This window comes from Dysgonomonas termitidis (assembly GCF_042654545.1).
GTDB classification, from domain to species: domain Bacteria; phylum Bacteroidota; class Bacteroidia; order Bacteroidales; family Dysgonomonadaceae; genus Dysgonomonas; species Dysgonomonas termitidis.
The window spans coordinates 173,014-230,684 of sequence record NZ_JBHSGN010000121.1 but is presented as its reverse complement, the minus strand read 5'-3'; the positions used below and the strand labels follow the sequence as shown (position 1 = coordinate 230,684).

Here is a 57,671-nt window from a genome sequence, read left to right as displayed (position 1 = left end):
TTTTTCGATTTAACGACTATTGACTTCACTTTCAGTTCCTTTCCCCTCACAATCTTTACATAGTATGAGCCACATTGCGGACAAGGTGAAAATAATGTTTCTACCGGGAATACCGCTTCACAATCACCGCACCTCGCCTCTCCGGCTATATCGTGACGTACTATACGCGCTCTTTCCAGCATAGTACCCTTTACGGAACTTTCGAGAGCAAACATGAGAGTCTGTAATTCTACTCCGGCAAGGCTTCCAATTTCGAGTTCCAGCTCTTCTATTTCGCTCGCCTGATGCTTGCGGGCTTGTTGCTCGGCAAGTTGTACTATACTTTGTGCAATGGATAATTCGTGCATGGTATTAATGTGCCAGTTATTTGATGTGCCGGTATGCCAACAATAAAACATTGGCATATTACTTTATTAATTTATTAGTTGCAGCTATTGCCATTTGCCCTACTGCTATACCTCCGTCATTACATGGAATTCTTGAAGGAATGTACAATGGTATTCCTTCCTGCGAAAATAACGATTGCAAATGTTCTGTCAAACGTTTATTCTGAAAACATCCACCTGAAACGACAATCTTTTTCACACCGGTTTGTTCGAGCAACCGCTTCGACTCCTCCAATATAATAAATGCCAGCGAGTTATGAATTTTTGCTGAAATAAGAGTAATATCCATTCTATTATCCATATCCCTCAATACACCTTCGAATATCGTTTGGGTAGAAATCACGTCAGAACCGGTATGGATATCATAACAGGCCGTATTATCATCCGATGCCGCCTGTTCCAGTAACACAGGTGCTTCTGCCTGTCTTGTCGCCACATCACAAAGCCCCAATAAGGAAGCAAAAGCATCGAATAAACGCCCCGCGCCTGATGATAAAGGTGAGTTGATCCCCTTATCAATTAGCTGTTTTAATGCTTCAATCCTATCCATCCCTACCCTATCGGCAAAAGAGCGGGGAAAAGGTAAACCATAATGGTTCAGATAAGCGACAGCCATACGCCACGGCTCATCAGATACCTTATCGCCGCCCGGCATCGGTATATAATCGAGATGCGAAAGGCGGATATAACCCTTCCTGTCGCAAAGAAAAAACTCCCCACCCCAGATATTCCCATCATCACCCAACCCCGTACCATCCCACACTGCGGCGATAACCTCTTCGTGTATCCCGTATTCGAGCATACAGGCGGCGGCATGCGCATGATGATGTTGTACTTTGAACAAAGGTAAACTATTTTTAGCCGCAGTCTCCTCCGCTTCACGGGTCGACATATAGTCGGGATGCAGGTCACATACCAATTGTTTGGGAGTAAAGCGGAAAAGATGTTGAAAACGATCCAGTGATTCTTTATAAAAGCTAAAAGTCTCCCAATTCTTCAAATCACCGATATACTGGCTTTGTATAACTGTATCAGCTTTTCCTAAAGCGAATGTATTTACCTTTTCTGCACCGAAAGCAAGTATCCCTTCCACATCCACATCAGCAAACAAAGGCTCGGGAACGTACCCGCGTGAACGGCGTATCATACAGGGCTGATTATCAAAAATATGCATCACTGAATCATCGACACGATTGTGTATCGGACGGTTATGGTGCAGAATCAATTCTACTTTATCCCCGAACTGTCCGGTAACCTCTTCCTGTGAGATAGTTATAGGTAAATCGCTCAGATTCCCGCTGGTCATCACTAAAACGGGCGTATCTATATGCTGGAACCAGTCGTAATGTACCGGCATGTATGGCAGCATACAGCCTAATGTTTTCATTCCGGGATTCACTCCGGATGCCAAACCTCTGTACTGTTTCAATAAAACAACCGGCCTGCGCCACGATGTAAGGCTATCTCTCTCTGCATCATTCAGGTTAGCGTATTCCCGGATACTTTCCTCATCACGGAACATGACAGCGAAAGGCTTGGTATCCCTGTGTTTTATTTCACGTAAATGCTTCACGGCGTCTTCATTCGTGGCATCGCAAACCAAATGATAACCACCGGTGCCTTTTACGGCTATTACTTTACCGTCATTGAGCAGTTTCGATGTCAAGACCAGTAAAACACTATAATCTGTCTGTTTCACCCCCAGATATTCCGTATAATATACCGGCCCGCAATGATTACACGCGATGGGTTGGGCATGGAAACGGCGGTCGTGTATATCCGAATATTCTTTCTCACAATCGGTACACATTATAAATCCCGTCATTGTTGTATTTATCCTGTCGTACGGCAAATCTCTGATAATAGAAAAACGTGGGCCGCAGTGAGTACAATTAATAAACGGATAGCCGGTACGATGCGCCTGCGCTTGCCTGTCGCGGAGACATTCATCACAGACCGCTATATCAGGAGCGACCTGTGTTACCACATCTGATGAAGACCGGCCGGAGATAATTGCAAAGTCAGTATAGTTTTTTTCCGATTCTGTCTCATGGACTTCAATCTTATGTATGCCAGCTGCTCCGGGACATTCATCCTGTATTCTGCGTATAAATAAATCCCGCTGAGATTGCGACAGCTCAGCCTCGACAACCACCCCGTTCGTATGATTTGCGACCGTACCTTTTATTCCCATCTTCTTTGCCAGCAGATAGATAAAAGGGCGGAAACCAACGCCTTGCACAAGACCGTATATCGTTAACCGGGTTATCAAAATCACTTATATTTTTACAGGTTCAACCTCGAAAATCTCTTTCCTGTCCAAATCGGACCAATACCGGACAGCCAGTTTCCGCACGTGTCCCCAATAACCGGGAGCATGCCCCCAGCGTTCAGCGGCGCTTTCTATTTCGTTCCCTATCCTATTCGATATCCTGTCTTTGACCTTTATCCTTATAGCATTGTCATGCGTTGAGAATACAGCTGCCGCCAGTGGGTACTCAGCCGGAGGAGAGTATATAAGACCATGCCCCAATGTAGCGCCCGTACTCACCTGCAATCCGTCATTCATACAGCTTAGCGGAGGATTAAGCCCCGCAAAGGATGTTATACATAGATCTCCGGCCGCTACACCTAACTGTTCGAGCGCGAAAAGCCCCATCTTAACCCCTATCACGGCATATATGCCCAAATGTCCGTGCAATTCATTTGTTAATACAGCAGCCCGCCACTCGCTCAATCCGTATTTCCGGATAGTTGCGGTTACCATTGGACGCATATCGGGAGAATAAAACTCAGGATTCTGAGGAAATTCGTTGAACACCATATGTATAAATTTTGTTTATCAGTTATAGTTATTAGTTATAAGTAATGACGGCTTGGATTATGCCTGCAAGCCATTTATAATTCAGGTTAACTAGCCGATTCACTGATATATATTATCAAAATACTAGAAAACAGCATCTTATAAAAATAAGATCAGGAAATAACAAAGGTAAAAAAATATTCTATATTGTAATAAATGAGACTGTTTAGTTAAAAAATAATCTTTATATTTGAAGATAGTAACCGTAATCTAAAACCCTTAACCCTATGTGTCTGGCAGTACCGGGAAAAATAATCAGCATAGACGATAGCATTCCTGAATTAAGAATGGCAAAAGTCGATTTTGGCGGTATGATGAAAAATGTCTGCATCCAATGGGTAGAAGCCAATGAAGGGGATTATATCCTGGCTCACGCCGGAATGGCAATATCACTGATAGACGCCGGAGAAGCTGAAAAAACGCTTGCCGACTTCAAAACCATAGCACGCTCCCTCGAAAACCCCGCGATATGAAATACCTCGATGAATACAGGGACAATAAGCAAGTGCAGATGCTTGCAAGCGCAATACGGAGATCCGTTACGCGACAGTGGCATATCATGGAAATATGCGGCGGGCAAACCCATTCGATCGCGCGTTACCGTATAGAGGAAATGTTGCCTGATAGCGTAAGGCTTCTGCATGGTCCCGGATGCCCTGTCTGCGTTACTCCTGCCTATATAATCGACCATGCCCTGGAAATAGCCGGCCGGCCGGATGTTATATTCACCTCTTTCGGCGACATGATGCGGGTTCCCGGTACAAAAGAGGATTTACTAAGGGTAAAAGCCAGAGGCGCTGATATACGTATGCTATATTCCCCTGTGGATGCGTTGGAACTGGCTCTGAAAAATCCTGATAAGGAAATTGTATTCTTTGCTGTCGGATTTGAAACGACTATCCCTGTTCACCTGACAGCATTGAAAGAAGCGCAAAGAAAAGGCCTGGAAAACTTTTCCCTACTCACTTCCTTATTTACCGTCCCCCCTGCCATAGATGCCATCCTATCCGATAGAGACAATAAGGCGGACGGATTTCTCGCGGCAGGCCATGTTTGCTCCATTATGGGATGTAAGGAATATTATCCGCTGGCGGAAAGATACAATAAACCTATCGTGGTCACAGGTTTTGAGCCGATAGATATATTATATGGCGTCTACAAATGTATCCTGCAATTGGAAACAGGTGAAGCCTATGTAGAGAATGCATATAAAAGGGCGGTAACAGAAGATGGCAACATGAAAGCACAAACCTTAATGAACGAAGTGCTGGAACCTTTTACCCTGCAATGGCGTGGAATCGGGCTAATTCCATTGAGCGGATTACGCCTGAGAAAAGAATACGAACTATATGATGCTGCACAAAAATTCCCATACAAAGGAAATACCGGAGCAGCCGGAGATAAACCCGGAATGGAATGCATTGCCGGAGATATTATGAAAGGAAACAAGCAGGCTGCCGATTGTCCTTACTTCGGGTCGGATTGCAGCCCTGAACATCCTCTTGGCGCACCTATGGTATCTGCCGAAGGTGTCTGCGCGGCATATTATAATTACAAATGAGCCTTTAGTTATTAGCAAATGGCTTTAGGAAAACTAAAAAGAAGCTGAAAGCTATCAGCTAACAGCTAAGTAAATATGGAAATGAACTGCCCCGTACCTTTTACCGATTCAGACCGTATCCTTCTGGGACATGGCAGTGGCGGACGGCTTACGCATCGCCTGATAGAGCATATATTCTACCCTGCATTCCGCAACCCGTTGCTGGAACAAGGCCATGACGGCAGTGTATTCGCCGTGGAAAAAGGCCTGCTGGCAATATCAACCGACTCGTTCGTCGTCGATCCTGTTTTCTTTCCCGGCGGTAATATTGGTGACCTTGCAGTAAACGGTACTGTAAATGACCTGGCCTGTTGCGGAGCAAGGCCCTTATATCTGACTGCCGGATTTATTATAGAAGAAGGCTTACCTCTTTCAGACCTGCAAAAGATAGTGAACTCGATGAAAGAGGCTGCCGACAACGCCGGAGTATATATTGTAACAGGAGATACAAAGGTGGTGGAACGAGGCAAATGTGATAAAATATTTATAAATACAAGTGGTATTGGCATCGTTGCGGAAAATATAAATATTTCGCCCAAAAACGCGAGGGAAGGTGACGTAATTATTTGTAGCGGCCCGATCGGGATACATGGTATAACCGTACTTTCTACCCGTGAAAGCCTTGGTTTCGAGACCTCATTAACAAGTGACACCGCAGCCCTGAACGGCATGATTACTAAACTATACACAACCGTGAACGAAATACATGTCCTGCGTGACCCTACAAGGGGAGGGCTAAGCAGTGCCCTGAACGAAATAGCACAGGCTGCGAAAGTGGATATTGAGCTTAACGAAGCCTCTATCCTTATCCCCGATACTGTACGTGCCGCGTCCGAAATATTAGGTCTTGATCCGCTGTATATTGCCAATGAAGGGGTAGTTATTGTTATCCTGCCCGAAAAATATGCGGATAAAGCGCTGGAAATCATGCACCGGTTCGATGAAGGAAAGGATGCAGCAGTTATAGGGCGCATATCCTCAACGGGTAATGGTCTGGTGAAGATGAAAACAGCATATGGAGGACACCGGGTTATCAGTATGTTGAACAGCGACCAGTTGCCACGGATTTGTTGAAGAAAAACGAATAGATTTATCTATAATGTACCGCTCCCAACTCCCAAAAGGGAGATGACAGAGTGAGGAGAAAGAAGCCAACGGGTAACAGTATGAAAAGTATGCAGAGGCGTTACTTTTGTTACCTTTTAACAGTTACAAGTTACTTCGCCCTAGGGCAGTTACGAGTTACAAGTAGACGAGATACGAGATACGAGTTGTTAACTGATAACTGATAAGATGCTTCGCTCCGCTCAGCATGACAACGTACAGCACTGTTAACTGATGACTGCTAACTGTTTACTGTAAATAGTGTTACCTTTGTTACCTTTTAACAGTTACGAGCTACTTCGCCCTACGGGCAGTTACGAGTTACGAGTAGACAAGATACGAGATACGAGTTGTTAACTGCTGACTGCTGACTGTTTACTGTTTACTGTTAACTGAAATAAGTGTTACCTTTTAACAGTTACGAGCTACTTCGCCCTTCCGGCAGTTACGAGTAACAAGTTGGTTTACTGTTTACTGCTAACTGTTTACTGATATACCTGTTACTTTTTAACCGTAAAGAAACAACAATAATAGAACAATAAGATCAACTAATTAAATACTTTATAAATATGGAAAAGAAAAGACCATCCGTTTATGAAGAGAGCCGTAAGAAAGGAGTTACACGCCGCGACTTCCTTAAATTCTGTACCATGATGGGTGCTTTGATGGGACTTGAAGCTACGGGAGTAGCCCAGGTAGTAAAGGCCCTGGAAACAAAATCGCGCCTGCCGATAATCTGGCTGCATTTGCAGGAGTGTACATGTTGCAGCGAATCGTTTATCCGTACTGCCCACCCTATCCTTGCCGATCTGCTGTTCAACCAGATCTCACTCGACTATACGGAAACGCTGATGGCCGCATCGGGCGATCAGGCCGAGAAATGCATGCACGATACAATGGAAAAATTCAAAGGTGAATATATCCTGATGATCGAAGGCTCTATCCCCACTAAAGACGAAGCCTATTGCTGTATAGGCGGACGCAGTGCCAAACAGATAGTGGAAGAAGCCTCAGCTGGAGCCAAAGCCGTAGTAGCATGGGGCAACTGCGCATCGGCAGGCTGTGTGCAGGCTGCAAATCCGAATCCGACGGGAGCACGGCCTGCCCACCGGATAGTAAGCGGAAAGACCGTTATCAATGTACAGGGTTGCCCCCCTATCGCAGAAGTAATGGCCGGGGTAGTGGTTCATCTGCTTACATTCGGGACTATACCTCAACTGGATAGCCTGGGCCGTCCTAAAGCATTTTATTCGCATCGTGTACACGACACCTGTTACCGCCGCGCTAATTTCGATGCGGGGCTGTTCGTGGAAAGTTTCGACGATGAAAATGCAAAACGTGGTTATTGCTTATACAAAGTAGGTTGTAAGGGACCAAGCACCTATAATTCGTGCGGTATTATAAAGTGGAACGAAGGCGTAAGCTATCCTATCCAGAGCGGGCATCCGTGTATAGGATGCAGCGAAGAAGGTTTCTGGGATAAAAGCCCGTTCTACAAACGCAATCCGACAACCCATGGTTTCGGTATAGAAGCCACTGCCGACGACATAGGACTTGCTCTGGGTGCCGCTACCGTAGCGGGAATAGCCGCCCACGCCGTAGCAACCAATATCCGTAAAAAGAAATTGATTGAAAACGAAGTACCTCACGAGGAAGAAGTAAAGGAAGAAAGTAATAACCTGTAAACTTAAAAAACTATGTCAGAAAGAATAGTCGTCGACCCGATTACCCGTATCGAAGGTCACTTAAGAATAGAAGCCGAAATAGAGAACGGAATTATCAAAGATGCTTACAGCTCGGGTACAATGGTGCGTGGCATTGAAACCATTGTAAAAGACCGTGATCCTCGCGATGTATGGGCATTTGTAGGCCGTGTTTGCGGTGTATGTACATCTACACATTCGCTATGCTCGGTACGCGCCGTGGAGGATGCCCTGAATATTGTAATCCCCCCGAATGCTGAGATGGTGCGTAATATTATGGCTAATGTGCTGTATATGCACGACCATGTTGTACACTTCTATCATCTGCATGCCCTCGACTGGGTAGATGTAGTCTCCGCCCTGAAAGCCGATCCTGTGGCTGCATCGGCCGCGGCACAACAATTATCGGCATGGGCGAAGAGTTCTGCCGGCTATTTCAAAGGCATACAGGACAGAGTAAAAAAATTCGTGGAGAGCGGCCAGTTGGGCATATTTGCCAATGGTTACTGGGGGCATCCCGCTTATAAGCTTACGCCCGAACAGAACCTGATCGCCGTAGCACATTATCTGGAGGCACTGGAATGGCAAAAAGAAATAGTGAAAGTACATGCCGTATTCGGAGGTAAGAATCCTCATCCGAACTATCTGGTAGGCGGTATGCCTGCAAGTATCAACATCAACGACGCCAATGCAATCAATGCCGAAAGGCTTGCCTTTGTAAAGGAAAAGCTGGAAGAAGCCAAAACCTTTATCAATCAGGTTTATATCCCCGACATTCTTTTGATAGGCAGTGTATATAAAGACGACTGGGGTAAAATCGGCGGCGGAATACACAACTATCTGGCATATGGCGATTTCCCGATGGAGGGCTCAGACCCGGGCAGTTATAAGATGCCCCGTGGTATTGTCCTTGACAGGGATTTATCGAAAGTACACCCCGTAGATGCCAATTCTCCCGACGAAATACAGGAATATATCTACCATTCATGGTACAAATACAGCAAAGGAGACAACACAGGCCTGCATCCTTACGAAGGAGAAACAGAACTGCATTACACCGGTCCCCGTCCACCATACAGGCATCTGGATATAAACGATAAATACAGTTGGATAAAAACACCGCGATGGAAAGAGAAACCGATGGAAGTAGGTCCTCTGGCCAGAATGCTGGTCGCATATGCCTCCGGTAAAGAACCTCAGAAATCACTGATTGACGATACTTTAAAAGCATTGGACCTTCCGGCAGAAGCGCTTTTCTCTACGCTTGGCCGAACCGCTGCACGCGCATTGGAATCGAAACTGAATGCCGATTGGGCACTGGAATGCTATGATAAGCTGATAGCCAATATTAAAGGTGGGGATAGCCGCATGGCAAATCAGGAGAAGTGGAAAGAAGATTCATGGCCGAAAGAAGCGAAAGGCGTGGGCCTTACGGAAGCTCCCCGCGGAGCACTGGCTCACTTTGTTGTTATAGAAAACAACAGGGTAAAAAATTACCAGTTGGTAGTACCCACAACATGGAATGCCTCGCCGCGGGATGAAAAAGGCGTACTTTCCGCTTATGAATCCTCTTTGATAGGAACACCTGTTCACGACCCGAATCTGCCACTCGAAATCTTGCGCACAATACACTCATTCGACCCATGTCTGGCCTGTGCAGTCCACCTGTACGACGAGGAAGGGAAATATGTACATCAGATGGATACATTTTGAGAAACGAAAAGTGAAGGATAATTATCAGATTCGAATATCAGCATATTAGCAAATGATATTGCAGCTTGCGCTCCATTTACTAATCTTCAGATATGCTAATTATCTACTCATAACTAAATATTACAATATGAAAAGTCGTAAAGAAAAAGTAAGGGAAGTCTACGTATGGGAACTGCCCGTGCGCTTTTACCACTGGGTGAATGCATTATGCATTGTAATCCTCTGCGTAACGGGGTTCCTCATCGCCGACCCTCCGGCAATTATGAGCGATACGGAAGCTACATTCCGGTACTGGTTCGGAATAGTGCGCTTCATCCATTTTGTAACAGCCTTTGTCTTCTTCTTCAATTTTGTATTCCGGATTTACTGGGGATTTGCAGGTAATAAATATGCCCGGTGGAGCAACTTCATTCCCCTGAAAAAATCCCAGTGGAAGGAACTTGTTGAAGTTATCAAAGTGGATGTACTGATGATAAAGAATAAGCCGGTAGACAGTATCGGGCACAATCAGGTCGCCAGTTGTACTTATTTCATTATGTTTTTGGCATTCCTGCTTCAATGCATTACCGGGTTCGGGCTGTATGCCCAGATGAGTAAGGCCGCTTTGCCTAAGTTGTTTGCATGGATGGTACCGGTTATGGGCGGCGACCTGATGGTGCGCCATATACATCATTACCTGATGTGGTTTTTCATTCTTTTTGCAATCGGCCATGTCTATCTTGTATTCTATCATGACTACATCGAGCGTCGTGGGGTAACATCCTCTATGATCGGCGGATGGAAGTTTGTGGAAGAAAATGTTGCCGAAGCCGAGGAAAAAGCCGATGCAAAAGACAGAGCCACGAATAACCCTGTAAATGTCGCTATAGAAAAATGAAAACCCTTATTCTGGGAATAGGAAATATATTGCTGAAAGACGAGGGCGTGGGTATACACACTATCCATGCTCTTGAAAAAATAAAACTACCTTCCGGTGTCGACCTGATGGACGGAGGTACCGGGGGTTTTCACTTGCTGAGCTGGCTGGAAAGCTATGACCATATCATAATGATAGATGCCACGCTGGACAATAATCCTCCGGGAACAGTAAGATTGCTTCACCCGCGATATGCTTCGGACTTCCCGCCATTGATGAGCGCGCATGAGATTGGGCTCAGGGATATGATGGCGGTCATGGAACTCACGGAAAGTATGCCTAAAGTAGACCTGATCGTGGTTTCTGCTGCGGATATCAGTGAGGTAGGAATGGATTTGTCACCTGAGGTTGAAAAAGCTATACCGGATGTGATAAAGATCATAAAGGATATATTGCATGAGTAGGTATCATGATGCTCAAATAAAGCCACGCGAACCTCACAGCTCACATGGCTCCACACTTCACAAACTACACAAAACTTGCGGTTCTTCCTTAAATCTTAAAAAAATCTAATTTCGTGCTAATTAAAATTTATAAAACAATATTCATATTGGGTATTTATGCTCAACTAAACAACTACAATTTATATAAATCCATATATTAAATGAGTTCGGTATCCAGGCTGTTATTTTTCAGGCTATAAATATTATATTCATCTTACATAGGTAAAAGTAGTATAATCCGATGTGATAAACAGTTCTATTTATGAGTATTTTAAGATCAGGTTGTTTCTTATTTAAGAGATGGAAGTATTAACCATTTCGAATCCTGGAATATTAAAAATATAAAAGCATCAATTTATCGTTTTCAGATAAATCTAACAAATGCAGTTTCGATTATCGAAAAACACACTATATATCAACAATATAGCCAAAACGATATATTTTCTTCTAAAAAAGGAAGAAAAACAAGATAATCCCGGTTTCTTTATAAGAGGATTTACATAAAAGACAAAGAGAATACAGAACTTGTATTTTAAGTTAAAATACTCATAATCTGCGTTTAAAACCAGACTATTTATTTCATAATAAGGACTAAACTATCATGGCGTTCTTCTTCTCCTTCACCCCCTCAACATACCCCGCAAAGAAAAACGGGATATTGTCTTCACTGCCATTCTCGAAACGTCCCTTTACCTTCTCGTATGCAAGTAATGACATTTCAAATTCGGGCTGTCCGGTAACTAACACTGGCTGATCCAGTTTATCGTACCAATAATACCGCCCTCCAAAATTCTGGCGGGCAACTTCAAATATATACGCGCCTATCTTTATTATCATTATTCGCTTTGTCTCATCATTACCCTGTTTATAAAACGGCGTGTTCTCTTCCATTATCTCATCCAGCAACTGAAGGCTATCCACGCTGAAATCAAGCAGAGCAACGTCCTTAAATTGATTAACCAAAGCATTTGCATTTGCCTGCATATCTTCAGCAAACTGCCTGCGATCTTCATCTGTCACTTCTGTCACTTGTTTTTTCTTCCTGAGGAAATCAAATAGTCCCATACTTATGTACTGATTACAAATTTAGAGTTGCAAGTTACAAATTTTCGCTTAGTAATCGGTCGCCTTATCAATATTATAAACAAGCGGGTAGTTCGATCCGTGCTGCCTCTTAAAGATTATTTACTAAAACCTGACAAACCTGACACTTTTTACACATTTTTCCATCTGTCATTTTTGTTGCTCATATTTTCTGCCCTTTTCGGAGAACATCGTATTTCCATAATATATAAATTTTTCGTTTTCAATTGTTAATTCTCGATCAATTTAACTATCTTTGCCTTTAACAAAACTATATCCTAAAAGCGATGAAGAAACTCCTGTATTTTTTATTTATTTGCTCGTTGTGCATGGGATTCGTTTCCTGTGGCGGGGATGATGAACCGGAGCCGGAACCCGAAAAATTTGTATGGAATGGTGACTGGAATGACCCGAACGATAAGAATTATAAGCCGGAGGGATATAATCCGATAGAGGGATTGTGGAGAGGTGACAATAATGATGAATATGGATTATATTTTTCTAAGGACTTTAAAACTTACATTGTTACTTTTTTCCCTAATGGACAATATCTGACCTCTGGCACAGGTATGACATACACAATAAATGATAAGGCTTATAGAAATGGTTATATACCTATATACAGATATGAAATAAAAGATAATAAATTATATTTAGTAAATCAAGCTCTTGGTGGCATTTTAGTTACAGAAGGCTGGAGTGTATATATTAAAGTAAAAGAATAAAAGGGGTTTCCCCCTTTTATATTATTTTCCTTATTAATTTGAGGATACCTTTTTTCTTGCATAGAGGATCATAACCATCTATTTCAGCAATATTGTATAAATCACCGTTAAATTTCACCAAAAATGTTTTCAGGTTATTATATTCCTCGGGTGTAAGCAGGCAATCTACAACAGTATAACTATTCGCCGAGTTCAATAGCAATAAGAAATACTCATTGAGAATAGAATCCGTTTCGTTTCCGTAATCAAGTACCAGCTTCTTATCTCCATTGGTATAGGAGTTTGATACAAGGGCAAACTTTAAAGGTGTTCCTTCTATGGATATATCAAACAATCCCGATTTATACCAAAAACGTTGTGCTTTATCAGAATAATACTTATCCATCATATCTGCATAATCATAATCTTTTTCCCATGCTTCATGTTCCATTATAACAGGTATGCTGACAATTGGATTTATTCCCTGCTTAGCATTCTCCTCGTTGGCAAACAAGTCTTTGTACCAGCAGTAAGAAAAATTGGATGTCTGTGTAATGGCTGTAGTTTCCGAACTTCCGGTATAATATTTTCCACCTCCACCCATGCCCGAATTGATCGCTTTTTCATCCGTTTCATTCCCATCTTCATCTTTTACATATTCCTTCAATGTATTGTAATAGCCTTCTTCGTTCGTGTCTATTGTAAAGCCAATATCGTACAGGTAGGGCAGTTTTAATGATTCGTTCGACCTTTGATTTACATTGGCACATTTGTCGAGGTCTATAATATTTGTAGCACGGGTTATAATATTTCTGTTTTTTACATTTAACTCAAAATTAGTTTCTCCTGTATTTACGATATTAAGATTGAACGCTTTACAAAAGTTATCGATCCAGTCATTGACTTTTATCGCGCTTGGCAGCAATTTTATAAGGTTCATTTTCCCAACATCGAAAACTGTTTTATCAGTCCAGTGCATTGCATCGGTACTCGACCCATCATCACCCATTTTCAGCCAGCTGCGGTAAGGAGTAAAAGGTTCTAATGTCAATTCGAAGTCTATTTCATGGTTGTACCATGCATCGGTTTTTCCTTTTAGTGCAGCCAGCCTTGATGTGGATACGATAGTTATACATTCACCTTTCTCCAGCCAGATTATTTGGGAAACCTGCCCTGTTCCATTCCAGTCGTCTGTCCTCGTGGTATGAGTCCGCATTTCTGCAGGAATATCTTCCAGTTCGACAACAAATTTCCGGGGCGTATCCAAATTATTTGGAGAAAAATAGCCTTCACTTTTTACCGCAGAATAAAACCTATCTTTTACACCACCTTCCTTATTACCATAACTCCATGAGAGCCCTCCGCTTATGGCTATCGGATTATGGAATTTTCCATTGCCAACCAGCAGATTATCATAAGGAGTTATAATCTCTATGGAAGTATCTTCTCCTCCCCAGGACAGACCGCAAATGAGATGGGGGTTTTGCTTTGGATCTACAAAATTTACCGCATGAGCTTTAGGGTAGATCTTATTTGCATCGCCTAGATTCTGATCTATATTATTATAGCAATAGATATTATCAATCATCTGGCTATCTAATACATCACTATCTGTGTATCTCAACACCTTTGCTTCATAGATCGGATTTGCCAAACTTCCCTGAAATATACTCATACCCGCCGGGTCTTCCAAACCCTCTGTTTTACCACGATAAACAGCTTTGAAAAACAATTTATATAAGCCTGTTTGTGGTATTTTAAAAACTGTATTAGTAGTATCACCCTCTTTGGATATTGAAATATTTGTTCCTGATTCGCTTTTTTTCAGATTTCTTATATTTTTTGAATTGAAAAAATTTCCGGTTATATAACCCCGAGGAATGCCTGGTATTTCAGCATTGTTAATGTGATAATTGTCTATCACACCGTTCATATAATTACCCCATGTCCCTGAAATTTTCAAACTTCCTATACCCCAGAGTTTTTCATAATTTTCAGGGTTTTTATATGATACATACAGATTTTTCAGCCTTTCGTCTGTCATTGCACTGCCTGTAAGTGAATAGCCTGAATTTTTAAATATTTGTTCCAGCATTTGCAGGCAATTAACAGACGGCGGAAAATTTTCCAAACCAAATACAACAGATGCGTCATAAACGTTTTTCGGAGTATAAGTTTTATTTGTATCTCTTTTCGGCATCAAGTTATAAAGGACAAACGGAAATATACATTCCGAATTTTCTTTTGTGTTATATGTTGTAACGTCCTCTATTTTCGTGAAATCCACTAACCACTTCCCAGCCTGATTCATCTTCATCTCCCCGAAAATATCCTTCACTGTCTTCGCCACCGGAATCCCAAGGTTCCCCTTGTAATAATCTTTTCCTATCTCACTGATTTTAAACTTGCCGTCAAAAATCTTTGTCCCGCTTGCCACCAACTGCGCATCGTACAGCTGCGAGAATTTCCCTTTCACCTCCTCGGTGTTCGTATAGCCGAAGATAGCGTTGTTGGTAGCCGTGGCGGGCAGGCTGACGTCGTATGAGCGTTGCGCGTCTTTAGTGCTCAGTTCCGCCGGATTCAGTAATTGACGCTTGAGATAGATCGAAAAGTCCTTCGGGTTTTCTATCTCACATAATTGATTGTTGATGTAGAGTTCTAAACTTGCCATAATACCTTGTTTAATATGCTAATAAATTTAATATGCCGATGTGCCAATTGTTTATTCTATCGTCTATTTAATATGCCAATGAGATATTTTAAAAATCTTATTTGTGAATTTTATTGGCACATCGGCACATTATCACATCGGCACATTAAAATTATTTTCCCTTTATCACCGAATAATTCAATCCGCCATTCTTCTCCAATAGCTTATTCAGGCACACATAACGCTGTGCATCAATAGAGTGGTTATACTTGTCTACAGGCGTATTTGTCACATTACCGGATTCATCCGTTTTCCAGCAATAGTTGCGGTATTCAGTTATGATATTCACGCTCCGGTTGGTCACATGCTTTCTGTACCTGTTCAGAACAGAAATACCTGAATTAATACTGTCTTTCCCCTTTTGTGCCGCTTCCACTTTCCAGCCTTTCGCACTTATCTCCCTGATACTCTTAGGCTCCGCGCTATCGGCAATAACGGGTGTATCGCGTGGGATACCCGACATATTCAGATGACCGGCGATCATCAGGTTGTCATACCCTTTGGCATACAACAGTTCGTCTATCCACAGTTCACCGTTCGCAAGGCGTATATCCACTATCGCCGTAGGGTCGTTGGTAAAGCCGAAATCGATTCCCAGCCAACGTTTCTTATACACTTCGGGCATAGACTGCACGATATCCCAGTTGCGGACAATCACGCCCTGCCGGACTCCGGTCTGCCCTTCACCGTAGACCCGCCACCAGTCTTCGTCACCCCGGTTCGATTCTATTTCCCTGACCTGCGCACATGAGAGAAATTCATTGTCGCGATAAGTAGAGTGTATCAGTTTGGCTTCGGGCAGGACAAGCACCTTTTCATCGAGCCAGAATTCGAAGCAGGGATTGCAGTCGAGAATAATATATTCGGTCGTGCGGATCGCCAGTTGGCGGTACACCTCATACTCGATATTAATGCACTCGTTTATATATAATATATCACGGGACGGACCATGCACTTTTCCCGGATTATCGGCGGAGAAAAATTCAATAATGGAATTATTCACCTTGTAAATTTTATCCGTGGCATTCCAGTTTTTCTGTTCCCACATACTTTCCCGCTGAAGCATATCCATAAAATCACGGATACAGCCCCTTTTCAGATGGGGCATAGATTCGGAAACCACCGAGATAATCCTCGGTGCTTCGGAATGTAAAGCGATGGCATGCAGCAGTTGCAGGATACTGTAAGTCTTCGACGAACGGGTCGAACCCTTGTTTACGATATAGCGGTTCCTTTCGTTTATTCCTTCAAGGTTGCGCTTAAATACGGAAGTAGTTTTCATACGATAATTTTATTTTTTATGGATGTATGGAAACTCGCATGGCAAAATTATCATGTAGTTTGGTGAGTTGTTATTCATGCTCGTTTTCATATAAGTAAAATTGGTTTTTTACTTATAGATAAAGTTTTTGGAAATTGATAATGACATGCGACGGAATAATTGCATTTATCGCTATCCGCTATGCTAAAAAACATGGAATGATATGAAATATAATAAATTATCTATAAATTTCAATTAAATTTATTGGAATTACACGAAAATGTTCTTAACTTTAAGGGTAGAAGGAAACGCGCATGTCCGCCATATCCGGCAACGGGTAACGGACAAATTCTTATACTTGTATTTAAAGGCCCTTGTAACGGATCGTTTATCCGGAATACTACTTACTCCTCTATTTCAATATAGAGTTTTTCTACTTATTTTTAATCATTTTAAATTTATGGCTATGACGGATAATGCTATTGGAACAAACGCCGGTAATATCTGGCGTCTCCTGTCAACAAAAGGTAGTCTTTCGGTAAGACAAATCGGGGATTATACGCATTACAAAGATTCGTTGATACTCCTTGCTATCGGATGGCTGTCCCGGGAGAATAAAGTTCACATCAGTGATAGAGACGGGTCTATATATATTGAACTTAGTGCCATATTTCCTGAAAATTATTATTGATATTCCGCTATACCCCGTTGATAAGTAACAAAGGAGGGGGAACTTGTTGCAAGTTCCCCCTCCTTTTCTGTATTTATTCCCGAGATATATTATCTATTCCCTGCCCGTGTCCTGATATTCGGATTCACAAGGATATAACAGGCTTTTACATTTAGTGTTACCAGATTGTAGGTTGTGCCACAGGTAGTATCTGCAGTCACTCGCCTATAATAATATGTCCCCGATTTTATCTGAACAACCGGTCCATAGGAAGCACTCGTTGCCCCCGCAATATTGGACCATGATGTACCGTTGGTACTCGACTGCCACTGGTAAGTATAAAAACCATCCCCACCTGTCACATCTGCCGTTAAGGTTGTTTGTTCACGTACACATACCTCTACCGTCTGGTTTTCTGTATTCGGAGTCGGCACCAAAGGTGGTGTCACTGTAACGTATACACTATCCAGTTTCTCTATACCGCAATACTCCGGCGTAACCGATACTTTGTACCAACCCGTCATATTAGTCTGTACATTGCTAATAGTCGGATTTTGCTTATCAGATGTAAATCCGGCGGGTCCAGTCCAGGTATAATCGGTTTTTCCCAAAGTAATACATTTAAGTTGTATCGTGCCACCTGTGCAAACAGGGTTCGTACTCGCATATACTATTTTTGCCGTCTCAAGATTAGATATAGTTATCTCCTGCTTAAATGCGTTCCCACACTGGTCGCTGATACGAACAGTATAAGTCTCATCGGCAAGTCCATAGGTGAAATGGGCAATATCGCTGGTCGTAATATCTGTGATACCCGGTATTTTTACAGTATTATCTGCATTCCACAACTGGTATGTATAAGGTGCAACTCCGTTCATAGCCTTCACCGAAATGTTCCCGGTGGTTCCTCCCACGCATACATATGCTGAAGTAGCATTAGGATCGAGGTCTAAAGGCGGAGCAGTATAAACAATTGTAGTACTACCAATAACACAGGCAGTAGAACTATTATCCGTCAATATACCTAATACATAAGTTCCCGGTCCGGAAAAAGTGAAAGATCCTCCCGGGGCAATTACAGTTTTATCATATCCCGTAGGGCCACTGGTCAAGCGGTAATATGTAGTCGTTGGATTGCCTTTATATGTTATACTGCCGGTCGGGGTTATCTTCATTCCCGAACAAGTTAATTGCTCATTATAGCCAAGGTCTTTGTAACTATATATACCCGGGTTATTAAAGGTCGCAGTAACAGGATTTCCGCAGCCGTGATTAGCTGTAAGCGTATAAGTACCCGGAGGCAAACTTGTTGTAGACAGATAATAACCGGAAGAGGTTGATGTGGTTGTTACCGATTGTGAAACATATCCTGCCGGTCCCGTTATTGTCAAAGTAGTTCCTATAGGCCAACTTGCATTTGCCGATATATATAGGCCTCCTCTATTTACAGTACATTTATCGTCATATCCACTATACGTACTCAAAGTATAGGTTGTTGGTAATGTGGATGCTACATTACGTGTAGTTGATGTAACTGTGCCATCAGGGAATTCTCTGGTTATTGTATATGTCTTACCATATTCTAAAGCCGGAGTTTGCTTTGAAGTGGTATTAACAAGTGATTCCTGTTGAACGATATTTCCATCGGGATCTGTTATAGTAACTTTTACCGGCCAGTCCCAGCAGCTAACGGGTTTTCCCGATATCGATACATAATAAGTGAAATAATAGCTATCGCAGGCCAGGACATTACTATTAAGATAGAAAGTCCGGCTACTGCTGGCCTGTATATTAACTGTTATTTGTGTATTATTCTGATCTACAAATGTCGCTACATAAGGAACGCCGTAGTCGAACGTCAATACATCGCTTCTATTTGCATTGTATAACCAATTAGGCTCACTATAAATAATATTACCCGTATTCGAATTTTTTACAGTAAAGGTTAAAGGATAACAAACTAAACCGTCATAGTCTGTCCACGGATATATGGTCCTGGTAAAGTTATCACAATTATATGTAGTGGAACCAGTTGTAGATGGCCTTTTAATGTTAGTAGTAAAACTTTTGTATACAGTTTCACAACCCTTCAGACGTATATAAATCGCAATACTGTTTGATGTGTAAAAATCAGCTATGGTATTAGGAGATATATTCAATAGTATTCCACCGGTAGCAGTGCTGTTCCAGTCTGACCAGTAAGTTGGCATCTGTCCGGCCGGAGCAGCTCCTATTTCATACATCCTATCGTCGTAATATCTTTTATAATCGGGGTTGGTAGAAATTTCATTTGAAGATGCAGTCCATTTTACATAACCGCATGAACCCTGTGTATTATCTACATCCGGACGAAAAGCAGAATTAGTCTGATTGGAAAAAGTAGGAAATTCAGAAATAGCTCCCAAAGTAAAATCCCTGACCGATGTATAACATCCATCACTTACCTGTACCGTATAATCCCCTGCCGGATAATTTTGAGTAGGAAAAGTGTAAACATTCCCACTCTTGGTAGGAGTAACAACCTGAGGTATCGTTACACCTGCCGGCGCCGAAGTAATAGTAAACGTAAAAGTCCCGCTACCATTAGTAACATTCAGGGCAATAATACCGGTATTGCATGTTTGATATGATTTTCGGGAAACATCTGAGTTGAGCGATACTTCCGGCACCTTATAAGTACCTCCGACAACCAGATTGGAAATACTCTTAACGGTACTGTATTCGCTGTCCACTGTACAGAAAGCCCGTACTGTCAATTCGTATGTGCCAGGCGGTATATTCCTTAATACATTATCACTTTGAGGATTGATAGAGAATCCCCCTTCGGAACTGAGTCCGTATTGTACATTAAATATGTTAGTAAGATCTCCCCCTAATGTTACCGTAATTTCTCCATTGGACAGACAAGTGGAATTTTTGATCTGAGTGTTCACTGTGAAATTAGTACTACAAGTCTGTGCTCCGATTTGTGGTGAGAGGAGTAAACTTATGCACAAACAGGAGAATATATAAATGATTTGTTTTGTCATAATGTGTCTTTATAAGGTTCGTCTCTAACTAAAATAATAGTAAATGTACCCTCCAGTGTGAAATTATATTGACTGTTACCATAAATTTCGGGGAAAGTAAAAGTAGCTGTATTTCCCTCTATAGTCAAGGTGTACAGAGGAGACAGGGAATATGACGGTGAAAACATGTCCTCTTCGGACTTCGCATTCGAATCCGTATCAGATTCTTTGGCTGGCAATAGTAATCTACCCTCATCTATTACATTATATTCCTTCAGATTATTCCATAGAGTACAAGCAGACAGCATCCCCGACTGTATATATACCGACAAAAATACCGGCTGAACAGGAAATGGCAATCCTTTCATTTCCTTCAGGGAAATAGTATCATTAAAAGCATGGGTAAACACCTCGGCTTTAGTCTCATAATTACGAACACTAATCGCAGCACTACGAAATGAATAGCTTCCGCTGGTTTCCTGTTTAGCATCTTTAACCCCAGAGGTCTGTGTATATGCAGAAATTGTGCATAGGCAAAATATCACTATATAAAATATTTTCATAATTTACTAATCTTTATTTTTTACAAACAATTGTCATTTAACTTTAAAAACAATGTTCATAAACGTTTTTTCGGAATAAGTAAATTGTGCAAACAGTTTATATTTCAAAACTCCGGTATTACTTAATGCAATATTCTGGAAAACCGTATTATCATAATAGGTAATAAAATACTCCATAGCATTACTTGCTAACACAGGCAAGGTTGTTGCCCCCGCACCTTTGACAGAGGAAGCCGAATTGGTCAGGCCGAACTGCTCTCCGTAGAGCGCATACAAATCAATGGTGAATTCCTGCGTTCCTGAGTTATAAGAAGGATCAGCCGTATCTGTAGGTAGTACAACTGACGGCATATAAAAAAACTTAGGTGTCACAGATGATACTTCAGGAAAAAGTTTTACCCATTTAGCTCCATCATTATAATAATGTCCGGGCGTCACATCGCCTGTTGAAGCGGTGTTGTAAACGGTCATACCGGCTACATGAGCCGATAATGGGCTCGCCAATGCTGTTGAGGTCAGTGAAACACGAGGCAGCAGGAGGCCTTTATTTGATACCCCTGCACTGGTTTCCTTAAGGTCCAATAATGCATCTATATTAGGACTTTCTCCCGAACCTATTGTAACCTGCGCTTGCGAAATTTTGCAAAAACATATTACGATGCAAAGTAATAGCAGTTTGTTTAAAGTTGTTGTTGTTTTCATAAAAATAGTTGTTTTCTTAATTTTGTGTTATGTTTACGATATAGTATCGAAGTTTTTCCGGGAATATTTATTAAACAAGAAATCCGGTGCATTAAGAATATCAAGTGGTAAAGATCTTGCACCTGCTACTTTCGCAAGCAACATGAAATGCAGCGAAGACAATATATTTAAAGACATAGACCATTGATGACAGATACAATTTAACAGGGTATCTGCGGTAAATCTCTTTCCACACCGGATTAGTTTCAGTTGATATATTTTTGAAAAGTAAAAATTTGCCATTAAAAGTCGAAATGCTAAATAAATTGAATTTATTTATAAAAACTAGTATGCAATAAACGAGGTTTGGACAATACCCAAAGGATTGTAAAAGTCTTATTGTCTATTTATCTTATTTATCTTGTTAGCAAAGATATGTTCTATATAATGAATTTAATGTATATATTTCTGTCATAAGTAAAATATTATTGGCAGCACAAACGTCACGAACACCAACAAAACACACATAATATGACACACTTTTTCTAAATAAATAAAATAAGCACAACAGCATATATACAAAACAGCACATACGGGACATTTTATGACATACAACAATATCCTGAAATATCTAAATAATAAAAAGATCCCTCCCCTCTTAAGATAATCTCTTGATATCATATATCTTGGATTCCTCTGTAATAATATTCATCATACATTTATTTAACCTGCTCATCTCTTGTATTCTGAAACAGGACAGTTTTAATCTTATATTGACACTTTAACACCCCATTTAACCAATTACACCAATTTATACATTACTCCTTAGATTTTTTAGCCTTTAAAACTTTACTAACCAAACAAAATACTTTACTTTTGTACTGCATTTTTAAAAAGTATAACTATTTGAATTTAAGCACATATAAATATTATTTATGCGAATATAGATAGGCGATATATAATCAACTAAGAATCAATGCAATTACAATAAAACCTATATACATTAAACAATAAAAATTAATCATGGCTAATCAAAAAGAAAAGCTTTTCTCAGACTTTCCAGCGGTATCTACCGAAGAATGGATGGCTAAGATTACGGCTGACCTGAAAGGGGCCGACTTTGAGAAAAAACTTGTTTGGAGAACAAATGAAGGGTTCAACGTAAACCCTTTCTACAGAAGTGAGAATACTGAAGGCCTGGCAACGGCCCGTTCTCTTCCGGGTGAGTTTCCATATGTACGTGGCACCAAGAAAGACAATGACTGGTATACACGGCAGGATATCTGCGTTAACAACTTCAAGGCTGCCAATGCGAAAGCACTTGACGTATTAAACAAAGGTATCACATCACTTGGCTTCTCTATCGATGGGGATGATGTGAATGCCGAAAACATCAGGACCCTGTTGAAAAACATTTTGCCGGAAGCTGTAGAGCTTAACTTCAGCACATGCTATCACAAATCGCTCGAATTAACTAAAATCCTTGTAGAATATTACAAAGAATCGGGCGCAGACCTGCTGAAATGTTTCGGTTCGGTAAACTACGATCCATTCAAACCACTTCTGAAAAAAGGCCGTGACGCGGAAGGATGGGTAGAAAAAGCTGCCGAAATAGTAAAAGCTGCTGCCCCACTGCCACGTTTCCGGGTACTGGCTGTTAATGCACATGCTACAAATGATGGTGGTGCATATATCTATCAGGAACTCGGATATGCACTGGCTAATGGTAACCAGCTGTTAAGCGCTCTTGTTGAGGCTGGTCTGGATGCTACATTAGTAGCAAAGAAAATCAAATTCAATTTCGGTATCGGAGGAAACTATTTCATGGAAATAGCAAAATTCCGTGCAGCACGCTGGTTGTGGGCCGAGATTGTAGAAGCATACAAACCGATCTGTCAGAACGATTGCCCTAACAAATCGCCTGAGGGAATCTGCCTTTGCGCTGCAAAAATATACGCACATGCACAGACATCTATTTTCAATAAGACAATATACGACGCACACGTAAACCTGCTTCGTACCCAAACAGAAGCGATGTCCGCTACTATTGCAGGTGTTAATTCACTCACAATACGTCCGTTCGATGAAACATACAAAACATCGGACGATTTTTCTGAAAGGATTGCCCGCAATCAACAATTATTGTTAAAAGAGGAATGTCACTTCGATAAGATCACCGATCCTTCTTCAGGTTCATATTATATAGAAAACCTGACTAAGTCTATCGCAGAACAGGCATGGAAACTGTTCCTCGAAACAGACGAAAAAGGATTCTATGAGGCATTGAAGGCCGGAACAGTACAGACCGCAGTGAAAGCTTCGGCCGATGCACGCTTCAAAGGTCTGGCTACCCGCCGCGAAATACTTTTAGGTACTAACCAGTTCCCTAATTTCACAGAAAAAGCAGACGGTAAGATTGTTGAAAAGGAAAGTCACGATTGCGGATGCCCGAAAGACGCTCCTTACCTGGCATTACCTACCGATCGTCTGGCAACGGCTTTTGAAAGCATGCGTTTAGCTACCGAAAAACACGGCGCACCGACTGTGTTTATGCTTACTATCGGTAATCTGGGTATGCGCCTTGCACGCGCTCAATTCTCAAGTAACTTCTTCGCTTGTGCAGGGTACAAGGTAATTGACAACTTAGGTTTCGAAACTGTTGAAGCCGGAGTGAAAGCCGCACGCGAAAAGAAAGCCGACATTATCGTTCTTTGTTCCAGTGATGACGAATATGCAACACTTGCACCGGAAGCTTATAAGCTAATCGCGGGTAAAGAGCATTTCGTAGTAGCAGGAGCTCCTGCTTGCATGGATGAGCTGAAAGCTCTGGGGATCGAGCACTTCGTTAACGTGAAGAGCAATGTCCTTGAAACATTAAAAATGTTCAATGCTAAACTGGGAATCAATTAAATAAACCAGCCGTTAGCCATTAGCCATTAGCTATTAACCTTTTTACTAATAGCTATCAGCTAAAAGCTATCAGCTAAAAGCTAGAAAAATGAAACCAAATTTTAAAGATATAAACATTAACAAAGCAGGTTTTGCAGCTACAGATGCTGCAAAATGGGCTGCTGATAATGGTATAGAAGCTAACTGGATGACTCCTGAACTGATCCCGGTTAAGCCTGTTTATACAAAAGAAGACCTTGAAGGCATGGAGCATCTCAACTATGCTTCGGGGCTTCCTCCATTCCTACGCGGACCATACTCCGGTATGTATGCTATGCGTCCCTGGACAATACGTCAGTATGCAGGATTCTCTACTGCAGCCGAATCAAATGCATTTTACCGCCGTAACCTTGCATCGGGACAGAAAGGTCTGTCCGTAGCGTTTGACCTTGCCACTCACCGTGGATACGATGCCGACCACCCGCGTGTAGTCGGTGACGTAGGTAAAGCCGGGGTATCTATCTGCTCGGTAGAAGATATGAAAGTGTTGTTTGATGGTATTCCTTTGAACCAGATGTCCGTTTCGATGACAATGAACGGTGCCGTGCTTCCTGTACTTGCATTCTACATCAATGCAGGTCTCGAACAAGGTGCTAAACTGGAAGAAATGGCCGGAACAATCCAGAATGATATCCTTAAAGAATTCATGGTGCGTAATACATATATCTATCCGCCTGAATTCTCAATGAAGATCATTGCTGATATCTTCGAATATACATCACAGAAGATGCCTAAGTTCAACTCAATCTCTATCTCGGGTTACCACATGCAGGAAGCCGGAGCAACAGCGGATATCGAGTTGGCTTATACGCTGGCCGACGGTATGGAATACCTGAAAGCAGGTATCGACGCAGGTATCGATGTGGACGCATTCGCTCCGCGTCTGTCGTTCTTCTGGGCTATCGGGATGAATCACTTCATGGAAATAGCTAAGATGCGTGCCGGACGTCTGTTGTGGGCTAAAATAGTGAAAAGTTTCGGCGCAAAAAACCCGAAATCGCTTGCACTCCGTACCCACTCTCAAACATCCGGATGGTCGCTGACTGAACAGGACCCTTTCAACAACGTAGGCCGTACATGTATCGAAGCAATGGCTTCTGCTCTTGGTCACACTCAGTCATTGCACACCAACGCGCTGGATGAGGCCATTGCATTACCAACTGACTTCTCTGCCCGTATCGCGCGTAATACCCAGATATATATCCAGGAAGAAACATATATTACTAAAGAAATCGACCCTTGGGCTGGTTCTTATTATGTGGAAACTCTGACTAATGAGTTGGTTCACAAAGCATGGGAACATATCCAGGAGATACAGAAACTTGGAGGTATGGCTAAAGCTATCGAAACCGGCCTTCCTAAAATGCGTATCGAAGAAGCTGCTGCCCGCACACAAGCAAGAATTGACTCGGGTAGCCAGACCATCATCGGTATCAACAAATACCGTTTGGAAAAAGAAGACCCGATCGATATTCTCGATGTGGACAACACTGAGGTTCGCCGTCAGCAAATCGAGCGTTTGAACGACCTGAAAGCGAAACGAGACAATGAAGCAGTGAAGAAAGCTCTTGCTGCAATCACTGAATGTGTGAAAACAAAGAAAGGCAACCTATTGGAACTTGCAGTTGAAGCTGCTCGCCTTCGTGCAACATTGGGAGAGATCTCCGATGCCTGCGAAGAAGTAGTAGGTCGCTATAAAGCAATAATCAGAACAATATCAGGCGTGTATTCATCAGAAACTAAGAAAGACCCTACATTCCAACAAGCACAGGCTCTTGTGGAAGATTTTGCGAAGAAGGAAGGTCGTCAGCCACGTATCATGATTGCCAAAATGGGCCAGGACGGACACGACCGCGGAGCCAAAGTTGTAGCAACAGGTTATGCCGACTGCGGATTCGATGTGGATATGGGGCCATTGTTCCAGACTCCGGAAGAAGCTGCCCGTCAGGCTGTGGAAAACGATGTGAACGTACTTGGAGTTTCTTCTCTTGCTGCCGGTCACAAAACACTTGTGCCTCAGGTTATAGCCGAGTTGAAAAAACTTGGACGTGAGGATATCATCGTTATTGCAGGTGGTGTGATTCCTGCACAGGATTACGACTTCCTGTACAAATCGGGTGTTGCTGCCATTTTCGGCCCTGGTACTTCGGTAACTAAGGCTGCTGTGCAGATAATGGAAATATTGCTGGCTGAGTAACTCCAGACGGAAAAGATAGTATTAAAACTCCTGCTTATATTTGAGCGGGAGTTTTTTTGTTTTAATTGCAACTTTTCCTCCTTTCATTACATCATATAATTAATAACCCAGCAAAAAGAAAATAACTATGAAAACTAAAATTATCTTTTTATCCATTATTATAATATCCCTATTTTCTTGTTCCGGAGATGAAAGTGGAAAGGAAACTAAATATGAACTTTATGATGTGTGGCAATTGGTCGGATTTGGAAATAAGAATTCATATAAAGAACTAACAACAGAAATTTGTAAAGATTGCTTTACAATCGGATTTAATGAATCTGAAATTTTTGGTAAATCTGGGAATAACAATTATTGGGGTAATTTTACCACCAAATATCCTTATGCTTCTATCACTCTCGCCGGGTCCAATTATATGGATGAAAAAGCAATAGATGGACATTACTTTTTACAATGCATATCAGACATTAATAAATTTGCTTATGAAAATGGATATCTTAAATTGTATTATGGTAATGAGGGAGAATATATGTTACTATATCATAAGATGGCTATTAATTAAATAAATAGTCCAAAACATCTCCCGCAACTTCACAAATAAAGCATCTATGCGCGAACGTGTAGTAAACAAAACCTATTGTGAACCGCTAACCTGAATACAGTACCAAACACATCTACAACATACTAATTAACAGAAAACTACACGCTAAAAACATCATCCCTTCATCTTGCTCTAAACAAGACTGTCTCCATATGTGTTAACTGATAGAAATACCAGATTTCGGAAATATTACACCAAATATCCACAAATCCGGTGATATAAAAAATGATAATATATATTTGCACCCGAAAAAGACAACAGACATAAATGATGAAGGATATAATGAAGAATAATCCGCCTCTAGAAGCAGATTTCAAAATATTCAGAGATGCGAAGCATTTGCCCATCACTTCACGCCAATCTTCCATTCAGTTTGGAATTGTTGCTTTCTGTACTAAAGGATATGCGGAAATAACAGTATATACGAACAAATATTCTCTGGCTGAAAACGAACTGGTCATACTTCTTCCTTGTCAGTTAGTGGCTATTAATAAAACGAGTAAAGATTTTAAAGTAAATTATTTCATTGTCTCACAAGCGCTATTTAATGACACATTGAGTGGTATTTCCCGTTTCTCCCCTCAATTTTTCATTTACATGAGAAATAAGCTTCATTATGAATTAAAAGGGGAAGATGTAGATAATTATATGAGATTCTTCAATGTGCTCTATAAAAGGGGCGGGGCGAATGATTACCTGTTCCGGAGAGAGTATGTAATCAATCTATTGAGGTTACTTTACCTGGATCTCTATAACAATTATAAAACGAGCCTGCTATCGGGCAAATCCAAAATGGACACGCGGAAAGAGGAGCTGGCATACGACTATTTCATGCTGGTAATGAAGCACTATAAAGAATATAAAGATGTGGCTTTTTATGCTGAAAAACTCTGTATTACACCAAAATACCTGACATCTGTAATAAAAGAAGTCAGTGGCAGGCCCGCTAAAGACTGGATTACTGAATATGTCGTATTGGATATAAAATCATACTTAAAAAATTCATCACTCAATATTCAGCAAATCGCTTCTCAAACCAATTTTTCAAATCAGGCATCTTTAGGTAGATTCTTTAAACAACATACAGGGATGACTCCGACCAGATACCGGGCAGATAAACAAGAATTATAAAAAATTCATATGACTGAATTAAATTATTGAAAAAATATCCTAAGTATATACAACCGGATAAGGTTGTAAATGTAGTTTTGTAAAGTTTGTGTAAAAATTCATCCTGTGAGTCGTGAGATTCGCAGGATTTTTTTGGTATATATAACGTTTGACAAAATTATTTGCGGAAAATATTAAATCAGTAAATAAACTTACTGAATTAATAATCTGTTTTATAATAATATTCACCTATAAATCCATACTAAAATGAAAAATAAATTTTGCGTATTATTCGGACTTGATGGGGTACTGATAGACAGCGAATCCCAGAACATAAGCATATGGAAATACCTTGGAGACAAATATGGCTCGGAAACAGCAAAGCCGGAGCAGCTTGTAAACGAGAAAAGCCTGCACGACATTCTTACCAAATACTTCTCTCACCTTTCCGAGAAAGAAAAGCATGAATTAATAAATGACCTGAAAGCACATGAAGCCAACTTAAAGATTCACGAAGCAAAGGGAGTTAAGCAATTCATTGAAGGCTTAAAAAAGAATGGAATAAAAACAGGACTGGTAACAAATTCCAGTCAGACAAAGCTTGATAATGTATATAAACAGACGGATTTAAATAATACAATGGATACGATCGTATCTATCGAAAACTTATCCAAATTTAAATCTTCCATATCCGGTTTTCAGTTGGCTGCAAAGGAATTAGGTTTCGATCCAAAGGATTGCTTTGTCTTTGAAAACTCCTTAAGCGCGATAGAAACCGCTCATCTGAATGGGATGAAAGTTATAGCAGTGAACGACAGCTCACTTTTTAAAGAGGCGCTATTCAATATTACAGTAAAAGTCATCCCAGATTTCACCGGAATTTCCATCGAAGAATTACAGGCATTATAAACAATTGATTATAAACAAAAAACGAATAATCTATTCGGTCAATTACTAAAGAAATTAAATTTTAATAGTTTCAAAAGAAACTATTACTATTATTTTCATTATTTTCGTGACCGAATAATAACTTAAAATAAATAAAAAGATGAAATTGAAATTTATATTATTAGCCGGACTATTTATCTCCATACTATCAGCCAATGCACAAAGCGTTACAGGTAAATGGAAAACATTCGATGACGAGACCAAAGAAGCAAAGTCGATAGTTGAAATAACCGAACGTGATGGTAAGATATATGGTAAAGTAATTGAAATACTTAACCCTGCAAAAAAGAATATAAAATGTACAAACTGTTCTGGAACTGATAAAGACAAGCCCGTTCTAGGTCTGGAAATCCTGAAAGGATTGTCTAAGGACGGAAAGGAGTATAGTGATGGTAAGATCCTTGACCCCTCGAATGGAAAACTTTATAAATGTATTGTCTCTCTTGATGGAAGCGATAAACTCAAAGTCCGGGGCTATATAGGTATTTCCGCTTTCGGGCGTACACAAAATTGGGTGAGAGTTAAGTAATCATAAAGCTAGAAGAAGAATTCTGTCAAATGGCAATTTTACGTCTCATCTATTTCTGCTTTTAATCTTCCCGTGATCCCATTCCGGGGAGAAGCATATAAAAAATCGAAAAAATTGAATAAACAATGTAACTTTTTGATTATAGATCGCCTTATATTATATATATTCACACAATTAATTTTTGGAAAAGATTTTTATAACACCAACAAACTACAATCTTAACATATAAATTTATGAAAAAGTTATTTATAAGCCTGTTTTCGTTAACAGTTATGGCTATCTCGACATCATTGTATAGCCAGGATATTACAATCAGTCAAAAAACTACGGCTTCGATAGAAAGCGTCAAAGCCAAAGCTGCGCAAGCTGAGGCTGAAGCAGAGAAAAAAATGCAGAAAGAAATAGAAAAAGCCAGAAAACAAGTAGAAAAGGATATTGTGAATTCTGAAAAAAAGGCAAAGCAAGATGCTGAGAAAAACAGACAGAAAGGTGAAGAGAAAGCTAGAAAAAACGGAGAAAAAGCCATAGAAAAAGCCAAAGCTAAAGAGAAAGCAAGAGCTAAAGCTCTGGAAAAAGCTGAAAAGGAAATAGCCAAAATAAAGGAAAAAGAGGCGTTAACGCAATAAGCTCTTAAAAAACCAGAAAAGCTAAAACCCTTGTTATAATTTATATAGCAAGGGTATTTTTTTCAAGGCACAGGGTCATAACCATGCCCCCCCCAGGGATTGCATCGCGCAATTCGTTTTATAGCCAACCAAAAGCCTTTGAATGGCCCGTATTTCTTTATTGCCTGTATGGCATACTCGGAGCAGGTAGGTGTATAGCGGCACGACGGCGGAAGCATCGGGGATATACTGTATTTATAGAAATAGACCGGAAGCAGAAGAATCCATGACAATATTTTCTTCATGGCTTACCTCCTTTCAACCTTTCGGATAATACTGCTGCCGTTTTTAATATTGCTTTCTCTATTTCAGCATATACCGGTAATTCATTTTTAAGGTATAGGAAAGCAATACCTATCCGCTTACCTCCGGAGTGTAATAAATCCTGATATACTCCCTTATTCAGTCTGTATGCCTCTTTCACCAAACGCTTTACACGGTTCCGTTTTACAGCCCGTTTAAACTTTTTCTTGGATACACTGACCAGAATAGAAACAATCTGCTTATCAATACAGGTTTCATCTTCTATCAGGTACACTATTCGCAGAGGATAAGCAACAAACGACTCTCCCGAAGAAAAAAGCTTGTCTATGGATTTTGTACTGTACAATCTTTCTTCTTTAGCTAACGTATTCTTCTTAAGAGACGCTTCCGTATTCATCTATATAATTAAATCTGAGCGCAAAGGTATGAAGATTTCCTTCTTAAAGCGGAGTTTTAACAGACTTATTTAAACAGATTGGCATACAGCCTGCTTTTAGCAAGAGTATAAACAATTTACTTATAACACTTTACAAATTAATTTCGGATTAATTCATTTTTATCTGTAACCTTTTCCCATTTGTATCCGTCATATCAATAAACAAAATCAATATTAGTAAAATAAGTAAAACAATGATATTATGAAACGTTTATTAACCCTGCTCACTCTTTTTGCTATTATAACTTCAATATCGACAGCACAAATAAAAATATCGGGTACAATAGTAGATACTGATACACATGATGCGTTGGAATTTGTAAATATTGCCTTGCTTAAACAAGACTCAACATTCGTAGCCGGAGCATCATCCGATACAAAAGGACTTTTTGCCTTCAACGATATACCCACCGGAAACTATATATTATCCGCCGCATTTGTCGGCTACAGGAAAGCATATATTCCCGTTAATGATGTCAATAAAAATACAGATATAGGTAGTATTCCGCTGGAAGCCTCGGATGTGGCACTCAAAGATGTGACCGTCACGGCAAATGCTGTCATTCAAAAGGCAGACAGGAAAATAATAGTTCCTTCCGACGCACAAATTAAGGCATCCAACAGCGGTGTAACTTTGCTCCGAAACCTGCAATTGTCACGTATTATTATCAATCCTATAAACAATACGGTAACAGTGCCCGGAGGTGACGCTGTTCAACTGCGAATCAATGGCGTTGAAGTTACTATTGCCGAGGTCGTTGCACTCCAGCCTGCTGATATTATCCGTATCGAATACCACGATGATCCCGGTATGAGATACAACAATGCGGCAGCTGTAATCGATTATATTACCCGTCGCAGGGAATCGGGAGGGAACGTTTCTGCAAACCTCGCAAATGTACCGCCATCCATCATGGGATGGGGAGAGAACTTCGCCTCAGCTAAAGTCAATAACAAGAAATCGGAATTTGGAGTCAACGCGTACTGGTCGCGCCGTGGTATAGACTGGACGCGCGAAAATCAGGAGACATTTGTATTACCCGATAAAACACTGCAACGTATAGAAGAGGGACAACCTACCAAGTTCAATGATGACCGCCTGAATATGGCTCTGAACTATAACCTGAATGAACCTGATAAATACTTGTTTAACGCCGCTTTAAGGTATAACTATCAGAAGACCCCGAATCAGTTTTCGGACAGGAATGGTATTATACGCTCGTCTGACAACAGTACTCCATTAACCATATCGGACCACTCTACATGGGATAATAACACACCATCTTTAGACTTGTATTATCAGCGTAACCTGAAGAATGACCAGCTGGTCATATTCAATGCCGTAGGTACATATATAGATTCCAAATCGACCCGCCGGTACGAAGAACACAGGGATGATGACCTGACTACAGATATCTTTTCATCGGTAACCGGAGACAAATACTCGTTCATAATGGAAGGTATATATGAGAAGAAACTGGAGACAGGGAAGCTATCAGGAGGAATAAAGCATACACAGAGCTATACCAGCAATATATACGATGGGAATGTATCGACAAACATAGGCCTCAACTTTGCCGAAACTTATGGCTATGGCGAGTTCCAATGGAGGAAAAACAAGTTCAACTATACCTTCGGACTAGGAGTGATGCGGTCATACAACAGCCAGGGGGATAGCAAAAACGAGAAGTATATATTCCGTCCTACTTTGCGTGTGGCATACAACATAAACGATAATGCCTACATACGCTACAACGGATACATATCGGGATATTCCCCGTCTCTGTCCGATCTGAATAATGTAGAGCAGGAGATAGATTCATTGCAAATCCGCAGAGGTAATCCTAACCTGCAGACTGTGTGGTTCTATTCCAATACATTAAACGCCGGATTTAACAAAGGCATATTCGGAGCCGAGTTCTACATGAGATATAGCTACGATCACAAACCTATTATGGAACAGATAACATTCGAAGACGGTAAATTCGTCCGCTCAAATGTGAACCACAAAGGCTTCCACCGCATAAATATGGAAACAACATTCAAGTTGAAACCGTGGAAAGACTATATCACATTCAGCATATCACCGGGACTGAACCGCTTTATCAGTCTTGGAAACGACTATACCCATACATATACCAACTTGCGGGTACGCACATCACTAACGGCCAATTACAAACGGTGGATGCTCAATTTTGAACTGATGACCCGATGGAACAACTACTGGGCTGAGACACAGGAAATAGGCGAAAGATTCCATGTTCTGATGGCGGGATATAATGCTGAGAAATGGAGCGTAGCCGTAGGTATGTTCAATCCGTTCGCGAAAGACTATACGCAAGGGAGCAAAAACTATTCCCGGCTTGCACCGAATGTATCAAACGTATACACCGGCAATCTGGGACAGATACTAATGGTAAACTTCACGCTCAACCTGAACTTCGGACGCCAGTATAAGGCTGCGAACAAACGGTTGAACAACGATGATACAGACGCCGGCATCATGTCGGGTACTAAGAAATAAGGGTTCTTCACAAGAAGTAATATTAGGGTTAAACTTAATATTGATTGTGTTTACAATGTAGCCTCCACAGACGGGATGTCATGCGGAGGCTACGCTTTTTATCATAAAGAGACTTCCGGCCTCAACAACGGACCATCAGTAACTACTATCGAATAGAATTGAAATTACCTAAGCATTAATTTTCATCATCTTCTGTAAATGAACTATTCCGGCTACTTTTCCGCTTGATTGTTTGCCAGGGTGCGTCGGCATCACTTCTTTCGGCTGCCTGTCCCGGCTTCAGGTCGAGCTCATTAAGGCTTTCATCCAGTTCCAACATTTGTTTTACAGAAACTACACAGGCATCACTTTCCGTAATATCGTCATCACTAAAAAACTGCCATTCGCCGTCTTCATCATATACCACATATGTGATCAGGGTATTGGCATCCAAAACATAGCGCGTGGTTATTACAGCTTTATTATCCGATTCGTCGTTAAGTTTCATAGACTGTATATATTATTGGTTGCAAGTATTGTATAATCATATAAATATAATATGGTTATAAGTTAATAGCACCATATTGCTTCATAAATTTATTAAACAAAAGCTAAAACCAGTTCTTTTATTAAAAAATAACGCAAAACTCATTAATTTGCTGTTATTCCAGCATTTCCAACAACTGCAACATCCCGATATTAGTCGCACGCACAATATTTGCTTCACGGAACCTCCCCAACTGATACTTCTTGGCAACGCATCTGTCTTTGCAGGTAGTACAAATCCAGACAGTACCCACCGGCTTCTCTTCTGTGCCGCCATCAGGGCCGGCAATGCCGGTGGTCGCTATAGAACAATCCACATGGAGAACATCTTGTGCTCCTCTGGCCATCTCAACAGCTACGGCTTCACTCACGGCGCCAAAACGATCTAAAGAATCCTGTGACACACGTAATATATTTACTTTTTCTTCATTGGCATATGATATGACCGAACCTTTGAAATAACGGGACGAACCGGGGATAGAAGTTATGGTATGAGCAATATTACCCCCTGTACAACTCTCGGCTGTACCCAGGCTTAATCCTCTTTCGAAGAGACGTTCTCCCAGCAGTTTCTCCGCTGTAATATCTTTCTCGGCCAAGATCGCGTCTCCCAATATATTCTGAAGTTTTCTCACCTGCTCATCCAACTCCGGCAAACGATGCTCACCCCTTACAAACAGGCGTAATTTCATCAATCCGGGAGAAGGCAGATATGCCAACCCGAAACCTTCGGGCAGATTATCCTCAAAATCGGCAATATACATCGCAAGTGCCGATTCGGTATACCCCTTTACAATGAATACACGCTTGAGGTAAGCATCCGGATCATATTTTGCCTGTAAGCGGGGGATTATCTCATTATCCATCACATACCGCATTTCGTGGGGAACACCCGGCATAGACACCAGGACTTTACCTATGTAATCGAACCAGGTAACCGGAGCCGTCCCTACCCTATTCTGTATCACGGTACAATCCTTCGGTACATAAGCCTGGTTACGGGTCAGTTCATTTAAAGTTGTAAAACTCGATATTACATTTTGTATATTCTCAAGAACAGTGTCATCAAAGACCAGCGTTGTAGCAAAATAGTCGCAAAGCGTTTTCTTTGTTATATCGTCTTTCGTCGGGCCTAATCCACCTGTCATCAGTATAACGTCTACGCGGGAAAAAACCTCGTCTATAGTGACCTTTATCTGCTGAGCGTCGTCTCCTATCGATTGCATTTCTTCTACTTCAAATCCTGCGAGTGTAAGTTTCTGCGCTATCCATGCCGAATTGGTGTCGACAATCTGACCGATGAGGATTTCATCGCCGATTGTAATTATTGCTGCTTTCATTTCTATTCTATCTGTTATTACGAATACAAGTTTTGTTTGATTTACTGTTAAAAAGTAACAAAGGTAACAGGAATTAATTAAGAATGAATAATTAAGAATTAAGAATCGGTTTACTTGTTATATGCAATTTTTATAAAAGATTATATTTCCTCTTTTTCCCCTGTTATCCCTTTCCACTTAACTTTTCCTATTCTTTACCCTTACAGGGCACAATATTTGACACAGTTATTTGAAAGCAAAAAATAACAAATGCAATACTATTATCAATATCAACAGAGTAATATGCTCAAATCCGATAAACAAAAACACATTTATTTGAACAGATAACGTTGTATGAGATCCATAAATACTTTTTTATCTGAGCTATGTTTGCATATCTTATTCCAGAAATTCTGCGGATATATCATTGTATTTCCTTTGGTGTCTTCATAAACCATCTCATCAAAAATATTTTTCGATAATGATGCCCTTTCATTGTGGTTATTGCTGAATTGAAGGTGGCCGAAAACATCAACTTTATATTCTTCTCTGTAGTCCGCCAATCCCCGGCACATATCCATCAGCCAGAAAAAGGCCTCTTCTTCATCACCCCTGAAATCACGCTGAATATCGGCCCAGAACTCCTGAGAATATTTTATTTCATTGTTATTATCATCAGTGAAAATCCATGCATCAAAAATATCTTTTTTCAGATATGCTTTCCTTCTATTGTTTTCCTCATATTGAAGATAACCGAATATATCACGGCCTATTTTGACTTTTCTCCGGTTTGTTTCAGCAACCATATTATCAAAAATGTCTTTTCCTATCTTTGTACGGTTTCCTTTATTGTCTTCGATTATGGTATTATCAAAAATGTCTTTCTTTATCGTTTTTCTATAACCCTTATTATCCTCTATTACTTTATCGCCAAAGATATCTTCTCTGATAGTCGTTTTATTTCCTTTATTATCTTCAATGATAGTATTCCCGAAGATATCCTCCCTAACTGTTTTCTTATTTCCTTTATTATCTTCGATTACTGTATTTCCGTGAATATCTTCTTTAATAGTTTTTTTATTCCCCTTGTTATCTTCTATCACTGTATTTCCAAAAATATCTTTCTTTATAGTCTTCTTATAGCCCTTATTGTCTTCAATTACAGTATTCCCGAAGATATCTTTCTTTATGGTTGTCTTATTACCGTCCTCATCTTCAATAATTGTATTACCGAAAATATCTTTACTGACCTTTTCTTTCTTTCCGCCTTGGGCATATATATTTACCGGCAGTAATACCAGACACGAAATGAAGATTATATAAAAGCGTTTCATAGGCATTATTTTTTAGATTATGAATAGCTGCTTTTCAGCTCTGTTTATATTATGAATATAATAAAACTGAAAGGTTTAATGATACTGCATAAAAATCTACTTTTTATTATCAATTTTCAGCAACGCACCCATCCTTTGCAATAAAGTCGGATGTGAATAATAGAAAAACACATATAGCGGATCAGGATTCAAATTGCTCAGCGATTTTACTGATAGTTTCTTCAATCCGCCGATCAAAGAGTCTGCTAAACCGAAACCTGCGGCGTAGGCATCCGCCTGATATTCGTTCTTACGGCTATGCATATTCGAAAACAAACCGATAATCATCGACACGGGAGTAAACAATATGGAGAAGGCAATCAGCCCCAGATGAAATGAAGCCTCTTTTCCTCCCAATGCCACAGCAATGGATTCATTATCGAGGAACCATGATAACAAAAACAAAATAATTCCTGTATAAAAAATGGATATAAACATACCCTGCAATGTGTGTTTCTTTTTGTAATGGCCTATTTCGTGCGCCAACACAGCGACTATTTCACTTGTAGTAAGGTCATTAATTAAGGTATCGAACAATACGATACGTTTCTTTGCTCCAAAACCTGTAAAATAGGCATTCGCCTTACTGGAACGTTTCGATGCATCCATCACATAGATATTCTTTACGGCAAAGCCTGCTTTCAGGGAAAAAGCCCCTATTGCATCCCTAAGCTCCCCATCCTCCAACGGGGTCTGCTTATTGAATAAAGGCACTATAATATTGGAATAAAACAAGGTCATAAATAAAGAAAATACGGTCACTGCACCCCATGCGTACAACCACGCGTATGTACCCAAAGTTTCATAAAACCATACCAGAAGAGCAAGGATGATACCACCTAAAACAGCAGTCAAAAGTAAACCTTTCAACTGGTCGAGCCAGAAAATAGCTTTAGTGGATTTATTGAACCCGAAACGTTCTTCAATCACAAAGGTGGCATAATAGCCGAAAGGCAGGGTAATAATATCGTTCACGATATATACTATACCAAAGAAAGCCAGGGTAAGAACGACTTCATTATCTATATATTGTCTCAATAACCCGTCGAGCCAGCCGAAAATACCGGACAATAAGACCACCAGCATAACGATAAAAGAGAAAAGGCTTGTGTACAATCCAAAGCGGCTGTTCACTTTCTGATAAGCTTGCTGCCTGGCATATTCGTCCTTATCATAAATACCTTCCAGCTGAGGTGGTATCACGGGACTCATACGTTTACGGTTCAGATATGCCAGATATTGCGTCCAGAAGAAATCAAGGACAACTATAAGGAGGATAATGGTTAAATATATGGACATAGTCGAATTATAAGTTTAAATAAATGGCCGATGGCATAACGCGGCAAAAGCTAATAGCGGATAATTCATAATTCCCCACTTAGAACATTGGCATATTGGCACATTATCTCATTGTCACATTAAATCACATCACCACCCTTGAAAACGGAGCGGCTTCCATCGGACAAAAATCTTTATCTTCATATTTGAAATAGCCTGTCATGGCTATCATGGCGGCATTATCCGTCGTATAGCCAAACGGAGGAATATGTATTTTCCATCCGAAACGCTTCGCATGATCTTCAAAAGCGGCACGAAGGCCTGAGTTCGCCGAGACCCCACCGGCTACGGCAACTTCTTTAATTCCCAGATCTTTCGCCGCCTTACGTAATTGCTCCATCAATACATCGATAATCGTTTTTTGAAGGGAAGCACAAAGGCCGGCCTTATTCTTCTCTATAAAATCAGTATCCTTTTTCAGTTCATCGCGGAGCAAATACAGGAAAGAAGTTTTCAAACCACTGAAGCTGTAATCATAACCCGGAATGTGCGGTTTATTGAATTTAAATTTAGTAGCGTCACCTTCTTTAGCCAAACGGTCTACAATAGGTCCGCCCGGATACCCCAGTCCCATCACTTTGGCGCATTTGTCGAAGGCTTCACCTGCCGCATCATCTATAGTCTGGCCTATAATCTCCATATCTTTATATGATTTCACCAGGATAATCTGGGAATTTCCACCCGATACCAACAGGCACAGGAAAGGATATTGAGGCTGACTGTTATCGTCTTTGTCCTCTTTAATAAAATGAGCCAATACATGGGCATGCAGGTGATTTACATCTATCATCGGAATATTCAACGCAGAAGATAATCCTTTAGCGAAAGAAGTACCCACCAGCAGGGAACCCATCAGACCGGGGCCGCGCGTGAAAGCTATCGCCGTCAGTTCGTCCTTGTTTACCCCCGCTTTTTTCAATGCCTGGTCCACAACCGGTATTATATTCTGCTGATGTGCCCGTGAAGCCAGTTCGGGAACTACCCCCCCGTAACTTTCATGCACTTTCTGACTTGAAATTATATTCGATAGAAGTACACCGTCCCTGATAACTGCTGCCGCAGTATCATCACAAGACGACTCTATGCCTAGTATGGTTATCATTCAAATATTATATTTATATATTATAAATCCAAAGACTTATAACATCATTTTAATTATATTGTTTGGAATGCCCGGGACAATTTATAGAATTCGTTTTTCACCTGATTCACTCCAATTGCTCCTCCCGACAATCCTGTCGTATCTTTCGACACCGTCACTTTCACCTCGCCGTTGCCATAGTCTTCTATATGCACCCTGAACTTAAAATATTTGCAAAATGCCCCGAACAGCAAGCGCATCGCCCGGCTTCCCTTTTCGAATAATCCCTGCCCCAAATGTTTATAACCCAATGACAGCATCAGCATTTCCACTTCGTTCTGCATCTGAACCACTGTTATACCTCTATAAATGTAAATCAACTTACTCTCCTTATTGGGGATATCTTCTTTAAAATAAAGCATAATAATGTGCGTTTTTAATTATATGGTTTGTAAAAGTGCTACAAAATTAAGAAATATAAATTACCTTCGCAAAGAAGAATTCATAAAAGGGAATAAATGAAAAATATAGCATATCTGTTGACTTTCATCATCCTGTCTTTCATCGGATGCTCGGGTACAACACAGAAAAACAGCGGGCTATCGCAGCAGGAGAAAGTAACCATCATACGTTTCGATAAAGATGTGTATAACTACCTCCAGCAGCCCGATGCCGTAAAAGAATCCGGATTGAAAGATAAATATCCGCTCTTGCTTCCTGCTTTCGGACGTATAGCCATGGATAATAGCGACCCCGCGACTTTCTTCCCTGCTCTCAGGGATTATTTCTCCCATCCCGCGCTGATGCAAATATACAAGGATGCGCTAAATACGTTCGATAATGTCACTCTATACGAAGAAGAGCTATCCAATGTATCTTCACTCGTATCCGAAAATCTGCCGGAGAAAAAATTACCCGGATTCGCCATGCATGTATCAGGCTTCAGAGAAAATACCATTATAGTGAACAACCTTATATCTATATCTATAGATAAATATCTGGGGAATAATTACACTGCTTACCAAGAGTTTTTCCAACCATTCGAGCGCCAGCATATGCAGCCTGAATATATAGTCAGGGACTATCTGAAAGCATGGCTGATGAGCGATATAGTAAAATCTGACGCTGAAGGACAGACGCTTTTATCCGCAATGGTATATGAAGGGAAAATACTATATGCATTGTCCCTGTTACTGCCGGAGAAGAAACCAGAGGATATCATTGGATATACCAAAGGCCAGTCTGACTGGTGCAAACAGAATGAAAAATCAATCTGGCAGAATATTGTCAAACAGAATTATCTCTATTCTACCGATCACATGGTTATTACCCGCTTTATAAATGATGGTGCATATACGGCCGTTGTATCAAAAGATTCCCCCGGTAGGATCGGAGCCTGGACAGGCTGGCAAATAGTAAATCAATATGCAAAAAAGAAGGATGCCTCTCTCCGGAATATTATAGATACAGATGCTCAGACAATATTAAAAGAAGCCAAATATAATCCTTAAACACTAATAACAGTACCGTTTTCAATCAATTATCAACAGCATCAATGACTTAAAACAACGAACAGGAAATAATTACCTCTTAAATCCCCGTACTTATTAACATCATGTTCAAAACTTAACTCATCTTTGAACGTTATTTCTGTTATCTTTGAATAAAAAACTGAAGGGATAACAAAAAATGGCTGACGCAAATAATAAGAATCAGGGGAGACGAAAACCTAAAGAAACAAATTTATTACCTGATATAGGCAAAATACAGCCTCAGGCGAGGGAACTGGAAGAAGCCATACTCGGAGCTTTAATGCTCGAGAAAGACGCATATTCGCTCGTTAGTGATATCTTAAAGCCTGATAGTTTCTACGACACCATACATCAGATAATATACAGGGCAATAGTTGACCTTGCTGTCCGCCAGGCACCTATCGACATGCTCACGGTTGTGGAGCAACTAAAAAAAGACGGTGAACTGGAAACAGTTGGCGGGCCGGTCTATATAGCCCAACTGACCGAGAAAGTAGCATCGGCGGCACACATCGAATTCCATGCGCGAATTATTGCCCAGAAATATCTGGCAAGGGAACTTATCGCCTTCTCATCCACGATCACAAATAAAGCATTTGATGAAACATCCGATGTAGACGACCTGATGCAGGAAGCCGAAAGCAAGCTTTTCGAAATCTCCCAGGGCAATGTAAAGAAGGACGTGACCCAGATCAACCCGGTAATAAAAGAGGCTTTAAACCTGCTTGAAATAGCGGCTAACCGTCCCGAGGGACTTAGTGGCCTGCAAACCGGATTTACACCTCTGGATAAAATAACATCTGGCTGGCAGAATTCCGACCTTGTTATTATAGCCGCCCGTCCCGCTATGGGTAAAACTGCATTTGTGCTGTCCATGGCAAAAAACATGGCGGTAAGCTATGGCTATCCTGTGGCTTTGTTCTCTCTTGAAATGTCAAACGTACAGCTGGTTAACCGTCTGATCGTAAACACCTGCGAAATCCCAGGTGAGAAGATAAAGAACGGCCAGCTATTGCCTTACGAATGGGAGCAGCTCGACTTTAAGATAAAAGAACTATACGATGCCCCTTTATACATCGATGATACCCCCAGCTTATCCGTTTTTGAATTAAGGACTAAGGCCCGCCGTCTGGTTCGCGAACACGGCATTAAGATGATAATCATCGACTACCTTCAGCTTATGAATGCCAGCGGGATGAACTATGGAAGCCGTGAACAGGAGGTGAGTATGATTTCCCGTTCATTGAAAGGACTGGCCAAAGAACTAAATATCCCTATCATTGCCCTGTCGCAGCTCAACCGTGGTGTTGAAGGCCGTGCAGGCGCTGAAGGAAAGCGCCCTCAATTGTCCGACCTCCGTGAATCGGGGGCCATCGAGCAGGATGCCGATATGGTTTGCTTTATCCACCGTCCCGAGTATTACAAGATACTGGAAGACGACAAAGGCAACTCATTGATTGGCCTGGCTGAGATCATCATAGCCAAACACCGTAACGGAGCAACCGGTGATGTACTGCTACGCTTTAAAAGTGAATTTGCCCGTTTCCAAAATATCGACGATGATTACAACTTCGGGGCAGGACAGAATTTCTCTTCCAAGATTAACACTGATGCTTCAGCACCAAGTTCGGGACAGGACTTTCAACCGATGCAAGGAGCGGGAAATGATTTCGTGCCATTCTGATTAGATCTCCTGTATAAGGTAACAGATACCAATGTGCCGGTTAGTAAGTTTGCTAATGTGCCAATTGAATTGCAAAGCGACTATACGATCAACAGGATTCCCGCGCAGATGATGCTAAGACGCACTGTCGATCATCCGCTTTGTCATTTTCACTTTATTTAACTACATTTAGTTAAAACCTGACAGATCTGACATATTTTCCAGTATTTTTTACCTGCTATTTTTACATTAATTAATAATATATAATTAAAAAGTAACAGATATATCAGTTAACAGTAAACAGTCAGCAGTTAACAACTCGTATCTCGTATCTTGTCTACTTGTAACTCGTAACTGCCCGAAGGGCGAAGTAACTTGTAACTGTTAAAAGGTAACAAAGGTAACACTTATATCAGTTAACAGTAAACAGTCAGCAGTTAACAACTCATATCTCGTATCTTGTCTACTTGCAACTTGTAACTGCTTTAATCAATACTTCAAAGAACTGATATCTATAAGCTGACAGCTGTCAGTTCCAACTATATAGATAAATTTTAAGAAATTTCATCAATAAAAAAGAGGTTAGCCATAAGGCCAACCTCTTTGATATATTTAAAGACGTCTATGTTTTATTTAGCCTCTTTCAGCTGAGCCTCTTTCTTTTTGCCTTCTTTCCTGAATACAGCCCAGGCAATTGGAGTTGCTACGAATACAGATGAATAAGTACCGATTACAATACCGATAAATATAGCAAACGTAAAGCTACGGATAGTATCACCACCCAAGAGGAAGATACAGAACACAACCAGCATCGTACTTATCGAAGTATTCAACGTACGGCCTAATGTAGAGTTCAGGGCTTCATTTATCGTTTCGGTTATATTACGTTTCGGATACATATTCCTGATTTCACGGATACGGTCGAAGATTACAACCTTGTCATTGATAGAGTAACCTACCACTGTCAGTACAGCTGCAATAAAAGACTGGTCTATTTCCATTGAGAACGGCATGATCTTATACAACAATGAGTACAGGAAGATAACCATCACGGCGTCATGCGCCACAGCTATCAGCGTACCCAAAGAAAAGGCGATGTCACGGAAACGCAATAAGATATACAAAGCCATACAGACAACCGCGATCAATACTGCTATGGTCGCAGCTGTTTTCAGGTCGTCAGCCACACTTGGGCCTACACGCTGAGAACTTTGAACATAATCATCTATTGTTTTACCATCAGCAATGAATCCGGCTGCAGTAAGAGCATGAGTCATTTTTGCCCTTATTTCATCCTCAACCTCATCTGTAGCTTCTTCAATCTTATAGTTTGTAGTAATACGCACCTGGCTTGTCGTAGATGACTGACTTGCAGATCCACTGGTAAGAACAAGTACTGTGGAACCATCGAATTCAGGAACCAATACTTTTTCAATAGCATCCGCATCTACATTCTTATCGAAACGAACCAGATAGTTACGTCCTCCTGTAAAGTCAATACCGCCATTCAAACCATTGATAAACAGAGAGCCTACACCGGCTACTAATATTACGGCTGAGAAAATCACTATTTTCTTAGTCATGCCCAAGAAGTTGATTTTTGTATCAACAAATAATTTTCTTGAGATAGCGGTAGTAAATGTCTGATTTCTGAAATGACCTTTATCAAGCATATATTCATAGAATATACGTGTAAGGAATACGTTGGTAATGAATGATGCAACGATACCGATAATCAATGTGGTAGCAAAACCCTGTATAGGGCCTGTACCGAAATATGCCAATATAATAGCCGTAATTACCTGAGATGCGTGCCCGTCGAAGATAGCCGAGAATGCATGCCTGTAACCGTCTACTACGGCAACTTTCGTATTCTTTCCTGCCCTCAGCTCTTCTTTAGTACGCTCATATATTAATACATTCGCATCCACCGCCAAGGCCAGGGCAAGCACAAGTCCCGTTATACCGGGCAGTGTCATTACCGCCCCGAAGGCCGCCAATATACCGATCGTAAAAAATAAGTTCACTAATAGTGCCGTATTGGCAATCAGACCCGGAATAAAACCGTAAACCAAACAGATGTATGTCATAAGAAGCACCAATGCTAGGACGAAAGATATAACTCCGGCTTTAATAGCTTCCTGGCCCAATGAAGGACCAACAATATCTTCCTGCACAATGTGTACCCCGGCTTTCATCTTACCCGATTTCAGCACGTTCTCCAAGTCTTTTGCATCTTCCGGTGTAAAGTTACCTGTGATTTGAGATTGTCCTCCTTCGATCTTATCATTTACATTAGGCGCTGAATATACAGAACCATCGAGTACGATAGCTATGCTTCTGCCTTTCTCAGCTCCGGTAATAGTAGCCCAACGTTGTGTACCTACAGAGTTCATCTGCATGCTTACTTCCCATGTTGCACCATGTTGAGACTGGTCAGCCTTTGCTGAAATAACCACATCCCCGTCCAATGCAGGGCCTTTTTTAAGACCGTCGCCACGCAAAGCATATAATGTAATCTGAGTTTCTCTTATATCTTCAGCCTTGAATCCCCATGCAAATCTCAGGTCAGGAGGATATGCATCCTGGAATCTTCTAAGGATCGCATTAACCGCTGCCGTATCATTTTTATGAACAATACCGACAATAGCACCCATACCACCACTGATAAAATTTTCAATAAATGGTTTGGTGAATCCCAGGTTTCCAACTTCCTGAACTTTCAAAGAATCGCTTACAGCGGTTGTATCTGTTACATTCTGAGCAGCCAAAGCTTCTCTCGAACGTTCTGTCAGGGCGCTTATATATCCCTGTATTTCGTTCAGATTGTATGTTTTCCAAAATTCAAGATTTGCACTACCCTGCAATAGTTTTCTTACACGGTCCGGTTCCTTGATACCCGGAAGCTCGATCATAATACGTTCCGCTCGGTTGTCCAGCTTTTGTATATTAGGAGCGACAACCCCGAAACGGTCGATACGTGTACGAAGTACGTTGAACGAGTTATCGGCTACACTCTGAAGTTCTGTTCTCAGTGCCGAAATAACTTTATCATCTTTATCGGTAGGTCCTACCTGATCTCTAAGTTTGGTGCTGAATACCCCGGCCAGTTTATCATTGCCGTTCGCAGCTTTAAACTTATCTACAAAAATAGTGATATAGTCACGGTTGCTACCTTTTTTATTTTCAGCGGAAGCCTCTGTCAAAGCTGTATTGAACGCTTCGTTCTCAGGGTCGCCCAGTGAACGGAGTACAGCCGCCGCATCTACTTCCACGATAACACTCATACCACCTTTCAGGTCAAGTCCCAGCCCGATTTCTTTTTCGCGGCATTGTTTAAGGGTGTAACCCATATCGTCGGTACCAAAGGTTAACCAAACTCTTTCGGTAGACATTGAATCAAGATAGTGAGTGTATTGTTTGTTGTACAACTCGTCTTGCAGTAGTTGATCACCTTTAGCATTCGCGACCGCGTAGGCTGTGGCAAATTCTTCCGCTTTACTGTCATAACTTCTGGTTACGAATGTAAAAGACAGGTAAAATAAGCATACCAACGTAAGGAGAATGGAAAATGTGATTACAAATCCTTTGTTTTGCATTTTAGATTTTACTTTTTGTTATTTACTTATATTATTTCTATTTCATTCAAAATAAATAAGGTCACAGACCTTTTATTGCTTTCATATCTGCAACAGCAATGATCCGTTACGATTAAATTAATGCTGCATTAATACTTTCTTTCACTCAAAATACGCATACATCCAGACCTCTCTCCCCGCGAAACGAGGCTAAACTTAGACATATACACACTTTCAGGCGTGCAAATATAATCTTTTATTCTTTACATATCATAATAAAATATAAAGAAAATGTGCCTATTGATTAATGTGCCAATATGCCAATATACTAATATGTCAATAATAGAAAACACTGGCACATTGGCATATCATCACATTAAATCATTGTTTCCTGATCTCCGCTCTCTTTATCTTTCCGCTGATCGTTTTCGGCAATTCGTCAACAAATTCGATAATGCGGGGATATTTATATGGAGCGGTAACCTGTTTCACATGATCTTGAATCTCATGCTTCAGATGATCGTTCGCTTTATCTTTATAATCCTGCGCCAGTACGACAGTGGCTTTTACCACCTGCCCCCTGACCTCGTCCGGAACACCTGTAATGGCACATTCAACAACAGCAGGATGCGTCATCAAAGCGCTCTCTACTTCAAACGGCCCTATGCGATAACCTGAACTTTTGATAACGTCGTCGCTACGGCCTACAAACCAATAATATCCGTCCTCGTCGCGCCAGGCCATATCTCCTGTATGGTAAACATCATCATAATACACCTGCTTTGTAAGAGCTTCGTCACGATAATATCCCATAAACAGCCCCAGAGGCTTCCACTTATCCGTTTTAATTACGACCTCTCCCACTTCACCATCTTCGACGGAACGCCCGTCAATTGCAATCAGGTCCATATCGTAAGCCGGATTAGGCACTCCCATCGCGCCGGGCTTCGGCTCCATCCACGGGAATGTTATTATGGTAGGGGTAGTTTCCGTTTGTCCGAATGCTTCCATCATTTTAATACCTGTACCTTCAAGGAATGCGTTATAGACCGAAGGGTTCAACGCTTCGCCCGCAGTAGTGGCATACCGCAGCGAAGACAGGTCGTAATGAGAGAGATCTTCCCTTATCATAAACCTGAAAACGGTTGGCGGAGCACAAAATGAGGTCACTTTATAATCCTGTATCATATGCAGCATAGCCTGCGGAGTAAACTTTTCGTGGTCATACACCATCACGGCGGCGCCTGCAATCCACTGTCCGTACAATTTTCCCCAGACAGCCTTAGCCCAGCCAGTATCGGCCACGGTAAGATGCAGACTGTTTTCATCCAGATTATGCCAGTATTTGGCGGTCACAATATGCCCGAGCGGATATATAAAGTTATGGATCACCATCTTTGGTTCACCGGTCGTCCCTGAAGTAAAATACAGCAGGGAAATATCTTCGTTTGTATTTACATGTTCAGGTCTGACAAATGGTTTTGCTTCAATTAAACCCTGATGGAAATCAAGCCAGCCGGACGGTATATTTTGACCACAGGCAATACGGAATTTCACGGTCGGGGAATCGGCCATCGCATCATTTACATGCTGAATAACAACATCGTCATCCACGCTTATAATCGCCTTTATATCAGCTGCATTATTACGGTAAATAAAATCCTTCTTAGTCAGCAGATGTGTAGCCGGAATGGCCACTGCCCCTATCTTGTGAAGGGCAATTACGGCAAACCAGAATTCGTAACGCCGCTTTAGCACAAGCATCACCATATCTCCCTTACCGATACCTAACGACCGGAGATAAGATGCGGCGCGGTCGCTTTGCTCTTTTATATCCGCGAATGTAAAATCAACATGCTCCCCCTGGTCGTTTACCCAGCAAATAGCCCTTTTGGTGGGAGCTGTCTTTGCCCATTCATCTACGACATCGTATCCGAAATTGAAATTCTCAGGTATCTGAACATGGTAATTCTCTGCAAAATCCTGAGTTGAAGCAAAATGAGTTTGTTTTAAAAATCGCTCTAACATAACTATATATTTTATTTCAAGATTTCAGATCTCAAGATTTCAAAATTGTTGTTTTGGACTCTTTAATCTTGAAATTTTGAAATTATAAATTTTGAAATCCTTATAAAACAACAACGATAAATCTGACTTTCTTTCCATCAAGAGCCTTCATTCCGTGCGGCAGACTGGAGTCGAAATAAATACTGTCCCCCTCTTCCATTACCAGGTCTTTCCCATTTATCTGCAACAGCATACGGCCTTCCAGCACCATATTAAACTCTTGCCCGGTATGTATGCTATGATGAATTTCTACGTCATCGGCTTTAGGTTCGACTGTTACTTCAAATACTTCAGCCTTCCGGTTATTAAATCCTCCGGCCAAAGTCTGGTAATTATAGGCTTCTACCCTGTTCACTGCCAGCCCTTTGCCCTTACGGGTAAGAAAATAGCTGCTCATACGGGGTTCGTCGGCGAACATTAATACCGAAACATCTACATTGTGAGCAGATGCTATGCCTTTCAGTACACTGATGGTCAGGTCTTTTTCACCTGACTCATAGTTGATATACTCCTCTAAAGGTATGTTACAAGATGCTGCAAATTGCTCTTGTGTCATATCCAAAGCCTCACGTAAACCTTTGAGACGTTGACCTATTTCTTTAATATCTATATTCATAAAACATTTAAGGTCACAGACCTATTTATTGCTTTAACATGTAAAAACAGTCAAAACTTGTTATAATTAAAAACATATCATCAGATACTTTCAGTTACCCGCTTCAAGGTTCGAAAAATTCAAGCTTTATTGTTCCTTAATATCGGACCCGGCCGATACCTCTTTCTTAGGCAGGGCAGTCACCAATTGCTGCATTGCCTTCGGTATCGGGCTTTTAAATTCCAATACCTCTCCTGTAACCGGATGTTTTAGCACCAGTTCACGTACATGGAGAGCAATGCGTTTAATCGGATTATTCGAAGCGCCGTATTTCTTATCACCCACTACAGAATGGCCGATTGTTTGCATATGGATACGCAATTGATTTTTGCGCTTGGTTTCAAGGTCGAAGTCTAGCAAAGAATAGCGCCCTGTCGATTTGATTACTTTATAATGTGTAACCGATTTCAACCCTCCATTATCGTAGGGAGACGACATCATTACATAATTCTTATTTTCGGTAAGCCATGAAGTAACCGTACCTTCTTCCTGTTCCGGCCTTCCGTCTACGACTGCAGTATATATATATTCCTTTACAAGATTATTCCAGTTTTTCTGAAATATCTCCTGCATTTCCGCGCTTCTGGCAAACACCATCAATCCTGAAGCTTCCCTGTCGAGACGCTGAAGGACAAATACGCGGTCGGCCTTATTCTTTCCTTTTTTCTTTACATATTCGTTCAGTGCTCCGTAGACAGTACGCAGCTTCTCTTTATCCGTTGATACGGATAAGAACCCGGCCTCTTTGTCTATAACTATAATTTCATCATCTTCGAATACGATCTTCAAACCTTTCAGCTTCTTTTCTTTCCGGGACTGGTCGAATTTCATTACCGAAACCCTGTCCCCGGCTTTGAGCTCATGGTCGAATTGAGTGACAAGTTTACCATTTATCTTTATCTGCTTGTGTGCCAGCAGTGATTTTATTGCATTACGGCTCTTACGGACTTGTTGGTTTATCAGAAAATCCAATAATTCGCAAGGTTGCGACGCTTTTAGTTCTTGTAGCGGAATATCTCTTCTTGAAGTATTTCTCATTTAGTAATAAAATGTATATATGAGGCAAAGGTAAGTGTTTTATAATTTTTTAATAGCTTTAATGTGTATTAAATAATAATAAAATTAAATCATTGTAATGGGATAGTTTAATCCTGTACTTTTTTATTTTAGTCTATTTTGCCATATCATATTCTATTTTTTACTAATTTTGCAGGCTGAAATTTAACCGCTTATTCTAACTATTAAATATTGAAAATGAAAGCATTTGTATTTCCAGGGCAAGGAGCTCAATTTGTAGGAATGGGTAAAGATTTGTACGAAACATCTCCAGTTGCTAAAGAAATGTTTGAAAAAGCAAACGAGATTCTGGGATTCCGCATTACAGATCTGATGTTTGCAGGCACAGATGAAGACCTTCGCCAGACCAGAGTAACCCAGCCTGCCATCTTCCTCCATTCTGTGATATTAGCTAAGACAATGGGAGCAGACTTTGCGCCGGATATGGTTGCAGGGCACTCTTTAGGCGAGTTTTCCGCATTAGTTTCCGCAAACGCATTATCGTTCGAGGATGGATTGAAACTTGTATATAAACGTGCGCTTGCCATGCAGAAAGCGTGTGAACTGAACCCATCAACTATGGCTGCCGTACTGGGATTACCCGATGCTAAAGTTGAAGAAATATGTGCATCTATCACCGATGAGGTAGTGGTACCGGCAAACTATAACTGCCCGGGACAAATCGTTATATCCGGCTCTAATGCAGGTATAGAAAAAGCTTGCGAGCTATTGCTTGCTGCAGGTGCAAAACGTGCATTAAAACTAAAAGTAGGCGGAGCATTCCATTCTCCGCTGATGGAACCGGCTAAGATAGAATTATCCGAAGCTATCAATACAACAACAATCAGCGAACCGGCGTGCGCTGTATATCAGAATGTATCCACTGTCGGCGAAACCGATCCGGCTACAATCAAAGCAAACCTCATTGCCCAGTTGACAGCTCCTGTAAAATGGACTCAATCGGTGGAACATATGGTGGCCGACGGAGCGACTGAATTTATTGAACTGGGACCGGGTAATGTATTGCAAGGCCTCGTAAAAAAAATCGCTTCGGATGTAACAACCAGCGGCAAACAATAAGTTTATAATAATTATAAGTTATGAGTTATAAATTATGAGTTTTTACTCTGTATTTATAGCTCATAATTCATAACTCATAATTGAGATAAATATGGCATTCTTTTCAGGAAATAAGCAAGCTGACGACCAGGATGAAACTGCAAAGAACATCTTCATGTTTGAATTGGTGCAAAAGAATATTCTTATTACCGGTTCGAATGGACAGTTAGGGAATGAAATAAAGCGTATAGCCGCCTTACATGAAAACAATTTCCAATTCTTTTTTACTGATGTTGCGGAGCTTGACATTACTGACCAGCAGGCCATAGAAGACTTTATTAGAGAAAACAATATAAAGTATATTGTCAATTGTGCGGCCTACACAGCTGTAGATAAAGCCGAAGACGACGTTGCATTATGTTACAGGATCAATCGGGATGCTGTAGCGAACCTGGGAGCCGCCGCCACAAATAACGGCGCTAAAATAATCCACATATCTACCGATTATGTATATGACGGTACTGCTTCAAGACCTTATACCGAAACGGATGCAGTGAATCCGCAATCAATATACGGGAAATCGAAACAAGAAGGAGAGGCCGCCCTGAAAAAAGCATGCCCTGACAGTATCATCATCCGTACAGCCTGGCTGTATTCCATATTTGGAAACAACTTTGTGAAAACGATGATAAAATACGGGAAAGAGCGCGATACACTCAACGTAGTTGCCGACCAAACCGGAACACCGACCAATGCTGCCGATCTGGCCAATGCAATCATAAAAATACTGGACTATAGTGAAGCGAATAGTTTCAAGCCGGGGATTTTCCACTATTCCAATGAAGGTGTTACCACCTGGTACGATTTTACATTAGCCATACACAAAAATGCCGGAATAACAAACTGTACGGTAAACCCAATTACCACAGACCAATATCCGACAAAAGCGACAAGGCCTAAATACAGTGTACTGGATAAAGCTAAAATCAGAAACACATTTAATATCACGATTCCCAGATGGGAAGATAGTTTAAACATTTGCATTAAAGAATTGTTATCTATATAGGTATAATAATTCACAATACATATCTACCATAACCAAAATGAAAAAGATTTATCTTTTTGGGCTCATATTTACGGTTATATCTGTTTCTTGTCAGAAAAAGCAAATAAACTTATACGAAACACAGCTTAACCCCCTAAAGGTCGATTTGGCCGAAATCTCATTAAACAGCAGTTCCAGCACTATCGATTTAACCAAGATAAAAAGACTTACCCCGGAACAATACAACAGCCTGCAACTCGAAAAAGTAAAGGGACTGGATGGGTACGAACTCAGCGACCTGTGCCTGGGGCAGATTTTACTGGAGAATAAAAACGGGAAAATCCTGACAATACAAGTAGTAACAGACGGTGAAATCACGGAATATCTCCTCAGCTATGACAAAAACGGCAATCTGATAGATAATCTGATAGTTGCATATGAAGACATGGTCGAATATTACAGTGAAGTATCGTCCAGGATAAAATCAAACGAAATAATCGTTCAAACCATCAATTATACCTACGATGAGATTAACAGCGATTCGGGAGGCACGGCCGATACTGCAATAACAAAATATCAGATAAGCCCCGAATTTAAGTTTATCTCCAACTAGAACAAACCAACGGCAGGACTTTGCGACGGGATATCCGGACAGGAACAATCCATCTGTGATTATTACTAATACCAGTCAGTAGTTGAAGGGATTCATATTAAGGAGGACTTATTTACCCGTAACTCATATAATTTTCCACTTAATCTGTTCTCGATGTATATCCGGGCGGAAGAAACGGATAGGGATTCGGCCTGGCTTTTATACCGGGGCGACAGGCGGTTGTATGACAGGCGACTGTTCCTGTTTTTCTACCTGCTCGCTTTTCGTTTTTCGTTATTCTCTTTTCACTTTGTTTTCCTCTTACAGTTCATTATCCACGACCACCACTACCCCGGGATTGAGCGAGCCGTCCGGACGGAAGCCATTCTCCTCTAACATCATCATTCCATAGATAAATATTCTGAATTTTGATAAAATAGAGATGTAGTATACATATTCACGTACTGGCACTAGTCAGTATTGTGAAAGTCAGAAAAGAATGTATCTTTGTTAACAATAATAATTAACCCATCACGAAACCATGGAAGCAGAAATGTTGTTGAGAGATCCGGATATTTTTCCGTCCGAAAAAGTGCTGCAGAACGCGCTGGGAGAAAGTGTGCACAATGTACTGGCTTCTTTTCTTGAAACGATTACGAATGAAGAATACGCGCTGGCTATTGAATGGCGGTACTATAATGATGGGAAAGCATGGCTGGGCAAAGTGCTTTATAAGAAGAAAACGATACTGTGGCTTTCGGTCTGGGAGGAATTTTTCAAAACAAGTTTCTATTTCACGGAAAAGCACCTTGAAAAGATTGCAACACTGGATATCGCCGACACTATTAAAGATGAATTTGCCGGGGCAAAACCGGTGGGTCGCCTACTCCCGATGATTTTTAATGTAAGTAGTCAGGAACAAGTAAAAGATCTGCTAACAGTCGTTCGTTTTAAAAAGAGCCTGGTCTGACTCCGCGTCAAAACACTTTTCATTTTGTCCTATGGACAGTTACAGGTAGACGAGATACGAGATACGAGATACAAGTAAACAAGTTATTCTTAATTCTTAATTCTTAATTTTATCTTCCCCGATTGCATTTCAAGAACTCCCCTATCCGTCATAAAACGGATGGCTCCGGTTACATCCTGCAACCGGTAATCAGGCAATGCACCTGTTATATCATCTACGGATCGCTCCCCGTCCTTGAGCAACGCTTTTATATCCAATGATATCTTATTGAACTTTGCATTCGTCATTCCCGAATCGTTCTTTGCCAGGCAAACATCACATTGCCCGCAATCACTGATATCTTTCTCATTGAAGTAAGATAACAAAATACGGCTGCGACACATCTCATCCTGCTCTGCATAATGGCTCATCGCCAATATCCGCTTTTCGAAACGATCCTTACGGTCTTCGTTTACAAGACGTGGTATAATCAGGTATTTCTTATCCACCCGCTGACGGGTGTATGCTATCAGAGGCGTCTTTTTATGCGGGATATAATCGATGACATTGCGCTTATCCAGCATTTTCAGCATTTCATAGACAGCTTTCCGGTTTTTGTCTGTCTTCAGGCCTATTTCGGCCTCGTTAATGGTTACATAATTGGTAAATAAGCCTGTGTAAAGGCGGAGGATAGTATTTACGAGTTGCTCATATTCCCGCTCGAAATCGTAATGATACAGATCATCCCTGTAAACTGTAAACATCAGCCGCGAACGGTTATCTATCTCGTCGGTGTACTCGATATAGCCCGCCAGATCCAATATCCTGAGTGCATTATGAGTAGGCAGAAGAGGATATTTGTAAGTAGCGCAGAACTGCTGTATATTAAAATCATATACCATACCCACCCCGAAACCTTCGGCCACCTGAAAAAAGTAAGCGAGCGAATCATATACCTGAGAGATAAATTCCCGTTCGGGAAACTCGTCCCTGATACGCTTTTTCAATTTAACACTATCATTCTTATGGTATAAGATGACTGCAAAAGCCTTTTCCCCATCGCGTCCCGCGCGCCCTGCTTCCTGAAAGTATTCTTCCACCGAATTGGGCAGGTCGGTATGCACTACCAGCCGCACATCGGGCTTATCTATTCCCATACCGAAGGCATTGGTACAAACAATAATGCGCTTTTCGTTATTCTTCCAGCGGCCCTGCTTCCGTGATTTATCCTCACTGCTCAGTCCGGCATGATAAAAATCGGCGGAAAAACCTTGTTGTATAAGGAAATCCGACATCTCCTTCGTCTTCTGACGGCTGCGCACATAGATGATGGTGGAACCCTTTATTTTCTCAAGCAAACGGATAATTTCCTCCGGCTTATTTTCCGTATTACGCACTATATAGGCCAGATTCTTACGCTCAAAGCTTTTCCTGAAGACATTCTTTTCACGGAAGTGCAATTGTTCCTGGATATCATCTATCACCTCCGGGGTAGCTGTCGCAGTGAGAGCCAGAACAGGCACATCGGGCAGATGTTCCCGAATGGCTGCTATCTTGAGATAGGACGGACGGAAATCATAGCCCCACTGGGATATGCAATGCGATTCGTCAACAACCAGCAGACAAACATTCATATCGCGAAGTTTACTCAGGAATAGTTGGGTAGCCAGTCGTTCGGGTGATACATAAAGGAATTTATAATCACCGAAGATGGCGTTTTCAAGCGTAGTGATAATCTCCTGCCGGGTCATCCCCGAATATACGGCCAATGATTTTATATTTCTCTGACGCAGGTTATCCACCTGATCTTTCATCAGAGCGATAAGCGGAGTGACAACAAGACAAAGACCTTCCATTGCCATCGCAGGCACCTGAAAGGTCAGTGATTTTCCTCCGCCTGTGGGCATCAGCCCCAGCGTATCTTTTCCCTGGCTGACGGAATGAATAATATCTTCCTGTAAAGGGCGAAACTCGCCGTAACCCCAATACTGTTTAAGTATTTTGTGATAGAGACCCATTCTTCGATGTGCCAATTAACTAATATGCCAATGTGCCAATATCGGATTGTTTTCAATTGGCATATTGGCACATTGGTCAATCAGTATATTAATTTTTCATCGGACGTACTTCTATCTTAATATCGGTACCATCCAAGGCTTTACCTATTTTCTCCTGATCGAATTCCGACATATGATACGGATAAAGCACTTTCGGCATCACCTTTTTAGCCGCATCCACAAACATGTCATCCGTCATTGTATATGGCAGGTTCTTAGGCATGAAAGCAATATCGATGGTACCTTTCAGTTTATCCATCTCCGGAATATTTTCGGTATCCCCGGCGACATATACTTTTTTATCGCCAAATGTAAAGATATAACCATTGCCCCGTCCTTTAGGATGGTATGCTTCTCCGTCAGGCTTCTTATTTACAGCATTATAAGCCGGAACGACATCGATAGCTATTCCGTTCCATTCGGTCTTATCTCCATTATTTACCACATTACCATATCCAAGTATTTCGTTGCATACCTTCGATACTATATAGTGCGTATCTACCTTTTTAACTGCGTTGATAGCTGCTGTATCGAGGTGATCGCCATGCTCGTGCGTCAGGATAATCAGATCGGCCTTAGGCAATCTCGAATAATCCGCGACTTGAGAATAAGGGTCTACCTGAATAACCTTTCCTGCAAATTCAAACATAACCGAACCATGACCTACCAGTGTTACTTTCAGCGGGCCTTTGCTCGTTTCGTAGCTGTCAGCTTTTATATACTCCGCCTGTTCCATACTCAACGTATCCGTAGCTTTATCTCCGGCATTTGCCGTACCGGCCTTGTTACCGCAGGCAACGAAGGAAAATAAAGCGATTGTTAATGATAATACTAAAGATCTCTTCATATTCTTGTCATTTAGTGTGAATCTGAAAGCTGCCCTGTATCTATATCCTTGACATAGAGCTGAATATTCGTCTTTCCGTTGTGCGTATTTTCCTCGAGTGTATAGCAGATATCAAACGGCCTGCCGCTTTTTACTATCTCACTATTGGAACTTTGCCGGAAAGCGATACCATTCACCGGAATTGTAGTCGTTTTATCTGTCATTTCCAGTTTCAGGTGTACATTATCTTTTCCCACGGGTTTACTCGTACCATAATCCTGTACATCCCATGTGACAAATATAGGATTCAGGTTCTCCGGCCCAAAAGGCGCGAAACCGGCCAAATCACTTATAAATTTCGGCGTAATCTCTTTGAATGAAAGTTCCGCATCTATACAAATCTGGGGACGCATCATTTCAGGCGCTATCATTTCAAGCGATAAAGCCTCGAAACGGCGCTGGAATTCAGCCAGATTCTCTTCTTTCAATGATAAACCCGCGGCATAAGTATGTCCTCCGAAATTTTCCAGAATATCTTTACAGGCTTCTATGGCCTTGTAAACATCAAAGCCCATTACCGAACGGGCAGACCCGGTGATCAGTCCCTGGGATTTGGTCAGCACCACCGCAGGGCGCAAATACTTCTCGGTAAGGCGCGACGCTACAATACCGATAACGCCTTTATGCCAGGTTTCATCATAGATCACCAGACTTTTCTTTTTCGACATATCTACCGTTCCGTCGATAAACTGTATCGCTTCGTCTGTTATCCGCTTATCCAGCTCGCGACGGTCGTCGTTATAATGGTCTATATTGGCGCTCTTCTCCCGTGCATCTTCTATCGTATTGGCCAGCAGCAGGTCCACGGCCTCTTTACCTTTCATCATCCGCCCCGAAGCATTGATACGGGGACCTATCTTGAAAATAATATCATTCACGGTAATACCCTTGTAGGTAAGCCCGCAAATCTCAATTATCCCTTTCAGACCCAGACTGGGATTGGAATTAATCTGCTTTAAACCGAAATATGTCAATACCCGGTTTTCACCTGTGATGGGAACAATATCCGAAGCTACACTGACAGCCACCAGATCGAGCAAATCTGTCAGTTCCGAAAAATCTATCTTATTATTCTGAGCCAATGCCTGCACCAACTTAAAACCTACCCCGCATCCTGAAAGATGCTCATACGGGTAAGTGGAATCCGTACGTTTGGCATCGATAACAGCAACCGCATCGGGAAGTATCTCATCCGGCATATGGTGGTCACCGATTATGAAGTCAATCCCTTTGCTTTTGGCATAGGCCACTTTTTCAATGGCTTT

The 57,671-nt window shown here is 41.2% G+C and carries 47 protein-coding genes and 1 pseudogene (2 of these 48 only partly in view); 23 read left to right on the top strand and 25 right to left on the bottom strand.

Features of this window, described 5'->3' with window-relative positions:
* The 3 genes in view from hypA to ACFO6W_RS20605 are tightly spaced (at most 58 nt apart) and all read right to left on the bottom strand, a layout consistent with a single transcriptional unit that may run on beyond the window.
* Positions 1 to 347 carry the 5' portion of a hydrogenase maturation nickel metallochaperone HypA gene (gene hypA, locus ACFO6W_RS20615; RefSeq protein ID WP_380000107.1) on the bottom strand. Its footprint begins 10 nt before the window's first position, so only the first 347 of its 357 coding nucleotides appear in the window; it begins with the start codon at positions 345 to 347; its stop codon lies beyond the left edge, outside the window.
* Between the two features lie 58 nt (positions 348 to 405).
* Positions 406 to 2,661 carry a carbamoyltransferase HypF gene (hypF, locus tag ACFO6W_RS20610; protein ID WP_380000105.1) on the bottom strand — a complete coding sequence of 752 codons (2,256 nt, stop codon included), beginning with the start codon at positions 2,659 to 2,661 and terminating at the stop codon, positions 406 to 408.
* Between the two features lie 3 nt (positions 2,662 to 2,664).
* On the bottom strand, positions 2,665 to 3,210 hold the full coding sequence (locus tag ACFO6W_RS20605; RefSeq protein WP_379999964.1) for an FmdE family protein: 546 nt from the start codon (positions 3,208 to 3,210) through the stop codon (positions 2,665 to 2,667).
* Between the two features lie 266 nt (positions 3,211 to 3,476).
* Between ACFO6W_RS20605 and ACFO6W_RS20600 the strand changes: the two genes are divergently transcribed.
* The 7 genes from ACFO6W_RS20600 to ACFO6W_RS20570 all read left to right on the top strand — a co-directional run bounded on the left by ACFO6W_RS20600 (position 3,477) and on the right by ACFO6W_RS20570 (position 10,689).
* Positions 3,477 to 3,722, top strand: a complete 246-nt coding sequence (locus ACFO6W_RS20600; protein ID WP_379999962.1) for a HypC/HybG/HupF family hydrogenase formation chaperone — start codon at positions 3,477 to 3,479, stop codon at positions 3,720 to 3,722.
* Complete coding sequence (hypD, locus tag ACFO6W_RS20595) at positions 3,719 to 4,810, top strand: hydrogenase formation protein HypD (RefSeq protein WP_379999960.1); 1,092 nt, start codon at positions 3,719 to 3,721, stop codon at positions 4,808 to 4,810. Before ACFO6W_RS20600 ends, hypD begins: the two co-directional genes overlap by 4 nt.
* A 75-nt stretch (positions 4,811 to 4,885) precedes the next feature.
* Positions 4,886 to 5,923 carry a hydrogenase expression/formation protein HypE gene (gene hypE, locus ACFO6W_RS20590; RefSeq protein ID WP_379999958.1) on the top strand — a complete coding sequence of 346 codons (1,038 nt, stop codon included), beginning with the start codon at positions 4,886 to 4,888 and terminating at the stop codon, positions 5,921 to 5,923.
* Between the two features lie 599 nt (positions 5,924 to 6,522).
* Positions 6,523 to 7,638 carry a hydrogenase small subunit gene (locus ACFO6W_RS20585; RefSeq protein WP_379999956.1) on the top strand — a complete coding sequence of 372 codons (1,116 nt, stop codon included), beginning with the start codon at positions 6,523 to 6,525 and terminating at the stop codon, positions 7,636 to 7,638.
* Positions 7,639 to 7,650: 12 nt separating this feature from the next.
* The gene (locus ACFO6W_RS20580) at positions 7,651 to 9,369 is read left to right on the top strand and encodes a nickel-dependent hydrogenase large subunit (protein WP_379999954.1); all 1,719 of its coding nucleotides are present in this window, start codon (positions 7,651 to 7,653) and stop codon (positions 9,367 to 9,369) included.
* Between the two features lie 127 nt (positions 9,370 to 9,496).
* A complete protein-coding gene (gene cybH, locus ACFO6W_RS20575) occupies positions 9,497 to 10,246 on the top strand; it encodes a Ni/Fe-hydrogenase, b-type cytochrome subunit (protein WP_379999952.1) in 750 nt (249 codons plus the stop codon).
* Positions 10,243 to 10,689 (top strand): HyaD/HybD family hydrogenase maturation endopeptidase, encoded by a 447-nt coding sequence (locus ACFO6W_RS20570; RefSeq protein ID WP_379999950.1) that lies wholly within the window; start codon positions 10,243 to 10,245, stop codon positions 10,687 to 10,689. The genes cybH and ACFO6W_RS20570 overlap by 4 nt, the downstream gene beginning before the upstream one ends.
* A gap of 630 nt (positions 10,690 to 11,319) precedes the next feature.
* Here the strand turns inward: ACFO6W_RS20570 and ACFO6W_RS20565 are convergent.
* The gene (locus ACFO6W_RS20565; RefSeq protein WP_379999948.1) at positions 11,320 to 11,793 is read right to left on the bottom strand and encodes a hypothetical protein; all 474 of its coding nucleotides are present in this window, start codon (positions 11,791 to 11,793) and stop codon (positions 11,320 to 11,322) included.
* Positions 11,794 to 12,098: 305 nt separating this feature from the next.
* Between ACFO6W_RS20565 and ACFO6W_RS20560 the strand changes: the two genes are divergently transcribed.
* On the top strand, positions 12,099 to 12,536 hold the full coding sequence (locus ACFO6W_RS20560; RefSeq protein ID WP_379999946.1) for a hypothetical protein: 438 nt from the start codon (positions 12,099 to 12,101) through the stop codon (positions 12,534 to 12,536).
* Between the two features lie 16 nt (positions 12,537 to 12,552).
* Here ACFO6W_RS20560 and ACFO6W_RS20555 read toward each other — a convergent pair whose 3' ends face one another.
* Positions 12,553 to 15,186: a hypothetical protein gene (locus tag ACFO6W_RS20555; RefSeq protein WP_379999944.1), complete on the bottom strand. Its 2,634-nt coding sequence runs from the start codon at positions 15,184 to 15,186 to the stop codon at positions 12,553 to 12,555.
* A 151-nt stretch (positions 15,187 to 15,337) separates the two neighbouring features.
* Positions 15,338 to 16,507, bottom strand: coding sequence for a PBSX family phage terminase large subunit (locus tag ACFO6W_RS20550; protein WP_379999942.1), 1,170 nt, complete (start codon positions 16,505 to 16,507; stop codon positions 15,338 to 15,340).
* A gap of 439 nt (positions 16,508 to 16,946) precedes the next feature.
* Between ACFO6W_RS20550 and ACFO6W_RS20545 the strand changes: the two genes are divergently transcribed.
* Positions 16,947 to 17,177: a winged helix-turn-helix domain-containing protein gene (locus tag ACFO6W_RS20545; protein ID WP_291110218.1), complete on the top strand. Its 231-nt coding sequence runs from the start codon at positions 16,947 to 16,949 to the stop codon at positions 17,175 to 17,177.
* 89 nt (positions 17,178 to 17,266) lie between these two features.
* On the opposite strand, the gene ACFO6W_RS20540 is transcribed toward ACFO6W_RS20545, so the two are convergent.
* Genes ACFO6W_RS20540 through ACFO6W_RS20530 form a run of 3 tightly spaced genes read right to left on the bottom strand, consistent with a single transcriptional unit; the run spans position 17,267 to position 21,429 of the window.
* On the bottom strand, positions 17,267 to 20,185 hold the full coding sequence (locus tag ACFO6W_RS20540; protein WP_379999939.1) for a hypothetical protein: 2,919 nt from the start codon (positions 20,183 to 20,185) through the stop codon (positions 17,267 to 17,269).
* Positions 20,182 to 20,727 (bottom strand): hypothetical protein, encoded by a 546-nt coding sequence (locus ACFO6W_RS20535; RefSeq protein ID WP_379999937.1) that lies wholly within the window; start codon positions 20,725 to 20,727, stop codon positions 20,182 to 20,184. The genes ACFO6W_RS20540 and ACFO6W_RS20535 overlap by 4 nt, the downstream gene beginning before the upstream one ends.
* Positions 20,728 to 20,760: 33 nt before the next feature.
* Positions 20,761 to 21,429, bottom strand: a complete 669-nt coding sequence (locus ACFO6W_RS20530; protein ID WP_379999935.1) for a hypothetical protein — start codon at positions 21,427 to 21,429, stop codon at positions 20,761 to 20,763.
* A gap of 1,002 nt (positions 21,430 to 22,431) precedes the next feature.
* Here ACFO6W_RS20530 and mutA point away from each other — a divergent pair.
* From mutA to ACFO6W_RS20495, 7 genes are all read left to right on the top strand, one after another.
* The gene (gene mutA, locus ACFO6W_RS20525) at positions 22,432 to 24,318 is read left to right on the top strand and encodes a methylmalonyl-CoA mutase small subunit (RefSeq protein ID WP_379999933.1); all 1,887 of its coding nucleotides are present in this window, start codon (positions 22,432 to 22,434) and stop codon (positions 24,316 to 24,318) included.
* Between the two features lie 88 nt (positions 24,319 to 24,406).
* Positions 24,407 to 26,554: a methylmalonyl-CoA mutase gene (gene scpA / locus ACFO6W_RS20520; protein ID WP_379999930.1), complete on the top strand. Its 2,148-nt coding sequence runs from the start codon at positions 24,407 to 24,409 to the stop codon at positions 26,552 to 26,554.
* Positions 26,555 to 26,681: 127 nt separating this feature from the next.
* Positions 26,682 to 27,116 (top strand): hypothetical protein, encoded by a 435-nt coding sequence (locus tag ACFO6W_RS20515; RefSeq protein WP_379999927.1) that lies wholly within the window; start codon positions 26,682 to 26,684, stop codon positions 27,114 to 27,116.
* 306 nt (positions 27,117 to 27,422) lie between these two features.
* Positions 27,423 to 28,286, top strand: coding sequence for a helix-turn-helix domain-containing protein (locus ACFO6W_RS20510; RefSeq protein WP_379999925.1), 864 nt, complete (start codon positions 27,423 to 27,425; stop codon positions 28,284 to 28,286).
* 246 nt (positions 28,287 to 28,532) lie between these two features.
* Positions 28,533 to 29,174: an HAD family hydrolase gene (locus ACFO6W_RS20505; RefSeq protein WP_379999922.1), complete on the top strand. Its 642-nt coding sequence runs from the start codon at positions 28,533 to 28,535 to the stop codon at positions 29,172 to 29,174.
* 139 nt (positions 29,175 to 29,313) lie between these two features.
* Positions 29,314 to 29,742, top strand: coding sequence for a DUF2147 domain-containing protein (locus tag ACFO6W_RS20500; protein WP_379999920.1), 429 nt, complete (start codon positions 29,314 to 29,316; stop codon positions 29,740 to 29,742).
* A 233-nt stretch (positions 29,743 to 29,975) separates the two neighbouring features.
* Positions 29,976 to 30,368 carry a hypothetical protein gene (locus ACFO6W_RS20495; RefSeq protein ID WP_379999918.1) on the top strand — a complete coding sequence of 131 codons (393 nt, stop codon included), beginning with the start codon at positions 29,976 to 29,978 and terminating at the stop codon, positions 30,366 to 30,368.
* Positions 30,369 to 30,430: 62 nt separating this feature from the next.
* On the opposite strand, the gene yidD is transcribed toward ACFO6W_RS20495, so the two are convergent.
* Entirely contained in the window at positions 30,431 to 30,652 is a 222-nt protein-coding gene (gene yidD, locus ACFO6W_RS20490) for a membrane protein insertion efficiency factor YidD (protein WP_379999916.1), read from the bottom strand.
* Positions 30,649 to 31,068: a ribonuclease P protein component gene (gene rnpA, locus ACFO6W_RS20485; RefSeq protein WP_379999914.1), complete on the bottom strand. Its 420-nt coding sequence runs from the start codon at positions 31,066 to 31,068 to the stop codon at positions 30,649 to 30,651. Before rnpA ends, yidD begins: the two co-directional genes overlap by 4 nt.
* A gap of 241 nt (positions 31,069 to 31,309) precedes the next feature.
* On the opposite strand from rnpA, the gene ACFO6W_RS20480 reads away from it, so the two are divergent.
* Positions 31,310 to 33,631 (top strand): TonB-dependent receptor, encoded by a 2,322-nt coding sequence (locus tag ACFO6W_RS20480; RefSeq protein WP_379999911.1) that lies wholly within the window; start codon positions 31,310 to 31,312, stop codon positions 33,629 to 33,631.
* Between the two features lie 175 nt (positions 33,632 to 33,806).
* Here the strand turns inward: ACFO6W_RS20480 and ACFO6W_RS20475 are convergent, their stop codons facing one another.
* The 6 genes and pseudogenes from ACFO6W_RS20475 to ACFO6W_RS20450 all read right to left on the bottom strand — a co-directional run bounded on the left by ACFO6W_RS20475 (position 33,807) and on the right by ACFO6W_RS20450 (position 39,689).
* Complete coding sequence (locus tag ACFO6W_RS20475) at positions 33,807 to 34,118, bottom strand: hypothetical protein (RefSeq protein WP_379999909.1); 312 nt, start codon at positions 34,116 to 34,118, stop codon at positions 33,807 to 33,809.
* A 154-nt stretch (positions 34,119 to 34,272) separates the two neighbouring features.
* The gene (locus tag ACFO6W_RS20470; RefSeq protein ID WP_379999907.1) at positions 34,273 to 35,496 is read right to left on the bottom strand and encodes a CinA family nicotinamide mononucleotide deamidase-related protein; all 1,224 of its coding nucleotides are present in this window, start codon (positions 35,494 to 35,496) and stop codon (positions 34,273 to 34,275) included.
* Between the two features lie 773 nt (positions 35,497 to 36,269).
* Positions 36,270 to 36,815: pseudogene (locus tag ACFO6W_RS20465) on the bottom strand (hypothetical protein); the annotation flags it as partial.
* A gap of 90 nt (positions 36,816 to 36,905) precedes the next feature.
* Positions 36,906 to 38,147, bottom strand: coding sequence for a M48 family metallopeptidase (locus tag ACFO6W_RS20460; RefSeq protein ID WP_379999905.1), 1,242 nt, complete (start codon positions 38,145 to 38,147; stop codon positions 36,906 to 36,908).
* A 124-nt stretch (positions 38,148 to 38,271) separates the two neighbouring features.
* Positions 38,272 to 39,288, bottom strand: coding sequence for a tRNA (adenosine(37)-N6)-threonylcarbamoyltransferase complex transferase subunit TsaD (gene tsaD, locus ACFO6W_RS20455; RefSeq protein WP_379999903.1), 1,017 nt, complete (start codon positions 39,286 to 39,288; stop codon positions 38,272 to 38,274).
* A gap of 53 nt (positions 39,289 to 39,341) precedes the next feature.
* Entirely contained in the window at positions 39,342 to 39,689 is a 348-nt protein-coding gene (locus ACFO6W_RS20450) for a hypothetical protein (RefSeq protein ID WP_379999901.1), read from the bottom strand.
* A gap of 96 nt (positions 39,690 to 39,785) precedes the next feature.
* On the opposite strand from ACFO6W_RS20450, the gene gldB reads away from it, so the two are divergent.
* Positions 39,786 to 40,778 (top strand): gliding motility lipoprotein GldB, encoded by a 993-nt coding sequence (gldB, locus tag ACFO6W_RS20445; RefSeq protein WP_379999899.1) that lies wholly within the window; start codon positions 39,786 to 39,788, stop codon positions 40,776 to 40,778.
* A gap of 178 nt (positions 40,779 to 40,956) precedes the next feature.
* The gene (gene dnaB / locus ACFO6W_RS20440) at positions 40,957 to 42,483 is read left to right on the top strand and encodes a replicative DNA helicase (RefSeq protein ID WP_379999897.1); all 1,527 of its coding nucleotides are present in this window, start codon (positions 40,957 to 40,959) and stop codon (positions 42,481 to 42,483) included.
* A 608-nt stretch (positions 42,484 to 43,091) separates the two neighbouring features.
* Here dnaB and secDF read toward each other — a convergent pair.
* The 4 genes from secDF to ACFO6W_RS20420 all read right to left on the bottom strand — a co-directional run bounded on the left by secDF (position 43,092) and on the right by ACFO6W_RS20420 (position 49,800).
* Positions 43,092 to 46,061: a protein translocase subunit SecDF gene (gene secDF / locus ACFO6W_RS20435; protein ID WP_379999895.1), complete on the bottom strand. Its 2,970-nt coding sequence runs from the start codon at positions 46,059 to 46,061 to the stop codon at positions 43,092 to 43,094.
* Positions 46,062 to 46,421: 360 nt separating this feature from the next.
* Entirely contained in the window at positions 46,422 to 48,068 is a 1,647-nt protein-coding gene (locus ACFO6W_RS20430; protein ID WP_379999893.1) for an AMP-binding protein, read from the bottom strand.
* Positions 48,069 to 48,168: 100 nt separating this feature from the next.
* Positions 48,169 to 48,723: a helix-turn-helix domain-containing protein gene (locus ACFO6W_RS20425; RefSeq protein ID WP_379999891.1), complete on the bottom strand. Its 555-nt coding sequence runs from the start codon at positions 48,721 to 48,723 to the stop codon at positions 48,169 to 48,171.
* A gap of 126 nt (positions 48,724 to 48,849) precedes the next feature.
* Positions 48,850 to 49,800: an RluA family pseudouridine synthase gene (locus ACFO6W_RS20420; RefSeq protein WP_379999889.1), complete on the bottom strand. Its 951-nt coding sequence runs from the start codon at positions 49,798 to 49,800 to the stop codon at positions 48,850 to 48,852.
* 216 nt (positions 49,801 to 50,016) lie between these two features.
* Between ACFO6W_RS20420 and fabD the strand changes: the two genes are divergently transcribed.
* The 3 genes from fabD to ACFO6W_RS20405 all read left to right on the top strand — a co-directional run bounded on the left by fabD (position 50,017) and on the right by ACFO6W_RS20405 (position 52,535).
* Entirely contained in the window at positions 50,017 to 50,898 is an 882-nt protein-coding gene (gene fabD, locus ACFO6W_RS20415) for an ACP S-malonyltransferase (protein WP_379999887.1), read from the top strand.
* Positions 50,899 to 51,052: 154 nt separating this feature from the next.
* Positions 51,053 to 51,943, top strand: coding sequence for a dTDP-4-dehydrorhamnose reductase (rfbD, locus tag ACFO6W_RS20410; RefSeq protein ID WP_380000103.1), 891 nt, complete (start codon positions 51,053 to 51,055; stop codon positions 51,941 to 51,943).
* 37 nt (positions 51,944 to 51,980) lie between these two features.
* Positions 51,981 to 52,535 carry a hypothetical protein gene (locus tag ACFO6W_RS20405; protein ID WP_379999885.1) on the top strand — a complete coding sequence of 185 codons (555 nt, stop codon included), beginning with the start codon at positions 51,981 to 51,983 and terminating at the stop codon, positions 52,533 to 52,535.
* A gap of 300 nt (positions 52,536 to 52,835) precedes the next feature.
* Here ACFO6W_RS20405 and ACFO6W_RS20400 read toward each other — a convergent pair whose 3' ends face one another.
* Entirely contained in the window at positions 52,836 to 52,985 is a 150-nt protein-coding gene (locus tag ACFO6W_RS20400) for a hypothetical protein (RefSeq protein WP_379999883.1), read from the bottom strand.
* Positions 52,986 to 53,055: 70 nt separating this feature from the next.
* Between ACFO6W_RS20400 and ACFO6W_RS20395 the strand changes: the two genes are divergently transcribed.
* Positions 53,056 to 53,484 (top strand): DUF3788 family protein, encoded by a 429-nt coding sequence (locus ACFO6W_RS20395; protein ID WP_379999881.1) that lies wholly within the window; start codon positions 53,056 to 53,058, stop codon positions 53,482 to 53,484.
* An 89-nt stretch (positions 53,485 to 53,573) separates the two neighbouring features.
* Here ACFO6W_RS20395 and ACFO6W_RS20390 read toward each other — a convergent pair whose 3' ends face one another.
* From ACFO6W_RS20390 to recJ, 3 genes are all read right to left on the bottom strand, one after another.
* The gene (locus ACFO6W_RS20390) at positions 53,574 to 55,481 is read right to left on the bottom strand and encodes a RecQ family ATP-dependent DNA helicase (protein WP_379999879.1); all 1,908 of its coding nucleotides are present in this window, start codon (positions 55,479 to 55,481) and stop codon (positions 53,574 to 53,576) included.
* Between the two features lie 88 nt (positions 55,482 to 55,569).
* On the bottom strand, positions 55,570 to 56,367 hold the full coding sequence (locus ACFO6W_RS20385) for an MBL fold metallo-hydrolase (RefSeq protein WP_379999877.1): 798 nt from the start codon (positions 56,365 to 56,367) through the stop codon (positions 55,570 to 55,572).
* Positions 56,368 to 56,378: 11 nt separating this feature from the next.
* On the bottom strand, positions 56,379 to 57,671 hold the 3' portion of the coding sequence (recJ, locus tag ACFO6W_RS20380; RefSeq protein ID WP_379999874.1) for a single-stranded-DNA-specific exonuclease RecJ. The gene runs 444 nt beyond the window's last position; the window shows 1,293 of its 1,737 coding nt (coding positions 445-1,737); its start codon lies beyond the right edge, outside the window; it ends in the stop codon at positions 56,379 to 56,381.

Coding starts and splice junctions, on each gene's coding strand:
- ACFO6W_RS20515 (WP_379999927.1), top strand. CDS start 26,682: ATGAAAACTAAAATTATCTTTTTATCCATTATTATAATATCCCTATTT.
- ACFO6W_RS20545 (WP_291110218.1), top strand. CDS start 16,947: ATGGCTATGACGGATAATGCTATTGGAACAAACGCCGGTAATATCTGG.
- ACFO6W_RS20550 (WP_379999942.1), bottom strand. CDS start 16,507: ATGAAAACTACTTCCGTATTTAAGCGCAACCTTGAAGGAATAAACGAA.
- tsaD (WP_379999903.1), bottom strand. CDS start 39,288: ATGATAACCATACTAGGCATAGAGTCGTCTTGTGATGATACTGCGGCA.
- rnpA (WP_379999914.1), bottom strand. CDS start 31,068: ATGAATACGGAAGCGTCTCTTAAGAAGAATACGTTAGCTAAAGAAGAA.
- ACFO6W_RS20540 (WP_379999939.1), bottom strand. CDS start 20,185: ATGACAAAACAAATCATTTATATATTCTCCTGTTTGTGCATAAGTTTA.
- ACFO6W_RS20475 (WP_379999909.1), bottom strand. CDS start 34,118: ATGAAACTTAACGACGAATCGGATAATAAAGCTGTAATAACCACGCGC.
- ACFO6W_RS20385 (WP_379999877.1), bottom strand. CDS start 56,367: ATGAAGAGATCTTTAGTATTATCATTAACAATCGCTTTATTTTCCTTC.
- cybH (WP_379999952.1), top strand. CDS start 9,497: ATGAAAAGTCGTAAAGAAAAAGTAAGGGAAGTCTACGTATGGGAACTG.
- ACFO6W_RS20585 (WP_379999956.1), top strand. CDS start 6,523: ATGGAAAAGAAAAGACCATCCGTTTATGAAGAGAGCCGTAAGAAAGGA.
- ACFO6W_RS20430 (WP_379999893.1), bottom strand. CDS start 48,068: ATGTTAGAGCGATTTTTAAAACAAACTCATTTTGCTTCAACTCAGGAT.
- ACFO6W_RS20460 (WP_379999905.1), bottom strand. CDS start 38,147: ATGTCCATATATTTAACCATTATCCTCCTTATAGTTGTCCTTGATTTC.
- ACFO6W_RS20395 (WP_379999881.1), top strand. CDS start 53,056: ATGGAAGCAGAAATGTTGTTGAGAGATCCGGATATTTTTCCGTCCGAA.
- ACFO6W_RS20470 (WP_379999907.1), bottom strand. CDS start 35,496: ATGAAAGCAGCAATAATTACAATCGGCGATGAAATCCTCATCGGTCAG.
- ACFO6W_RS20420 (WP_379999889.1), bottom strand. CDS start 49,800: ATGAGAAATACTTCAAGAAGAGATATTCCGCTACAAGAACTAAAAGCG.
- ACFO6W_RS20565 (WP_379999948.1), bottom strand. CDS start 11,793: ATGGGACTATTTGATTTCCTCAGGAAGAAAAAACAAGTGACAGAAGTG.
- ACFO6W_RS20405 (WP_379999885.1), top strand. CDS start 51,981: ATGAAAAAGATTTATCTTTTTGGGCTCATATTTACGGTTATATCTGTT.
- ACFO6W_RS20450 (WP_379999901.1), bottom strand. CDS start 39,689: ATGCTTTATTTTAAAGAAGATATCCCCAATAAGGAGAGTAAGTTGATT.
- rfbD (WP_380000103.1), top strand. CDS start 51,053: ATGTTTGAATTGGTGCAAAAGAATATTCTTATTACCGGTTCGAATGGA.
- ACFO6W_RS20535 (WP_379999937.1), bottom strand. CDS start 20,727: ATGAAAATATTTTATATAGTGATATTTTGCCTATGCACAATTTCTGCA.
- ACFO6W_RS20600 (WP_379999962.1), top strand. CDS start 3,477: ATGTGTCTGGCAGTACCGGGAAAAATAATCAGCATAGACGATAGCATT.
- ACFO6W_RS20570 (WP_379999950.1), top strand. CDS start 10,243: ATGAAAACCCTTATTCTGGGAATAGGAAATATATTGCTGAAAGACGAG.
- ACFO6W_RS20390 (WP_379999879.1), bottom strand. CDS start 55,481: ATGGGTCTCTATCACAAAATACTTAAACAGTATTGGGGTTACGGCGAG.
- hypE (WP_379999958.1), top strand. CDS start 4,886: ATGGAAATGAACTGCCCCGTACCTTTTACCGATTCAGACCGTATCCTT.
- ACFO6W_RS20510 (WP_379999925.1), top strand. CDS start 27,423: ATGATGAAGGATATAATGAAGAATAATCCGCCTCTAGAAGCAGATTTC.
- ACFO6W_RS20505 (WP_379999922.1), top strand. CDS start 28,533: ATGAAAAATAAATTTTGCGTATTATTCGGACTTGATGGGGTACTGATA.
- ACFO6W_RS20555 (WP_379999944.1), bottom strand. CDS start 15,186: ATGGCAAGTTTAGAACTCTACATCAACAATCAATTATGTGAGATAGAA.
- scpA (WP_379999930.1), top strand. CDS start 24,407: ATGAAACCAAATTTTAAAGATATAAACATTAACAAAGCAGGTTTTGCA.
- gldB (WP_379999899.1), top strand. CDS start 39,786: ATGAAAAATATAGCATATCTGTTGACTTTCATCATCCTGTCTTTCATC.
- ACFO6W_RS20560 (WP_379999946.1), top strand. CDS start 12,099: ATGAAGAAACTCCTGTATTTTTTATTTATTTGCTCGTTGTGCATGGGA.
- secDF (WP_379999895.1), bottom strand. CDS start 46,061: ATGCAAAACAAAGGATTTGTAATCACATTTTCCATTCTCCTTACGTTG.
- ACFO6W_RS20580 (WP_379999954.1), top strand. CDS start 7,651: ATGTCAGAAAGAATAGTCGTCGACCCGATTACCCGTATCGAAGGTCAC.
- fabD (WP_379999887.1), top strand. CDS start 50,017: ATGAAAGCATTTGTATTTCCAGGGCAAGGAGCTCAATTTGTAGGAATG.
- mutA (WP_379999933.1), top strand. CDS start 22,432: ATGGCTAATCAAAAAGAAAAGCTTTTCTCAGACTTTCCAGCGGTATCT.
- dnaB (WP_379999897.1), top strand. CDS start 40,957: ATGGCTGACGCAAATAATAAGAATCAGGGGAGACGAAAACCTAAAGAA.
- ACFO6W_RS20425 (WP_379999891.1), bottom strand. CDS start 48,723: ATGAATATAGATATTAAAGAAATAGGTCAACGTCTCAAAGGTTTACGT.
- hypD (WP_379999960.1), top strand. CDS start 3,719: ATGAAATACCTCGATGAATACAGGGACAATAAGCAAGTGCAGATGCTT.
- yidD (WP_379999916.1), bottom strand. CDS start 30,652: ATGAAGAAAATATTGTCATGGATTCTTCTGCTTCCGGTCTATTTCTAT.
- ACFO6W_RS20605 (WP_379999964.1), bottom strand. CDS start 3,210: ATGGTGTTCAACGAATTTCCTCAGAATCCTGAGTTTTATTCTCCCGAT.
- ACFO6W_RS20495 (WP_379999918.1), top strand. CDS start 29,976: ATGAAAAAGTTATTTATAAGCCTGTTTTCGTTAACAGTTATGGCTATC.
- ACFO6W_RS20480 (WP_379999911.1), top strand. CDS start 31,310: ATGAAACGTTTATTAACCCTGCTCACTCTTTTTGCTATTATAACTTCA.
- ACFO6W_RS20530 (WP_379999935.1), bottom strand. CDS start 21,429: ATGAAAACAACAACAACTTTAAACAAACTGCTATTACTTTGCATCGTA.
- ACFO6W_RS20500 (WP_379999920.1), top strand. CDS start 29,314: ATGAAATTGAAATTTATATTATTAGCCGGACTATTTATCTCCATACTA.